The sequence below is a fragment of the Enterobacter quasimori genome (assembly GCF_018597345.1).
Taxonomy (GTDB): domain Bacteria; phylum Pseudomonadota; class Gammaproteobacteria; order Enterobacterales; family Enterobacteriaceae; genus Enterobacter; species Enterobacter mori.
Genome location: NZ_JAHEVU010000006.1, coordinates 1 through 55,883, shown reverse-complemented (window position 1 = coordinate 55,883; position 55,883 = coordinate 1). Strand labels below are relative to the sequence as shown.

Annotated in this window: 58 protein-coding genes and 1 pseudogene (1 of these 59 running past the window's edge); 40 read left to right on the top strand and 19 right to left on the bottom strand. The window is 56.9% G+C overall.

What is annotated here, in order from left to right:
- From pckA to KK102_RS19645, 5 genes are all read right to left on the bottom strand, one after another.
- Positions 1-446, bottom strand: partial view of a phosphoenolpyruvate carboxykinase (ATP) gene (gene pckA, locus KK102_RS19665; RefSeq protein ID WP_216358266.1) — the 5' end (the start) only. The gene continues 1,171 nt to the left of window position 1, outside the view; 446 of the gene's 1,617 nt are visible here — the first part of the coding sequence; it begins with the start codon at positions 444-446; its stop codon lies beyond the left edge, outside the window.
- A gap of 390 nt (positions 447-836) precedes the next feature.
- Entirely contained in the window at positions 837-1,715 is an 879-nt protein-coding gene (hslO, locus tag KK102_RS19660) for an Hsp33 family molecular chaperone HslO (RefSeq protein ID WP_010436401.1), read from the bottom strand.
- Positions 1,716-1,739: 24 nt separating this feature from the next.
- Positions 1,740-2,141, bottom strand: a complete 402-nt coding sequence (hslR, locus tag KK102_RS19655; protein ID WP_042718914.1) for a ribosome-associated heat shock protein Hsp15 — start codon at positions 2,139-2,141, stop codon at positions 1,740-1,742.
- Positions 2,138-2,821, bottom strand: a complete 684-nt coding sequence (yrfG, locus tag KK102_RS19650) for a GMP/IMP nucleotidase (protein ID WP_126545849.1) — start codon at positions 2,819-2,821, stop codon at positions 2,138-2,140. The genes hslR and yrfG overlap by 4 nt, the downstream gene beginning before the upstream one ends.
- A 64-nt stretch (positions 2,822-2,885) precedes the next feature.
- The gene (locus tag KK102_RS19645) at positions 2,886-5,024 is read right to left on the bottom strand and encodes an intracellular growth attenuator family protein (RefSeq protein WP_216358265.1); all 2,139 of its coding nucleotides are present in this window, start codon (positions 5,022-5,024) and stop codon (positions 2,886-2,888) included.
- Positions 5,025-5,345: 321 nt separating this feature from the next.
- Here KK102_RS19645 and nudE point away from each other — a divergent pair, with 321 nt between their 5' ends.
- Complete coding sequence (gene nudE / locus KK102_RS19640; protein WP_126545847.1) at positions 5,346-5,906, top strand: ADP compounds hydrolase NudE; 561 nt, start codon at positions 5,346-5,348, stop codon at positions 5,904-5,906.
- Between the two features lie 79 nt (positions 5,907-5,985).
- Here nudE and mrcA read toward each other — a convergent pair whose 3' ends face one another.
- Positions 5,986-8,538: a peptidoglycan glycosyltransferase/peptidoglycan DD-transpeptidase MrcA gene (gene mrcA / locus KK102_RS19635; protein WP_216358264.1), complete on the bottom strand. Its 2,553-nt coding sequence runs from the start codon at positions 8,536-8,538 to the stop codon at positions 5,986-5,988.
- A gap of 120 nt (positions 8,539-8,658) precedes the next feature.
- Here mrcA and KK102_RS19630 point away from each other — a divergent pair, with 120 nt between their 5' ends.
- From KK102_RS19630 to trpS, 12 genes are all read left to right on the top strand, one after another.
- Positions 8,659-9,435 carry a type IV pilus biogenesis protein PilM gene (locus tag KK102_RS19630; protein ID WP_216358263.1) on the top strand — a complete coding sequence of 259 codons (777 nt, stop codon included), beginning with the start codon at positions 8,659-8,661 and terminating at the stop codon, positions 9,433-9,435.
- Positions 9,432-9,926, top strand: a complete 495-nt coding sequence (locus KK102_RS19625) for a PilN domain-containing protein (protein WP_216358262.1) — start codon at positions 9,432-9,434, stop codon at positions 9,924-9,926. Before KK102_RS19630 ends, KK102_RS19625 begins: the two co-directional genes overlap by 4 nt.
- A gap of 3 nt (positions 9,927-9,929) precedes the next feature.
- Entirely contained in the window at positions 9,930-10,391 is a 462-nt protein-coding gene (locus tag KK102_RS22270) for a HofO family protein (protein WP_244992695.1), read from the top strand.
- Positions 10,381-10,794 carry a HofP DNA utilization family protein gene (locus tag KK102_RS19615; protein WP_216358261.1) on the top strand — a complete coding sequence of 138 codons (414 nt, stop codon included), beginning with the start codon at positions 10,381-10,383 and terminating at the stop codon, positions 10,792-10,794. The genes KK102_RS22270 and KK102_RS19615 overlap by 11 nt, the downstream gene beginning before the upstream one ends.
- Positions 10,709-11,923, top strand: a complete 1,215-nt coding sequence (gene hofQ, locus KK102_RS19610; RefSeq protein WP_420842102.1) for a DNA uptake porin HofQ — start codon at positions 10,709-10,711, stop codon at positions 11,921-11,923. Before KK102_RS19615 ends, hofQ begins: the two co-directional genes overlap by 86 nt.
- A gap of 286 nt (positions 11,924-12,209) precedes the next feature.
- Complete coding sequence (gene aroK / locus KK102_RS19605) at positions 12,210-12,731, top strand: shikimate kinase AroK (RefSeq protein ID WP_010436374.1); 522 nt, start codon at positions 12,210-12,212, stop codon at positions 12,729-12,731.
- A 57-nt stretch (positions 12,732-12,788) separates the two neighbouring features.
- Positions 12,789-13,877: a 3-dehydroquinate synthase gene (gene aroB / locus KK102_RS19600; RefSeq protein ID WP_216358259.1), complete on the top strand. Its 1,089-nt coding sequence runs from the start codon at positions 12,789-12,791 to the stop codon at positions 13,875-13,877.
- Positions 13,878-13,969: 92 nt separating this feature from the next.
- Positions 13,970-15,268 carry a cell division protein DamX gene (damX, locus tag KK102_RS19595; RefSeq protein ID WP_126545839.1) on the top strand — a complete coding sequence of 433 codons (1,299 nt, stop codon included), beginning with the start codon at positions 13,970-13,972 and terminating at the stop codon, positions 15,266-15,268.
- 67 nt (positions 15,269-15,335) lie between these two features.
- Positions 15,336-16,148 carry an adenine-specific DNA-methyltransferase gene (gene dam, locus KK102_RS19590; RefSeq protein WP_080329033.1) on the top strand — a complete coding sequence of 271 codons (813 nt, stop codon included), beginning with the start codon at positions 15,336-15,338 and terminating at the stop codon, positions 16,146-16,148.
- Positions 16,149-16,189: 41 nt separating this feature from the next.
- Positions 16,190-16,867, top strand: a complete 678-nt coding sequence (gene rpe / locus KK102_RS19585; protein WP_010436362.1) for a ribulose-phosphate 3-epimerase — start codon at positions 16,190-16,192, stop codon at positions 16,865-16,867.
- Positions 16,860-17,621 (top strand): phosphoglycolate phosphatase, encoded by a 762-nt coding sequence (gph, locus tag KK102_RS19580; RefSeq protein WP_126545838.1) that lies wholly within the window; start codon positions 16,860-16,862, stop codon positions 17,619-17,621. The genes rpe and gph overlap by 8 nt, the downstream gene beginning before the upstream one ends.
- Entirely contained in the window at positions 17,614-18,618 is a 1,005-nt protein-coding gene (gene trpS / locus KK102_RS19575) for a tryptophan--tRNA ligase (protein ID WP_126545837.1), read from the top strand. The genes gph and trpS overlap by 8 nt, the downstream gene beginning before the upstream one ends.
- 146 nt (positions 18,619-18,764) lie before the next feature.
- Here the strand turns inward: trpS and KK102_RS19570 are convergent, their stop codons facing one another.
- From KK102_RS19570 to nirB, 4 genes are all read right to left on the bottom strand, one after another.
- Positions 18,765-18,935, bottom strand: a complete 171-nt coding sequence (locus KK102_RS19570; RefSeq protein WP_127732476.1) for a YhfL family protein — start codon at positions 18,933-18,935, stop codon at positions 18,765-18,767.
- A 137-nt stretch (positions 18,936-19,072) separates the two neighbouring features.
- The gene (gene cysG / locus KK102_RS19565; protein WP_216358258.1) at positions 19,073-20,446 is read right to left on the bottom strand and encodes a siroheme synthase CysG; all 1,374 of its coding nucleotides are present in this window, start codon (positions 20,444-20,446) and stop codon (positions 19,073-19,075) included.
- Between the two features lie 135 nt (positions 20,447-20,581).
- Positions 20,582-20,908: a nitrite reductase small subunit NirD gene (gene nirD / locus KK102_RS19560; RefSeq protein WP_126545835.1), complete on the bottom strand. Its 327-nt coding sequence runs from the start codon at positions 20,906-20,908 to the stop codon at positions 20,582-20,584.
- Complete coding sequence (gene nirB / locus KK102_RS19555; protein ID WP_126545834.1) at positions 20,905-23,448, bottom strand: nitrite reductase large subunit NirB; 2,544 nt, start codon at positions 23,446-23,448, stop codon at positions 20,905-20,907. The genes nirD and nirB overlap by 4 nt, the downstream gene beginning before the upstream one ends.
- Before the next feature lie 239 nt (positions 23,449-23,687).
- On the opposite strand from nirB, the pseudogene KK102_RS19550 reads away from it, so the two are divergent.
- Positions 23,688-25,011 (top strand): annotated as a pseudogene (locus KK102_RS19550) (cytosine deaminase).
- Here the strand turns inward: KK102_RS19550 and tsgA are convergent.
- Entirely contained in the window at positions 25,008-26,192 is a 1,185-nt protein-coding gene (gene tsgA / locus KK102_RS19545) for an MFS transporter TsgA (RefSeq protein WP_126545832.1), read from the bottom strand. The pseudogene KK102_RS19550 and the gene tsgA sit on opposite strands and share 4 nt — an antisense overlap.
- A gap of 278 nt (positions 26,193-26,470) precedes the next feature.
- Here tsgA and ppiA point away from each other — a divergent pair, with 278 nt between their 5' ends.
- From ppiA to argD, 4 genes are all read left to right on the top strand, one after another.
- On the top strand, positions 26,471-27,043 hold the full coding sequence (gene ppiA, locus KK102_RS19540) for a peptidylprolyl isomerase A (protein WP_010436347.1): 573 nt from the start codon (positions 26,471-26,473) through the stop codon (positions 27,041-27,043).
- A gap of 106 nt (positions 27,044-27,149) precedes the next feature.
- Entirely contained in the window at positions 27,150-27,734 is a 585-nt protein-coding gene (locus tag KK102_RS19535) for a putative adenosine monophosphate-protein transferase Fic (protein WP_216358256.1), read from the top strand.
- Positions 27,735-27,764: 30 nt separating this feature from the next.
- Positions 27,765-28,328: an aminodeoxychorismate synthase component 2 gene (gene pabA, locus KK102_RS19530; protein WP_126545830.1), complete on the top strand. Its 564-nt coding sequence runs from the start codon at positions 27,765-27,767 to the stop codon at positions 28,326-28,328.
- Between the two features lie 87 nt (positions 28,329-28,415).
- Positions 28,416-29,636, top strand: coding sequence for a bifunctional acetylornithine/succinyldiaminopimelate transaminase (gene argD / locus KK102_RS19525; RefSeq protein ID WP_216358255.1), 1,221 nt, complete (start codon positions 28,416-28,418; stop codon positions 29,634-29,636).
- Here argD and KK102_RS19520 read toward each other — a convergent pair.
- Together KK102_RS19520 and crp are read right to left on the bottom strand one after the other, a co-directional pair.
- A complete protein-coding gene (locus tag KK102_RS19520; RefSeq protein WP_216358317.1) occupies positions 29,633-31,720 on the bottom strand; it encodes a YccS/YhfK family putative transporter in 2,088 nt (695 codons plus the stop codon). The two genes, argD and KK102_RS19520, sit on opposite strands and share 4 nt — an antisense overlap.
- A gap of 57 nt (positions 31,721-31,777) precedes the next feature.
- Positions 31,778-32,410: a cAMP-activated global transcriptional regulator CRP gene (crp, locus tag KK102_RS19515; RefSeq protein ID WP_000242758.1), complete on the bottom strand. Its 633-nt coding sequence runs from the start codon at positions 32,408-32,410 to the stop codon at positions 31,778-31,780.
- 311 nt (positions 32,411-32,721) lie between these two features.
- Here crp and KK102_RS19510 point away from each other — a divergent pair, with 311 nt between their 5' ends.
- Complete coding sequence (locus KK102_RS19510) at positions 32,722-33,126, top strand: OsmC family protein (RefSeq protein WP_010436331.1); 405 nt, start codon at positions 32,722-32,724, stop codon at positions 33,124-33,126.
- Positions 33,127-33,213: 87 nt separating this feature from the next.
- Here the strand turns inward: KK102_RS19510 and KK102_RS19505 are convergent, their stop codons facing one another.
- Genes KK102_RS19505 through KK102_RS19495 form a run of 3 tightly spaced genes read right to left on the bottom strand, consistent with a single transcriptional unit; the run spans position 33,214 to position 35,351 of the window.
- Positions 33,214-34,083 (bottom strand): phosphoribulokinase, encoded by an 870-nt coding sequence (locus KK102_RS19505; protein WP_216358254.1) that lies wholly within the window; start codon positions 34,081-34,083, stop codon positions 33,214-33,216.
- A gap of 30 nt (positions 34,084-34,113) precedes the next feature.
- The gene (locus tag KK102_RS19500) at positions 34,114-34,332 is read right to left on the bottom strand and encodes a YheU family protein (RefSeq protein WP_126545829.1); all 219 of its coding nucleotides are present in this window, start codon (positions 34,330-34,332) and stop codon (positions 34,114-34,116) included.
- Positions 34,329-35,351, bottom strand: coding sequence for a hydrolase (locus tag KK102_RS19495; protein WP_089598579.1), 1,023 nt, complete (start codon positions 35,349-35,351; stop codon positions 34,329-34,331). Before KK102_RS19495 ends, KK102_RS19500 begins: the two co-directional genes overlap by 4 nt.
- A 228-nt stretch (positions 35,352-35,579) precedes the next feature.
- Here KK102_RS19495 and mdcA point away from each other — a divergent pair, with 228 nt between their 5' ends.
- The 8 genes from mdcA (at position 35,580) to mdcH (ending at position 42,628) form a co-directional block, all read left to right on the top strand.
- On the top strand, positions 35,580-37,235 hold the full coding sequence (mdcA, locus tag KK102_RS19490; protein ID WP_216358253.1) for a malonate decarboxylase subunit alpha: 1,656 nt from the start codon (positions 35,580-35,582) through the stop codon (positions 37,233-37,235).
- Positions 37,235-38,092 (top strand): triphosphoribosyl-dephospho-CoA synthase, encoded by an 858-nt coding sequence (locus KK102_RS19485; RefSeq protein WP_216358252.1) that lies wholly within the window; start codon positions 37,235-37,237, stop codon positions 38,090-38,092. Before mdcA ends, KK102_RS19485 begins: the two co-directional genes overlap by 1 nt.
- Before the next feature lie 9 nt (positions 38,093-38,101).
- Positions 38,102-38,401 carry a malonate decarboxylase acyl carrier protein gene (gene mdcC / locus KK102_RS19480; protein WP_010436321.1) on the top strand — a complete coding sequence of 100 codons (300 nt, stop codon included), beginning with the start codon at positions 38,102-38,104 and terminating at the stop codon, positions 38,399-38,401.
- Positions 38,394-39,227, top strand: a complete 834-nt coding sequence (locus tag KK102_RS19475) for a biotin-independent malonate decarboxylase subunit beta (RefSeq protein WP_216358251.1) — start codon at positions 38,394-38,396, stop codon at positions 39,225-39,227. Before mdcC ends, KK102_RS19475 begins: the two co-directional genes overlap by 8 nt.
- Positions 39,227-40,027: a biotin-independent malonate decarboxylase subunit gamma gene (gene mdcE, locus KK102_RS19470; RefSeq protein ID WP_216358250.1), complete on the top strand. Its 801-nt coding sequence runs from the start codon at positions 39,227-39,229 to the stop codon at positions 40,025-40,027. The genes KK102_RS19475 and mdcE overlap by 1 nt, the downstream gene beginning before the upstream one ends.
- 125 nt (positions 40,028-40,152) lie before the next feature.
- Positions 40,153-41,112, top strand: coding sequence for an AEC family transporter (locus KK102_RS19465; RefSeq protein WP_126545823.1), 960 nt, complete (start codon positions 40,153-40,155; stop codon positions 41,110-41,112).
- Positions 41,113-41,114: 2 nt separating this feature from the next.
- Positions 41,115-41,732 (top strand): malonate decarboxylase holo-ACP synthase, encoded by a 618-nt coding sequence (locus KK102_RS19460; RefSeq protein ID WP_126545822.1) that lies wholly within the window; start codon positions 41,115-41,117, stop codon positions 41,730-41,732.
- A complete protein-coding gene (gene mdcH, locus KK102_RS19455) occupies positions 41,732-42,628 on the top strand; it encodes a malonate decarboxylase subunit epsilon (protein ID WP_216358249.1) in 897 nt (298 codons plus the stop codon). The genes KK102_RS19460 and mdcH overlap by 1 nt, the downstream gene beginning before the upstream one ends.
- A 93-nt stretch (positions 42,629-42,721) precedes the next feature.
- On the opposite strand, the gene KK102_RS19450 is transcribed toward mdcH, so the two are convergent.
- The gene (locus KK102_RS19450; protein ID WP_126545820.1) at positions 42,722-43,654 is read right to left on the bottom strand and encodes a LysR family transcriptional regulator; all 933 of its coding nucleotides are present in this window, start codon (positions 43,652-43,654) and stop codon (positions 42,722-42,724) included.
- A 15-nt stretch (positions 43,655-43,669) separates the two neighbouring features.
- Complete coding sequence (locus tag KK102_RS19445; protein WP_126545819.1) at positions 43,670-45,574, bottom strand: ABC transporter ATP-binding protein; 1,905 nt, start codon at positions 45,572-45,574, stop codon at positions 43,670-43,672.
- A 138-nt stretch (positions 45,575-45,712) separates the two neighbouring features.
- Between KK102_RS19445 and kefG the strand changes: the two genes are divergently transcribed.
- From kefG to slyD, 4 genes are all read left to right on the top strand, one after another.
- On the top strand, positions 45,713-46,264 hold the full coding sequence (gene kefG, locus KK102_RS19440) for a glutathione-regulated potassium-efflux system ancillary protein KefG (protein ID WP_013099040.1): 552 nt from the start codon (positions 45,713-45,715) through the stop codon (positions 46,262-46,264).
- On the top strand, positions 46,264-48,069 hold the full coding sequence (gene kefB, locus KK102_RS19435; protein ID WP_216358248.1) for a glutathione-regulated potassium-efflux system protein KefB: 1,806 nt from the start codon (positions 46,264-46,266) through the stop codon (positions 48,067-48,069). The genes kefG and kefB overlap by 1 nt, the downstream gene beginning before the upstream one ends.
- A 13-nt stretch (positions 48,070-48,082) precedes the next feature.
- Positions 48,083-48,283, top strand: coding sequence for a YheV family putative zinc ribbon protein (locus tag KK102_RS19430; RefSeq protein WP_010436300.1), 201 nt, complete (start codon positions 48,083-48,085; stop codon positions 48,281-48,283).
- 94 nt (positions 48,284-48,377) lie between these two features.
- Positions 48,378-48,974, top strand: a complete 597-nt coding sequence (slyD, locus tag KK102_RS19425; protein ID WP_216358247.1) for a peptidylprolyl isomerase — start codon at positions 48,378-48,380, stop codon at positions 48,972-48,974.
- A 51-nt stretch (positions 48,975-49,025) separates the two neighbouring features.
- Here slyD and KK102_RS19420 read toward each other — a convergent pair whose 3' ends face one another.
- Positions 49,026-49,244 carry a protein SlyX gene (locus tag KK102_RS19420; protein WP_216358246.1) on the bottom strand — a complete coding sequence of 73 codons (219 nt, stop codon included), beginning with the start codon at positions 49,242-49,244 and terminating at the stop codon, positions 49,026-49,028.
- A 238-nt stretch (positions 49,245-49,482) separates the two neighbouring features.
- Between KK102_RS19420 and fkpA the strand changes: the two genes are divergently transcribed.
- The 9 genes from fkpA to KK102_RS19375 all read left to right on the top strand — a co-directional run.
- Positions 49,483-50,301: an FKBP-type peptidyl-prolyl cis-trans isomerase gene (fkpA, locus tag KK102_RS19415; protein WP_010436293.1), complete on the top strand. Its 819-nt coding sequence runs from the start codon at positions 49,483-49,485 to the stop codon at positions 50,299-50,301.
- 168 nt (positions 50,302-50,469) lie between these two features.
- The gene (locus KK102_RS19410) at positions 50,470-51,192 is read left to right on the top strand and encodes a helix-turn-helix transcriptional regulator (RefSeq protein ID WP_023333674.1); all 723 of its coding nucleotides are present in this window, start codon (positions 50,470-50,472) and stop codon (positions 51,190-51,192) included.
- Complete coding sequence (gene tusD, locus KK102_RS19405) at positions 51,192-51,578, top strand: sulfurtransferase complex subunit TusD (protein WP_126545815.1); 387 nt, start codon at positions 51,192-51,194, stop codon at positions 51,576-51,578. Before KK102_RS19410 ends, tusD begins: the two co-directional genes overlap by 1 nt.
- Complete coding sequence (tusC, locus tag KK102_RS19400; RefSeq protein ID WP_108417738.1) at positions 51,578-51,937, top strand: sulfurtransferase complex subunit TusC; 360 nt, start codon at positions 51,578-51,580, stop codon at positions 51,935-51,937. Before tusD ends, tusC begins: the two co-directional genes overlap by 1 nt.
- Before the next feature lie 7 nt (positions 51,938-51,944).
- Positions 51,945-52,232 (top strand): sulfurtransferase complex subunit TusB, encoded by a 288-nt coding sequence (tusB, locus tag KK102_RS19395; RefSeq protein WP_126545814.1) that lies wholly within the window; start codon positions 51,945-51,947, stop codon positions 52,230-52,232.
- A 124-nt stretch (positions 52,233-52,356) separates the two neighbouring features.
- Complete coding sequence (gene rpsL / locus KK102_RS19390; RefSeq protein ID WP_000246815.1) at positions 52,357-52,731, top strand: 30S ribosomal protein S12; 375 nt, start codon at positions 52,357-52,359, stop codon at positions 52,729-52,731.
- Between the two features lie 96 nt (positions 52,732-52,827).
- The gene (gene rpsG / locus KK102_RS19385; RefSeq protein ID WP_003861706.1) at positions 52,828-53,298 is read left to right on the top strand and encodes a 30S ribosomal protein S7; all 471 of its coding nucleotides are present in this window, start codon (positions 52,828-52,830) and stop codon (positions 53,296-53,298) included.
- A gap of 96 nt (positions 53,299-53,394) precedes the next feature.
- Complete coding sequence (gene fusA / locus KK102_RS19380; protein WP_216358245.1) at positions 53,395-55,509, top strand: elongation factor G; 2,115 nt, start codon at positions 53,395-53,397, stop codon at positions 55,507-55,509.
- 69 nt (positions 55,510-55,578) lie between these two features.
- Positions 55,579-55,883, top strand: a 305-nt coding sequence (locus tag KK102_RS19375) for a GTP-binding protein (protein ID WP_004386159.1), incomplete at its 3' end; no start/stop codon positions are given.

Below are 55,883 nucleotides of genomic sequence, written 5' to 3'. Positions count from 1 at the left end.
TTTTTCACGAAATGCGCCTGCCAGGCCACTTCGGTAATGAAACGCACGGAAAGTCGGGTGTCGGCGTTAGCGCCGCAGAAAGCATCGATAATGAACAGGCGCTTGCCGGAGAGTTGGTGAGTGACGAGCCCTTTCAGATGCTGCCAGGTCTCCGGGGAGAGCGGTTTGTTGTCGTTCTTCCCTTTGCCCTTATCAGCCCACCACAGCGTATCGCGGGTGGTTTCGTCTCGGACGATATACTTATCTTTCGGCGAACGACCGGTAAAAATACCGGTATCGACGGCGATAGCACCAAGGTTTGTCAACACACCTCGCTCGTATCCTTCCAGTGCTGGATTGAGCTCTTCCTGATACAGCGTATCGTAATCGGGGTTGTAGACGATTTCCTGGACGTCGTGAATACCATAAGCCTTGAGATCTTGCGGGGTTAAACCAGTAACACGCATATCACTGCTCCTTAGCCAATATGTACTGCCTGAAATTGTAGGGTTTTTCTGAGGTTGTTAACCGCGACGGGGCTCATAGATTTACGTATCTGGACAAAACCCTTACTAACGGAAAACGCTGCGACTCCAGTCACAGCGCAGGCGGATTATCGCAGGAATCGCTTTTTGGTTGTGGAAAATGTTCCTAAAAGGTTAAGGGCTGGTGAATTTAACCGAAGGAATGTGAATGTAATCGCATACACGTAAGAAAATTACGTAAGAGTTACATAGGGAAAACGATTCAGCTTGGGGGGGATATTTACCCCTCACCCTAACCCTCTCCCCAAAGGGGAGAGGGAACTAAAACACCCTCTCCCCTTTGGGGAGAGGGCAGGGTGAGGGGAAAGAGGTTTAGTGAACCTGCGGATCCGCCGGGGAGGCGTTGTTGCGGATCTCGGCGATATCCATCGAATTGAACACGTAGTGCGTACCGCAGTAGTCACAGTGCATGTCGATTTCACCGTCTTCCGCCATGATGCTGTCGATCTCTTCGTCAGGCAGCGTTTTCAGGGCGCCCGCGCAGCGCTCGCGGGAGCAGGTGCACTTAAACTCCACCGCCTGCGGGTCGTATACCGTCACTTCTTCTTCGTGGTACAGACGCCACAGCACGTCGGTCGCCGACAGGTTGAAGAGCTCTTCTGCTTTGACGGTTTCGGTCAGCGTCGCCAGGTGCTCAAAGTCGTTGGTCTGGGCATCCTGCGCAGGCAGAACCTGCAGCAGCATACCGCCAGCAGCAGGCTGACCGTCCACTTCACCGGTGCGGATGAACAGACGGGTTGGCAGCTGTTCAGAACGCATGAAGTAGTCTTCCAGGCAGGCTGCCAGGGTATCGCCTTCCAGCCCGACCACGCCCTGATAGCGCTCGCCTTCCTCCGGGGAGATGGTGATCACCAGATAGCCGTTGCCGACCAGCGTTTTCAGATCCGCATTTTCAGGGACTTCACCCTGAACGCGCGCGACGCCGCGCATCTGCTGCTGGTTATTGCCGTTGATCACCGCCAGCGTCATCGGGCCGTCACCCTGCAGCTGCACGGTGATATCGCCAGCGAATTTCAGCGTGGCGGTCAGCAGGCTGGTGGCAACCAGCAGTTCGCCCAACAGGGTTTTCACCGGCAGCGGGTAGTTGTGGTTTTCCAGAATCTGTTTCCAGGTTTCGGATACGGTGACCAGCTCGCCGCGCACGGCGAATTGTTCAAACAGATAGCGGTGTAATTGGTCGTGTTGGGCCATTTTCATCTCTCGTGCAGGTGAGGGTTACTCGGTCTCACCGTGTTTAAATTTCATCAGATCGCGGCGCTCTTTTTTATCCGGTCGCCGGTCCGGGTGAGGCATCGTCAGCGCGTTCATTTTGCGCGCCAGCGCGGTTTTCTCACGCTTTTCAATGCTTTCAGCTGTCTCTTCATAAAGCTGTGTGGCTTCGGTTGCGGGACGTCGCTGTTCGGTAATGGCTTTAATCACTACCGTTTTTTCATCATTACCCTGGCGCAGCGTTAAGGTGGCATTCAGCTCAACCATCTTGCTCGGCTTGCTGCGCTGACCGTTGTAATGCACTTTGCCACCATCAACCATTTCGCGGGCAAGGGCGCGCGTTTTATAAAACCGGGCCGCCCATAGCCATTTATCCAGTCTTACCCCATCAGAGGGTTTTTCTTTCATGGCGTCTCCTTCACGGTGAGTGAGGGGATCATCCGGCGATAGTCGTTCAGCCCCGGATGCCGCAGGTAGCTTTTTTCAGCCAGTCCGGAATCAGGATTGGTCACGCCCAGACAATAGCGAATGCCAAACGTCGCGGCGGCATCCAGAATCGGCTCGCTGTCGTCAATAAACAGCGTACGTTCCGGCTGCAAACCCGTCTCTTCCTTCACCGCATGCCACAACCGCTGATCCTCTTTCGGATAACCAAATGTGTGGGTGGAAAGTAATAAATCAAGGTGTGACGCCAGACCCGTATGTTCCAGCTTCACGGCCAGATTATGGGGATGCGCGTTAGTCAGCAAAATGCGGCGCTTGCCGCTGGCTTTCAGGGCATCCAGGAACGGCACCGTATCGTCGCGCAGCACGGCGCGTGGCCCTTGGGCGGTGGTCATGGCACAAATATCCAAACCGAGGCGCTCGCTCCAGTAGTCCAGACAGTACCAGTTTAGCGTATGCTGCACGGCGCTATATTGCGAACGAATGAATTCCTGCGCTTCTGCCGGAGAGATACCCTGCTGTTTACCGTATGTTTCGGGCACCAGTTGTTGCCAGAAAAAGTTATCAAAGGCGAGATCGAGCAGCGTACCGTCCATATCCAGCAGGACGGTATCGACCTCCTGCCAGGCAATATCAAGATGCATTTAGGGGAACTCCAGCCAGAAGAAACGTGCGCGACAGGGTAGCACAACTTGCCGCGCAGTGACGTTATCCGATCAGGCTCTCAGAAGAGGAGATGAGTTTAGGATTGAGGCAGTTTTCGTAATACTGCTGAATCTCAGCAAGCCGGGTGCGCGAACGCTGATAGCGGCGCAAGGCCATAAAGCCGTTCCAGAAAATGCATGCCAGCATTGCTATCATCAGCAGAGATGTACCGATATAACGCCACAATCCTGCGCTATCCGGCATCCGGTGCAGGTCGACATGGCGCGTGCCATTGGCGTCGGTGAAGATACGTGTGACGATCCCTTCCGCGCTGAACGGCGTTTGCATCAGCATCTGAGCAAGGCGCTGGAACTCTCCCCACTGCTCCTGAGCCGGGTAGTCATATAACGCAACTTGTGGATACGGCTGATCAACCAGATCGCTCCCTTCATCGCTGACAATCACAAAGCCGCCCGGTGCCGGGCTGTTTAAGGCCTGGGCTGCTCGGGTGGTTTCGCGCATCACAAACGGCGCGGTGGAGGTGGCGACGAGGTTATCCAGAGATTCGGCGCTAACGGGACGCAGCAGCACGTTGACACCATCCAGGCGTCCTGCTTCCGCGCGTTTCACCAGTGCATCCCAGTCCTTGCTGTTCCCGAGATTCACCAGTGCGTTTTTAAGCCGCACGCACTCGTCCTGAGCAGAACAGAGATCCTCTGTTTTCAGGACGATTTCACCAAAGTCATCCAGCAGTACCATGCCCGATTTCTGAATTGCCGAACGCAGGGCAGGGCTAACGCGGGAATCGTCATCCGGTTTCGGATGCAGCTGGCGGTTGACCGTCTCGGTGAGCGCCGTGGCTTTATTCACGACATCGGATTCAGGCAGCGGCAGCGGAGGCGCATCGTTCCAGATAATTTGCGAACAATCAAACGGCATAAACGGCGAATTCTGACGTGTGTTCCATGCGCCAGGCGCATGGATGTTACACATTCCGGTCCCTTGCAGACGCAGCGTATCACCCACGCGTATGCCGGCGTCTTCCAGCTGCTTCACGCTGGTGGCTTCTACCGTCTGCGCCCCTTTAATCCATGACAGGGTGAACTTAATGGGCATATCCAGCGGCACGAAAAGTAGCAGCATCGTAAAGACCAGCGCTGCGCCGCCAGCAATGACCGTGCTGCGAAGCCAGTGCTGAAGCGGGAAGTTTTTCACTTCATCATGCAGAGACAGGAAGCGCCCCTGACGCACAACGTGGCGGTCAAGGTAGATATCGATGTCGGTTTTATGCCCTAAATCCTGGGCGATCCACGGCTGCCAGTGGCGCGGATAGATAAGGTCGATAATACCGAGCGAGATATTATTGAGGTGTTCCTGATCGTTCTCGCCGAAGAGACCCCAGCGCTTTGGCGTGCCACGCAGGCAGTGGATTTCACGCAGCGATGTTTTCGTCGGAGGGGCAAACAGACCCCACAGTCCGGCGGACAGGAGCAAAACTGCGCCGCCCGCAAGCCAGGGAACGAAAACATCTGGCGTGAGCAGACAGAAGAAAAAGAGCAGAAATGCCGCAACAATCAGCACCGCTTCACGAATACCGTCCGGACGGCTTAGGGCGTACTCTTCATGCGTCTCCTGACGAATGTTCAGCAGTTCAATCTGCTCTGTCTCTTCACCGCGAATGCTGGCCTGCGTTGAACTCGTGCGTTCCAGCGCGAAGCGCGGTGCTTCATGCACGTACTCATTGAGGTGATGGCCGTTTAGCGAGATAACCAGCGGCAGGGAGTCGGTATGAATCAGCTCTACGCTGTTTTCATCATTAATGTACTGTTCCCAGAATGGCGGCAGATGGACCTCGACAGAATCCAGGTAATAACGCCATTTGTTAGGGTCGTCAGTCGTAATGCCGTAACGGGTGATCGAGCGCGTCACGCAGAGCACGGTGTCGCTTTGTGCGTTAAGATTGAGGGAGACCGGCGCCGTACTGGCACCCGTTGGTCCAGGCGACTGCTGGGCGCGGTTCAGGTTATCGAGGTAGTGTTCAATGGCGCTGCGTTCTTCAGGCGCGAGCTTACGTGTCGTCGCACCCGCAAAAGCGTTTAAAAAGGGCAGTCGATATCGACGCTGTACGCGACGCCTGTACGCCCACCCTGCAACCAGCGCGGCGGCCAGCATAGCAGCGAGAACAATCAAAATGGTGCTCATGCTTTCCCCATCTTACTTATCTTACAGGTGTAGTCAGTAGCACCTTTAACATGAATGAGAGTCTGTGGTTGGCTATCGGCAAGTATGGAGTCGAACTTGAGCATTCTGAAGCGCATCCCAGTGACCGATGATAATAGCAAAGCCTGTGATGGCGCGATATCAGCAAATTCCTGGAAACATTTCAACCTCTTGACATTTGTTTTGAATTAAGGATTGATTCCAGCTACGTTGCATAAATGTAAATAAAGTACAATTGACATTGCCCAAACCGTGCGGCATATCGCACAATAACGCCAGTTCACACAGCAAAGACCCGTCAAGATGAGCAAACCACTACAAAAACCCACCATTCTGAGCGTTGAAACCGTCGCTAAATCGCGCCTGTTTAATGTGGAAAGTGTGGACCTGGAGTTCAGCAACGGCGTGCGTCGCGTTTACGAACGTATGCGCCCCTCTTCGCGTGAAGCGGTGATGATTGTCCCCATCGTTGACGATCACCTGATCTTGATCCGTGAATACGCTGTAGGAACTGAATCTTATGAACTTGGATTCTCCAAGGGACTGATCGATCCGGGCGAGACCGTTTTCGAAGCCGCCAACCGTGAACTGAAAGAAGAGGTCGGTTTTGGCGCGAATGAGCTGTCGTTCCTGAAAAAACTGAGCATGGCCCCGTCCTATTTTTCCAGCAAAATGAATATCGTAGTGGCGGAAGATCTCTATCCAGAATCGCTGGAAGGAGACGAGCCGGAGCCGCTGCCGCAGGTTCGCTGGCCGCTGGCGCATCTGATGGATTTACTGGAAGACCCGGACTTTAACGAAGCGCGTAACGTGAGCGCCCTGTTCCTGGTACGCGAGTGGTTGAAAGCGCAGGGGCGACTGTAGGCCATAAAAAAGCCGGGTGGCGGCTTCGCCTTACCCGGCCTGCACTTCTTTGCCCGGTTTTAACCGGGCATTTTTATGCTTAGAACAGCTCGTGCGTTTCGCCGTTATCGATAATTTCTGTTCCCACCTCATGCACCGCCTGCCTGGTCGGCTGCGTGCCTTCGATGAAATACTCTTCACGGCTATTTCCGCCATTGGCGAGCTGCCCGGTGTTGCGGTCAATGTTGACCGTGACAATGCCCGGCGGAGGCGTTAGCGGCTGCTCCGGCACGCCTTCCAGAACGGATTTCATGTAGGCATCCCACGCCGGCTGCGCGCTCTTCGCACCGCCTTCGTAACCGGAGATCTGATCTTTAATCGCGCCGGAGGCCGTGGTGCGACCCAAATCGCGACGGTGATCGTCAAAGCCGATCCAGACGGAGGTGACCACACCCGGTCCGTAACCGGAGAACCACGCATCTTTCGAGCTGTTGGTGGTCCCCGTTTTCCCGCCGATGTCGCGGCGCTGCAAATCACGTCCGGCACGCCAGCCGGTGCCTTGCCAACCCGGCTCACCAAAGATATTGGTATTCAGCGCGCTCTTAATCAGGAACGACAGCGGCGTGTTGATCACGTGTGGGGCATACTCCTGCGCACCGGTCTGGGCAACCAGCGCCTGGTTAGCCTGCTCCAGCTGAGGCTGGGGTACCGCTGAGTTCTGCTGTTCCTGAGAAACGGCCACATCTTCCATGTCTTTGTTTTCAAGTACGTTGGACTTCTGCGTATCGCCGTAGATGACTGGAATATCGCACTCTGCACAGGCAATTTTCGGCTTCGCCTCGAACAGCACGCCGCCCTGGTCGTTCTCAATTTTACTGATGAAGTACGGATCGATCAGGAACCCGCCGTTCGTCATTACCGCATAACCGCGCGCGACCTGAAGCGGCGTAAAGGACGCGGAGCCGAGCGCCAGCGATTCGGTATGGACAATATTCTGCGCCGGGAAGCCGAAGCGCTGCAGATACTCTGCCGCATAGTCAACGCCCATGGCGCGCATGGCGCGAACCATCACCACGTTTTTCGACTGCCCCAGACCCTGACGAAGACGGATTGGGCCCGCATATTGCGGTGGAGAGTTCTTCGGCTGCCAGTCAGAACCCGCACCGGCATCCCAGCGGGAAATCGGTACGTCGTTGAGAATACTGGCGAGCGTCAGCCCTTTATCCATCGCGGCGGTGTAGAGGAACGGCTTGATGTTAGAGCCAACCTGACGCAGCGCCTGAGTGGCACGGTTAAATTTGCTCTGGTTGAAGTCAAACCCGCCGACCAGCGCCATCACCGCACCGTTTTGCGGATTAATGGAGACGAGCGCGGAGTTCACGTCTGGCACCTGTGCCAGCCACCACGCATCGCCCACCTGACGAACCCAGATTTGCTGACCCGTCTGCACCGCGTCAGTCACTTTGCGCGGCGTCGGGCCTTGCAGCGTGTCAGAGCGGTACGGACGGGCCCAGCGGATCCCTTCCATTCGCAGCGAGACGGACGTGCCGTCTGCCAGCAGTGCGACGGCCTCCTGCGGATCGGCCTGTGTGACAACGGCTGGCAGCAGCGGGCCATAGGTTGGCAGTGTCTTCAGCGAGTCGGTGATTTTCTTGCTGTCCCACGCGCTTTCGCCCACTTTCCACAGCACGTTCGACGGGCCGCGGTAGCCGTGGCGCATGTCGTAATCCATCACGTTGTTACGCACTGCCTGCTGTGCCGCCTGCTGAACTTTGCGGGTCACGGTGGTGTAAACGCGATAGCCGTCTTCATAGGCCTTCTCGCCATAACGGCTGACCATCTCCTGACGAACCATCTCGGTGAGATACGGTGAGGAGAAGGCGATTTCCGGCGCATGATAGTTGGCGTCGATAACATCGCTGCGTGCCTGGTCGTACTCGGTCTGGCTGATGTAGCCTTCGCTTAGCATACGCGACAGCACCACGTTACGACGCGCAGTCGCACGGTCCATGGAGTAGAGCGGGTTGAACGTGGATGGCGCTTTCGGCAGACCGGCGATGGTCGCCATTTCGCTCAGCGTCAGTTGTTCTACCGGCTTACCGAAGTACACCTGCGCAGCAGCGCCAACGCCATAGGCGCGGTAACCGAGATAGATCTTGTTGAGGTAAAGCTCAAGGATCTCGTCTTTGCTCAGCAGCTGCTCGATGCGGATCGCGAGGAACACCTCTTTGATCTTGCGCGTTAGCGTCTTTTCAGGGCTAAGGAAGAAGTTACGCGCCAGCTGCTGCGTAATGGTACTGGCCCCCTGAGAGGCATGACCGGAGAATAACGCAATGCTGGCGGCGCGGAAAATCCCCACCGGATCGACGCCGTGGTGCTCGTAAAAACGGCTGTCCTCGGTGGCGATAAACGCTTTCACCATCACGGGAGGAATTTGCTTTAAGGTCAGCGGGATACGGCGTTTTTCGCCATATTGCGCCATGAGCTCGCCATCGGCGCTATAGACCTGCATTGGGATCTGGAGCCGCACATCACGAAGCGTGGCGACATCAGGTAGCTGCGGCTCAATATATTTGTACAAACCATAAATCGAGCCTGCTCCCAGCAGAATGCAACAGACTGCAAGGATCAATAAATACTTTACGAACTTCACCGGAGATTTCCCATCTGGTTTCACTTGGGCAGTTTCTAAACAATCGCGCGGTAGTATAAAGGCAAGCCTGATTCATTGATATAGCCGTCACTCTGACGGGCGATAAGGAGATCGTGAAGTATGGCTTTCAAAACCTGGCAAACGGGCATTCATATTCAACAAGATAGGGTGCGCATCGTCGCGCTGACCAAAGAAAAGTCAGGGTGGCGTTTACGGCGCTGGTGGGCTGTTTCTCTGGCAGACGGCATTATCCACGACGGGAAAATGCTCAAGCCAGAACACCTGGTTGCCGCGTTACGCGACTGGCGACGTGCGTTGCCCCATTACCACCGGGTATTCCTCTCATTTCCCGCTGCGCGCACGCTGCAACGGTCGCTGCCGCGCCCGTCCATGGCCCTTCGCGACAGCGAGCAGGTTTCCTGGGTGGGTTCCACGCTGTCCCGTGAGTTGGAGATGTCCACAGACGGGCTGTGCTTTGACTATGTGGAGGACACGTTCAGCAACACATTTCATGTTACGGCGGCGCAAAACAACGAAGTCGATGCCCTTTTGTTGCTGGCAAAAACGCTGCGCCTGCGGTTAGCGGCAATCACGCCGGATGCAGGCGCGTTAGGAAATCTCCTCCCCGCCGTTGCCCCTGCTCAGTGCGTCGCCTGGCGGGATCGGCACCAGTGGCTGTGGGCGATGCGCCACCAGTGGGGACGGCGCTACGCCACAGAAGCGAAAGATGTCACCGAACTGGCTGCACTGCTTGCGCTCTCTTCTGATGACATCGTTCAGTTCGATGCTACACGCGACCCCTGGAAACTGCTGGTCAGCTGCCAGCCTCCCTTACCCGAGTGCGGTGCTGATTTTACCGTCGCGCTGGCGTTGGCCATGAGTGAGGTGCCTGAATGAGCATGGCGAATTTTTTACCGTGGCGACAGCAGCGCCGGATGCGCTGCCTGCGCTTCTGGGGCGTGCTGTTTATCGCGTCATTGCTGGTGACGCTGACCGTCGGGCTTGGCCTGCGGATGAACCATGACGTGAGGCTGCGTGCGCTACAGAGTGAACTGGCGGGAATCAACGCGGTGCAACAAATACTGAAAACACGTCAGCGCCCCTCTGCACCTCCAGCAGCGACTGGGGTGGAACCCCGGCCCGTCGCATGGCAACCGGCGCTGGAGTCACTCTCTGCCGTAATGCCAGCGCAAGCCTGGCTTTCAGCGTTACGTTATCAGCCGCCTGTGCTTACGGTGAGCGGGTATGCCTCCGCCCTCCCGGCACTGGCAGCCATGACGGATGCGCTGAAACAGGTAGCAGGGTTTAGCTTCGGGTCTGCTGGTGAACTGCAGCAGGATAGCCAGGGCCGCTGGGTGTTCACTTTTCAGCTTAAGCGCCGGGGGTAGACCATGGAACAACGTCTGCAACGCTGGGTCGAAACCCGCTCTTTTGTGCGGGTGATCTGCTGGTGCGTGGTGTCCGGGTTTATTGCCGTGGCCGTATGGGGGGTTCTGGTCCGGCCCGTCGGGTTGAAGTGTGAAGAACTCGAGGCGTTATCCATTCGCGCCAGGCACTTGAATGCCGCGTTGTGGCCCGGGGCCGGACGGCAACCCGTGGCGCCAGCCCAGCGCGAGATGCCGCCCGTTCAGCCCTTCTCGCCGCTGGATTTTCAGGACAAGAGAACCGCGCTGGTGCGCTGGAAACCGCAGCAGGACGGCGGGGAACTGGTGCTGGATGCGCTATGGTCAGATGTCCCTGCGCTGTTTTCCCGTCTGGCGCAGCAGGCGGTGAGCGTCAGGGCGTTTAGCCTTGCACCTGAGGGCACGACGCTACGCCTGAGCCTGCAGCTGGTGAGCGATCATGCGCAGTAAAGTGCGCTACCTGATTCTCTGTTCGCTGCTGTTTCTGACTGGAATGCGCGATCCTTTCCGGCCCCCGGAGGATAGCTGCGCGGTTGGGCTGCTCGGCCAGTGGCGATATCAGGGAATGGTGAGTGGCAACACCGAAACCGGCATTTTGCGCGACGGGCAACAGCGCTGGCACCGCGTGAAAAGGGATGAACGTTTACCGCCCGGCTGGCGGGTGAGCAAGATGGATCAACAACAGCTGACCGTGGATGTCGGTGACCTGTGTGAACCGACGCAATGGACATGGCAACGAGAAGGAACGAATAAAAGTGACGTTAAGGATACTGCTGTTACTGCTGTTACTGCTGGCGCTCAGCCAGCCACTGTGGGCCGCCGCGCCAAAACCCGTCACTCTCGTGGTGGATGATGTCCCTGTCGTACAGGTGCTGCAGGCGCTGGTGGCGCAGGAGAACCGTAATCTGGTGGTATCGCCAGATGTGACGGGCTCGCTTTCATTGAATTTAACGCGCGTGCCGTGGCGACAGGCGTTGCAGACGGTGGTGACCAGTGCCGGGCTTGTCCTGCAGGAAGACGGCGGTATCTTTTATGTCCACACTGCCGCCTGGCAACGCGAGCAGCAGGCACGGCGGTTGCTTGAGGCTCCGCTCGTCTCACACAGCATTCCGTTTACCTGGGCGGATGCCGGGGACGTGCAAAAAAACGCCGAAAAGCTCCTGAGCCCGAAGGGCAGTATATCCGTCGATAAGCGCACAAACCGCCTGTGGGTGCGGGATAATCAGAGCGTCGTGGACGTACTCAAGCGTTGGGCGGAGCAGATGGATCTGCCCGTTGAGCAGGTGGAGCTTTCGGCCCATATCGTCACCATTAACGAAAAAAGCCTGCGTGAACTGGGGGTGAAATGGAATCTCGCAGAGGCCACGGAGGCCGGTAAGGTGGGGCAGGTCACGACGCTCGGAACCGATCTGTCGGTTGCCGGTGCCACCACGCAGGTCGGGTTTAACATTGGGCGCATTAACGGCAGGCTGCTGGATCTGGAACTGTCGGCTCTGGAGCAAAAACAGCAGGTGGATATTATCGCCAGTCCACGGCTGCTGGCGTCCCATATGCAACCGGCCAGCATCAAGCAGGGCAGCGAAATTCCGTATCAGGTCTCCAGCGGCGAGAGCGGCGCGACCTCAGTGGAATTTAAAGAGGCCGTGCTGGGGATGGAGGTTACCCCGGTGGTGCTGCCGGGAGGGCGCGTGCGTCTGAAGCTTCACATTAGCGAAAACATGCCGGGTCAGGTACTTCAGCAGGCCGATGGCGAAACGCTGGCAATTGATAAGCAAGAGATAGAAACGCAGGTGGAGGTAAAAAGCGGAGAAACGCTGGCGCTGGGCGGCATTTTCTCGCAAAAGAATAAAACCGGCAGCGATAGCGTGCCGGGGCTGGGGAAAATCCCCTGGATTGGGCAACTGTTCCGTCACGACGGCAAAGATAACGAGCGGCGCGAGCTGGTGGTGTTTATTACGCCACGCCTGGTCGGTATTCATTAACGGGTAACGATCCCCGCAATGATTTTGCATTCAGTTTGTTGCAGATGTTTGACGTGGGGCATGAATTAGCATACAAGGAGTACCGATTTGAGTTGGACTTACCTCTTATTACCTTATGCGTCTGGTGCGGTGATTTAATCAGTTGCCAAACAAGCCGGAGTATTGAGATAATTTTTAGTCTGACTCTCGCTCTATTGCATATGAGGTTTCAGTTCATGTCCTGCTACGCTGGGTGTCTGCGAAGCGGGGATTACCATTAACGAATAGTCTTAGTAGTACCGAAAAAATGGCAGAGAAACGCAATATCTTTCTGGTTGGGCCTATGGGTGCCGGCAAAAGCACTATTGGGCGTCAGTTAGCTCAACAACTCAATATGGAATTTTACGATTCTGATCAAGAGATTGAGAAACGAACCGGAGCGGATGTGGGCTGGGTCTTCGATGTAGAAGGCGAAGAAGGTTTCCGTGACCGAGAAGAAAAAGTGATCAACGAACTCACGGAAAAACAGGGCATTGTGCTGGCAACTGGCGGCGGCTCTGTTAAATCTCGCGAAACCCGCAACCGTCTCTCCGCCCGTGGTGTAGTGGTCTATCTTGAGACAACTATCGAAAAACAACTGGCACGTACGCAGCGCGATAAAAAGCGCCCGCTGCTGCAGGTTGAAACGCCACCACGTGAAGTTCTGGAAGCCCTGGCAGGCGAACGCAATCCTCTGTACGAAGAGATTGCTGATGTGACCATTCGTACTGACGATCAGAGCGCTAAAGTGGTTGCAAACCAGATTATTCATATGCTGGAAAGCAACTGATTCTGGCTTTATATACACTCGCCTGCGGGTAAAAGCATTTAAGGTGGATGTCGCGTCATGGAGAGGATTACAGTTACTCTCGGGGAACGTAGTTACCCTATCACCATCGCGGCTGGTTTGTTTAACGACCCAGCTTCCTTCTTACCACTGAAAGCGGGTGATCAGGCGATGCTGGTCACCAATGAGACACTGGCTCCGCTTTATCTTGACCGCGTGCGCCACCTGCTTGAGCAGGCGGGCGTGAAGGTCGACAGTGTGATTCTGCCCGATGGCGAGCAGTATAAAAGCCTGACGGTGCTTGATACCGTCTTTACCGCACTTCTGCAAAAACCGCACGGTCGCGATACGACACTGCTCGCCCTCGGCGGCGGTGTTGTAGGCGATCTCACCGGCTTTGCGGCCGCCAGCTATCAACGCGGTGTGCGCTTTATTCAGATCCCAACGACCCTGCTGTCGCAGGTCGACTCATCTGTTGGCGGCAAAACTGCAGTCAACCATCCGCTCGGTAAAAACATGATTGGCGCGTTCTACCAGCCGGCATCGGTGGTGGTGGATCTCGACTGTCTGAAAACCTTACCTGAGCGTGAGCTGGCGTCTGGTCTTGCGGAAGTGATCAAATACGGCATTATTCTTGACGGTGAGTTCTTCGCCTGGCTGGAAGAGAATATGGATGCCCTGCTGCGCCTTGACGGGCCAGCGTTGGCGTACTGTATTCGTCGTTGTTGTGAGCTGAAAGCAGAAGTCGTTGCAGCAGACGAGCGCGAAACGGGCTTACGTGCTTTACTGAATCTGGGGCATACGTTTGGTCACGCGATCGAGGCTGAAATGGGCTACGGCAACTGGCTTCATGGCGAAGCGGTTGCGGCCGGTATGGTCATGGCTGCGCGTGCGTCTGAGCGCCTGGGTCAGTTCAAACCGGAAGAGACGGCGCGCATCATTGCGCTGCTTGAACGTGCCGGGTTGCCAGTGACAGGGCCGCAGGAGATGTCTGCGCAGGCGTATCTACCCCACATGATGCGCGATAAAAAAGTATTGGCAGGTGAGATGCGTCTGGTACTCCCGCTTGCAATAGGGAAGAGTGAAATGCGCGGCGGAGTGCCGCACGATGTCGTTCTTGGCGCTATCGCTGATTGTCAGCAGGCGTAACAACTAGAAAGGTCAGGCCACTGTTACCGGTGGTCGTTTAGCTTCAGGTGAAATGCAAAGTCGTTGGCATAAGCCTTTGAGTGGGGTGTTAAATGGATGAATTCAAACCAGAAGACGAGCTGAAACCCGATCCCAGCGATCGTCGTACTGGTCGTTCTCGTCAATCTTCAGAACGTGATAACGAGCCGCAGATCAACTTTGACGATGTTGATCTGGATGCAGACGATCGTCGCCCTTCACGCAGCCGTAACGCGCGTGATGAGCGAGAAGAAGAGGATTATGAGTCCGAAGAAGATTCAATGGACGAAGAGCCTGTAGAGCGTCGCCCGCGTAAACGTAAAAAAGCGGTAGCGGCGAAACCGGCTTCCCGCCAGTACATTATGATGGGGCTGGGCGTTCTGGTACTGCTGCTGCTGATTGTCGGCATTGGTTCCGCGCTGAAAGCACCCTCAACGAATTCGGCCGATCAGACGGCTTCTACTGAGAAGAGCATCAACCTGTCAGGTAACGATGCGACCGACCAGGCAAACGGCGCGCAGCCAGCACCGGGCACCACGTCTGCAGAGCAGACTGCGGGTAATACAACGACTCCGCAGGATGTGTCTTTGCCGCCAGTCTCTTCGACCCCGACCGAAGGGCAGGCACCTGCTACGCCAGAGGGCCAGCAGCGTGTAGAGGTTCAGGGCGATCTGAATAACGCACTGACGCAGCCTCAGAACCAGGGTCAGATGAACAACGTGGTGGTCAACTCTACGCTGCCAACTGAACCTGCAACCGTCGCGCCGATTCGCGGCAGCAATGCACAACCGCAAGCAACGGCAACCGCGTCGGCAACGGAAACCAAACCGCGCCAGACGCAGACTGCACCGCGTCAGGAACGCAAACAGGCCGTGATTGAGCCGAAGCGTGAAAGCAAGCCGCAGACTGTGGCTAAAGCGCCTGAAGTGAAAGCGCCAGCGCAGACCAAACCTGCAGTGAGCGAGCCGGTGAAAGCGCCAGCGGCAACAGCAGCGCCAAAAGCGACAGCAACCACAACGGCACCTGCAGCGACGGCAGCACCAACTGCCACGGCAACCACTTCCAGCGCAGCAGCGGGTAAAACGGCAGGCAACGTGGGTTCTCTGAAATCTGCGCCATCCAGCAATTACACCCTGCAGTTGAGCAGTTCGTCTAACTATGACAACCTCAACGGTTGGGCAAAGAAATCGAATCTGAAAAACTACGTTGTTTATCAGACGACCCGCAACGGGCAGCCGTGGTATGTGCTGGTGAGCGGTGTGTATGCTTCTAAAGATGAAGCGAAACGCGCTGTTGCAACACTGCCCGCTGATGTCCAGGCGAAGAACCCGTGGGCGAAGCCGATTCATCAGGTGCAGGCCGATCTGAAGTAATGTTTAAAGCGCAGGATGCTGTCGGAGCTTTCTCCACAGCCGGAGAAGGTGTAATCAGTTAGTCAGCATGAAAAAAAATCGCGCTTTTCTGAAATGGGCAGGGGGGAAATACCCCCTGCTCGACGATATTAAAAAGCACCTGCCGAAAGGCGAGTGTCTTATCGAGCCCTTCGTGGGCGCTGGATCGGTATTCCTGAATACCGATTTTTCGCGTTATATCCTGGCGGATATCAACAGCGATCTTATCAGCCTCTATAACATCGTTAAGCTGCGTACCGATGAGTATGTGGAAGAGGCGCGGAAGCTGTTTACGCCTGAGAACAACCAGCCTGACGTTTACTATCAGTTTCGCACTGAGTTTAATCAGAGCCAGGATCCGTTCCGTCGCGCACTGCTGTTCCTCTACCTCAACCGCCATGGCTACAACGGACTGTGCCGGTATAATCTGCGCGGTGAATTTAACGTGCCGTTTGGTCGCTACAAGCGTCCTTACTTCCCGCAGGATGAGTTGTACCACTTTGCTGAAAAAGCGCAGAATGCAGAATTCCACTGTCTCTCCTATGAGGAGTGCATGGAGCTGGCTGGCGTAAACTCGGTGGTTTACTGTGACCCGCCATACGCCCCGCTCTCTGCGACGGCGAACTTCACCGCCTATCACACCAACAGCTTCAGCCCTGCCGAACAGGCTCGTCTGGCGGAGATGGCGGAAAAGCTGGTCAGCAAAAGAATTCCGGTGTTAATTTCGAATCACGATACCCCTGATACGCGCGAATGGTACAAAGCCGCGAAGCATTTTCAGGTCAAGGTGCGGCGTAGCATTAGCAGCAACGGCGGCACACGTAAAAAGGTGGACGAACTTCTGGCTCTTTATCGCCCCTGAGCCGTTTTGCCCGCCGGTAAATACATTTCAAGGAGATGCGGATGAAACAGTTTTTGATTGCTCCCTCAATTCTGTCGGCCGATTTTGCCCGCCTGGGTGAAGACACCGCCAACGCACTGGCGGCTGGCGCGGATGTCGTCCATTTTGACGTTATGGATAACCACTACGTTCCCAATCTGACCATCGGTCCTATGGTGCTCAAGGCGCTGCGTAGCTACGGCATTACCGCACCGATTGACGTGCACCTGATGGTAAAACCGGTTGATCGCATCGTGCCTGACTTCGCCGCGGCGGGAGCCAGCATCATCACTTTCCACCCGGAAGCCTCCGAACACGTTGACCGCACGCTGCAGCTGATCAAAGAAAACGGCTGTAAAGCGGGCCTGGTCTTTAACCCAGCCACGCCGCTGAGCTACCTCGACTACGTGATGGATAAGCTGGACGTGATCCTGCTGATGTCCGTTAACCCAGGCTTTGGCGGCCAGTCATTCATTCCTCAGACGCTCGATAAGCTGCGTGAAGTCCGCCGTCGTATTGACGAGTCAGGTTACGATATTCGTCTGGAAGTGGATGGCGGCGTGAAAGTGAATAACATCGGTGAAATTGCGGCTGCGGGCGCGGATATGTTCGTTGCAGGCTCAGCGATTTTCGACCAACCGGATTACAAAAAAGTCATTGATGAAATGCGCCGTGAACTGGCGAAGGTAAGTCATGGATAAATTGCAGGCAACCCGGGGTATCGCATTTGACCTCGACGGCACGCTGGTCGACAGCGCGCCCGGCTTAACGAGCGCCGTCGATCAGGCGCTATATGCTCTCGAATTACCCGTAGCGGGTGAAGAGCGCGTGGTGACGTGGATTGGCAACGGCGCTGATGTGCTCATGGATCGCGCCCTGACCTGGGCGCGTCAGGAGCGCGCATCGCAGCGTGCTGCGCAGGGTAAACCGAGCGTCGATCACGCCGATATCCCTAAGGACGAGCAGCTGCGTATTCTGCGCAAACTGTTCGATCGTTTCTACGAAGAGACCGTCGAAGAGGGCAGCTTCCTCTTCCCGGACGTTCTGGAGACGCTGAGCGCTCTTCACGCCAAAGGTATCCCGCTGGGGCTGGTGACGAATAAGCCGACGCCGTTCGTTGCACCTCTGCTGGAAGCGCTGGATATCGCGAAGTATTTCTCCGTGGTTGTGGGCGGGGATGACGTGCAGAACAAAAAGCCGCACCCGGAACCGCTGCTGCTGGTGGCCGGAAAATTATCCTTAACGCCTGCGGAGCTGCTCTTTGTCGGTGATTCCCGTAATGATATTCTGGCTGCCAGAGCGGCAGGCTGTCCTTCCGTGGGATTAACCTATGGCTACAACTACGGTGAGGCCATCACGCTGAGTGAGCCGGACGTCGTGTTCGACCACTTCAAAGATTTGTTGCCCGCACTCGGGCTTTCGCACAGTGAACATCAGGAATTGAATAATGACTAAGCCCATCGTTTTTAGTGGCGCACAGCCTTCAGGTGAATTGACCATTGGTAACTACATGGGTGCGTTACGTCAGTGGGTCAGCATGCAGGATGACTACCATTGCATTTACTGCATCGTGGATCTCCATGCGATTACCGCGCGTCAGGATCCTGAGAAGCTGCGCAAAGCCACGCTGGATACCCTGGCTTTATATCTGGCCTGCGGTATCGATCCAGAGAAGAGCACCATCTTCGTCCAGTCTCACGTGCCGGAGCACGCGCAGCTGGGCTGGGCGCTGAACTGCTACACCTATTTCGGCGAGCTGAGCCGCATGACCCAGTTCAAGGATAAATCCGCGCGCTACTCTGAGAACATCAACGCCGGTCTGTTCGATTATCCGGTGCTGATGGCCGCTGACATCCTGCTGTATCAAACCAACCAGGTGCCGGTGGGTGAAGACCAGAAGCAGCATCTTGAGCTGAGCCGCGATATCGCCCAGCGCTTCAACGCGATTTACGGTGATGTGTTTAAAGTCCCAGAGCCATTCATTCCAAAATCCGGCGCGCGCGTGATGTCGCTGCTGGAGCCGACCAAGAAGATGTCCAAGTCTGACGATAACCGCAACAACGTTATCGGCCTGCTGGAAGATCCGAAATCGGTGGTGAAAAAGCTCAAGCGCGCGGTTACCGACTCCGACGAGCCGCCGGTAGTGCGCTACGACGTGCAGAACAAAGCGGGCGTCTCCAACCTGCTGGACATTCTCTCCGGCGTCACCGGCCAGAGCATCCCTGAGCTGGAAAAACACTTCGAAGGCAAAATGTACGGCCATCTGAAAGGCGAAGTGGCAGATGCCGTTTCCGGCATGCTGACCGAGCTGCAGGAGCGCTATAACCGCTACCGTAACGACGAAGCCTTCCTGCAGAAGGTGATGAGAGAGGGCGCGGAAAAAGCCAGCGCGCGCGCGTCCGAAACCCTGAAAGCGGTGTACAACGCGATTGGGTTTGTGGGTAAACCCTGAGTCTGCTTGCCGGGTGGCGCTGACGCTTACCCGGCCTACGGGATCGCGTAGGTCGGGTAAGGCGCAGCCGCCACCCGACTAAAAACGACGCTCCTCCAAAACAAAAAAAACCGGAACATCCCGGTTTTTTTACGCCTGTAAAACGCTTACTGCTGCGCCGCCGGGCCGCAGCCCCCGATGATCTTCGAAATGGAGATCGCCGGGTGCAGCAGGTAATCGTAGCTGCAGTTATTTTTGGTGTTTTGCACGTGACCGGTGCAGGCGGTCAGAGTCGATAACAGGCCAACCAGAACGGCGACTTTTGCCAGTTTGAACATATGCATTCCTTGTCTAAAAAATGGATGTAATACGAGGGAATAAATGGAAAAGTTCCACTATGCGGGCGGTATGTTATCGGTAGGCGTAAGAGGGGAGTAGTCCGCTTAAGGACTACTCGAAGAAGGGCGAATATGCGTTAGTGATTAGAGAACCAGTTGAGTTTTTCGCGCAGTTCAACCACACGACCCACAATAATCAGCGCCGGACTCTCTACCTGCCGCGCCAGTTCACCAAGCTGCGTCAGGACGCCATCCACCACGCGTTGCGTAATGGCGGTACCGTTTTCCACCAGCGCGACGGGCATATCTGCCTCCATGCCGTGCTCCAGCAGCTTCGCCTGAATAGTTGCGGCCTGATTAAGACCCATATAGAACACCAGCGTCTGCTTTTCGGCAGCAAGGTTGTGCCAGTCCAGTTCGCTGCCGGTTTTCAGGTGCCCCGTCACCAGGCGCACGCTCTGGGCGTAATCACGGTGGGTCAGCGGAATGCCAGAGTAGGCTGAACACCCGGACGCCGCCGTAATGCCCGGCACCACGGAGAACGGAATGCCCGCGTTGCACAGGGTTTCCAGCTCTTCGCCGCCGCGGCCAAAGATAAACGGATCGCCGCCCTTCAGGCGCACCACGCGCTTACCTTTTTGCGCTTCGCGCAGCAGGATCTGGTTAATCTCCTCCTGGGGCACGCAGTGGTAGCCCGCGCGCTTGCCGACAAAGACGCGGTCGGCGTCGCGGCGCACCAGATTCATGATGTCATCGGAGACCAGGCGATCGTACACCACGATATCCGCCTGCTGGATCTGCTGCAGCCCTTTCAGCGTCAGCAGACCTGCATCGCCGGGACCTGCGCCCACCAGCACCACTTCACCGCGGTGATCCAGCGGTTCGCTCAGCAGCTGTTCGGTCGTCTCTTCAACGGCTTTCGCGTCCTGATTCGCCAGCGACTGTGCCAGCCTGTCGTTCACAAAGAATTTTTCCCAGAAGCGGCGACGCTCGCCAACTGTGGAAAAAGTTTGCTTCACGCGGGTACGAAGCTGCCCGGCGTAATGGGCTATCTCACCAAGATGCTGGGGCAGCACGGCCTCCAGCTTTTCCCGCAGCAGGCGGGCGAGAACCGGCGAGCGTCCACCGGACGATACCGCAATCATCAGCGGCGAGCGGTCGATAATCGACGGCATGATAAAGCTGGCCTCTTTCGGCGCATCCACCACGTTACAGAAGATGCGGCGCGCCTCGCAGGCGTCGCTCACGCGCTGGTTCACTTCATCGTTATCCGTCGCGGCAATGGTCAGCCAGCAGGTATCCAGCAGGGATTCATTAAACTCACCCTGTTCCAGCGTGAGCATCCCTTCCTGAGCCCAGACCTCAAACTGTGGGGCGAAGTCGAGGGCGTTGACGGTGAGTCGGGCGCCAGCCTCTAACAGCAGGCGCGCTTTGCGTTCAGCCACGTCGCCGCCGCCCACGAGCAGGCAGTCGCGGTTGCGTAATTGACAAAAAATCGGCAGGTGATCCACGACGTTACCTCGCAGCATTCATGGAGGGGGTAATAATTGACGTCAGGATAACAGCAGGAATCGTACAGAACATACGGTTTTTCCTGCCGTTACCCATAAGGGGTCATAAGCTTTTCGTATTGAAAAGGCGGGGGGTTAGTCTTTCAGCTGCACCTTGCCGTCCTTCACGCGGGCGTCGTAGTGCTTCACGGAGACATTTTCATCTTCCATGCAGCGTCCGTCAGTTAAGCTGAAACGCTGCTTTTTCAGCGGGCTGGCAACCCAAAGCTCACCCTGATGCTCGGCAATCAGCCCGCGAGAGAGCACGCTGGCCTCGAAGAACGGGTCGATATTGCTGATGGCAAAAACCTGTTCATCGTGGCGAGGGCGGAAAATCGCGACCTGCTCGCTGCCCAGCAGCGCGCACACGCCGGTGGCGGGGAGAATGTCGTTAATATCGCAAATGTCTATCCACTGGCTCATGCGTTTTCCTCCACCAGCGTCACCGGGATGCGTTCATACGGCGTTGCCGGACGATGCTGTTCGCGCTCCGGCACTACCTGCACGTTCGGGTCGCGCTGGGTGCTGTTGATAAAGTGTTTGAAGCGCGTCTGCGCCGCAGGCGTGTTCACGGTTTCAGTCCACTCGCAGATCACCGCCTCGCGCAGGCGAGCCATTTCGGCTTCCAGCTGTTCGTTCAGGCCCAGCTTGTCGTCGATGATGACGGACTTCAGGTAGTCGATGCCGCCTTCCAGGTTATCCAGCCAGGAGGCGGTACGGGTCAGCTTATCGGCGGTGCGGATGTAGAACATCATGAAGCGGTCGAGATACTGAATCAGCGTGTCGCGATCGAGATCCGCGGCCAGCAGGTCCGCGTGGCGTGGCTTCATCCCGCCGTTGCCGCAGACGTACAGGTTCCAGCCTTTCTCGGTGGCGATGATCCCCACGTCTTTACCCTGCGCTTCCGCACATTCGCGGGTACAGCCGGAGACGCCAAACTTCATTTTGTGCGGGGTGCGGATGCCTTTGTAGCGGTTCTCCAGCTCCACGCCGAAGCCCACGCTGTCGCCCACGCCGTAGCGGCACCAGGTGCTGCCCACGCAGGTTTTCGCCATGCGCAGCGCTTTGGCATACGCGTGGCCGGTTTCAAAGCCCGCTTCAATCAGCTGACGCCAGATTTCCGGCAGGTCGTCCTTCTGCGCGCCAAACAGGCCGATACGCTGGGAGCCGGTGATTTTGGTGTACAGGTTAAATTCCCGGGCGATACGGCCCACGGCCACCAGCCCTTCCGGCGTGATTTCGCCACCGGCGGAACGTGGGATGACGGAGTAGGTCCCGTCTTTCTGAATGTTCGCCAGGAAGTTGTCGTTGGTGTCCTGCAGCGGCGTGTGCTCCGGCTTGAGCACGTATTCGTTCCAGCAGGAGGCCAGCAGGGAGCCGACGGTCGGTTTACACACTTCACAGCCGTAGCCCTGGCCGTGCTTCGCCAGCAGTTCATCGAAGGACTTGATACCTTCCACGCGGATCAGGTGGTACAGCTCCTGGCGAGAATATGCGAAGTGCTCGCACAGGTTGTTGTTCACTTCGATGCCCTGTTTCGCCAGCTCGGCGTTCAGCACCTGAGTGACCAGCGGAATACAGCCACCGCAGCCGGTACCGGCTTTGGTTTCCGCTTTTAGCGCCGCCACGGTGTGGCAGCCCTTGTTGATGGCGGAGATCAGCATGCCTTTGGTGACGTCGAAGCAGGAGCAAATCTGCGCGCTATCCGGCAGTTTATCCACGCCGATAGACGGCTTGCCGCTGGAGGCGTGCGCCGGGAGGATCAGCGCGTCCGGGTTTTCCGGCAGCTCGATGGCGTTAAGCACCAGCTGGAGCAGGTTGCCGAAGTCGCTGGTGTCGCCCACCAGCACCGCGCCGAGCAGGGTTTTGTTGTCCTGGCTGACGATGAGGCGTTTGTAGACCTCTTTGCTTTCGTCGAGATAGACATAGCTGCGGGAGTTCGGGGTGCGGCCGTGCGCATCGCCAATACCGCCTACGTCCACGCCCAGCAGCTTCAGCTTGGCGCTCATGTCTGCGCCGGTGAAGGCGTTTTCGGCGCCGAGAATGTGGTCAACGGCGACCTGCGCCATTTTGTAGCCTGGCGCGACCAGCCCGTAAACGCGGTTGTTCCAGCTGGCGCATTCGCCGATGGCGTAGATATCCGGATCGGAGGTCTGGCAGGTATCGTTAATCATGATCCCGCCGCGCTGCGCCACGGCCAGCCCGCACTGGGTCGCCAGCTTGTCGCGCGGACGAATACCGGTGGAAAAGACGATGAAGTCCACTTCCAGCTCGCTGCCGTCTGCAAAGCGCATGGTTTTACGCGCCTCTGTGCCTTCCTGGACAATCTCTTTGGTGTTCTTGCTGGTGTGAACCTTCACGCCCATGCTCTCGATTTTACGACGCAGCTGGTCACCGCCCATGTGGTCCAGCTGTTCGGCCATCAGCATCGGGGCAAATTCGATGACGTGGGTTTCAACGCCGAGGTTTTTCAGCGCGCCAGCCGCTTCCAGACCCAGCAGCCCCCCGCCGACCACCGCGCCGCGCTTGCTGCGACGGGCGCAGGATTCAATGGCGTTGAGGTCTTCAATGGTACGATAAACGAAGCAATCCTGCGTTTCCGAGCCTTTGATCGGCGGGATCCACGGATAGGAGCCCGTCGCCATGATCAGCTTGTCGTAAAAAACCGTACGCCCGGCGCTGGAGTGGATCACTTTTTCCTGACGGTTGATGGTGATAGCGCGTTCGCCCACCAGCACTTTTACGCCATGCTTCTCGTAGAAACCTTCGCGCACCAGAGAGAGCTCTTCGGCGGTATGATGGGAGAAGTAGGAAGACAAGTGCACGCGGTCGTACGCCTTGCGGGGTTCTTCACAGAACACGGTAATGTCGAAACGGTCGGCGTCGGCTTTATCGAGAAGATCCTCAATAAAGCGGTGGCCGACCATGCCGTTACCGATGATAGCGAGTCTGACTTTGCTCATTTTTGCCTCGATTTCTTTTCTATTACTGCCTACCTTAACGATTCAGCAGGGGCACTTATTGATGCAAATCAAATACGCCTTCACCTACCCACAAGGTGGTATATGACTGATTTGTCAGGATTTTTATAAGTTATGGAATTTGCTGGCTTTTCGTATTCGTCGATTTTGTGTACAAAATAGAGTGCATTTTTTGAAAATGCGTACTCCTAAATATCAGCCGTGTTTTTCGGGAGAAAGGTATGTCTACAACACCGCTTTGGCTTGTCCAGAATGTTCGCTTACCGGGTCGGGAAGGGCTGTGGCAAATCGCCATCGAGAACGGTCGTTTTGGTGATATCACACCAATGGATGATACCCATGCCGAAAGTTACGAAATCCTGAATGCGCGCGGCGGGCTGGCGATCCCGCCGTTTATCGAGCCGCATATCCATCTCGATACCACCCAGACGGCGGGGGAGCCAAACTGGAACCAGTCCGGCACCCTGTTCGAAGGTATTGAGCGCTGGGCCGAGCGCAAGGCGCTGCTCAGCCATGAGGATGTGAAAGCGCGCGCCTGGAAAACGCTGAAGTGGCAAATCGCCAACGGCATCCAGTTTGTCCGCACCCATGTGGATGTCTCTGATCCGACGCTCACCGCCCTGAAGGCGATGCTGGAGGTGAAGCAGGAGGTCGCGCCGTGGGTGACGCTGCAAATCGTCGCATTCCCGCAGGAGGGGATCCTCTCCTATCCGAACGGCGCGGCGCTGCTGGAAGAGGCCTTAACGCTGGGGGCCGACGTGGTGGGGGCAATCCCGCACTTCGAGTTCACCCGCGAGTATGGCGTGCAGTCGCTGCACATCGCTTTTGAGCTGGCGAAGAAGTATGACCGCCCGCTGGATATCCACTGCGACGAAATTGACGACGAACAGTCGCGGTTTGTCGAGACGGTGGCGACGCTGGCATATGAAGCAGGCATCGGTCCGCGCGTGACGGCCAGCCATACTACCGCCATGCACTCCTACAACGGCGCGTACACCTCGCGGCTGTTCCGCCTGCTGAAAATGTCAGGGATTAACTTCGTCGCTAACCCGCTGGTGAACATCCACCTGCAGGGGCGCTTTGATGACTACCCGAAACGCCGCGGCATCACCCGAGTGAAAGAGCTGCAGGACGCGGGCATTAACGTCTGCTTCGGGCATGACGACGTCTTCGACCCGTGGTACCCGCTCGGGACCGGCAACATGCTGCAGGTGCTGCATATGGGGCTGCACGTCTGTCAGATGATGGGCTATCCGCAAATCGACAGCGGCCTGAATCTCATCACCCACAACAGCGCCCGGACCTTTGGCCTGAGCGATTACGGTATTGTCACGGGAAACCCGGCGAACCTGATTATCCTGCCTGCGGAGAGCGGGTTTGAAGCGGTGCGCTGCCAGGTGCCGGTGCGCTGGTCGATTCGTCAGGGGCGGATTATTGCCACCACGCAGCTGGCGCAGACGTGGATACAGATGGATACCGGAGGAGAAGAGGTGAGTTTCGCCAGAAACAGCCCCTCTGCGTAATGCAAAGGGGCGCAGGGCTTAGTGCGATGCCGCTGCCGCGTTATGCTGGCGGTGGCGGGTCACAAAGCCCAGGATGAAGCACATGATGAACACCACGGCGTACAGACCGTTCGCGGTGTGCAGCGCGGCCAGCGGGCCGCTGTGAGCAACGATCGGGCCCGTCACCACGAAGGTCAGCATGGTGCCGATGGTGCCGCAGGTCAGAACGAAGTTAACCAGCTTCGGCGAGGCCACTTTGGTCTGCAGAGAGCCCAGGGTGATGATCGAGGTGTAGATCGCGCTGGAGAAGAAGCCCAGGGTCAGAATGAACCACGGCATATGTTCCGGGGAACCGTTGATGAACAGATACATCAGCACGGTCGCCAGACCCGCCAGCACGGTCAGAATGCGCTGCAGGTCGAAGAAGCGCAGGATGAAGCTAAACGCCCACATGCCGAACATGTAAGACATCCAGAAATCGCTCACCAGCTTACCCGCGTCGTTCAGGCTCATGCCCAGACCTTTGGCGTATTCCGGTACCCAGGAGATAAAGCCCAGCTGGCCCAGGATATAGCACAGGGCGGCAACGGAGAGGAACAGCACGCCGATACCCCACTTCTCTTTCGCAACGGGCTCTGCGGTGGTTTGCGCTTTCTTGCCCAGCACCGGGAACTCGCAGCCGAAGGTCAGGATAAAGATCGCCACGTAGACCAGACCGATGCAGGCATAAACCCAGTACCACTCGATGCTGCGCGCCAGCAGAACGGCAGCCACCATCGGGAAGATCATTCCTGCCATGCTGAAGAAGGAGTCGGTAAACAGCAGGCGCGCGCCGCGCTGGCGGCCTTCATACATATGGGTAATCAGGAACGTACCGATCGACATGGTGATCCCGCTGACCAGACCGAGCACGAACATGGCGGCGGAGAACAGGGCGATGCTGTGGCTCAGCATCAGTCCCGCCACGGCGGCGAGCATCAGCACAAAACCAAAGCGCAGCTGGGTTTTCAGCGGCACGATTTCCATCAGCCAGGCATTCAGGAAGATTGAGATCAGGATCCCCGCGTTGAGGAAGGTGAAGGTGTTACTCATGCTGGAAACGGGCAGCTGGAAGTAGTCTGCGATATTTCCCATCACCATCCCGGTGACGATCACCAACGCGCCGGTCAGGGCGTAGGAGAAGAAGCTGATCCATGTGAGCTTGATGCGATTGCTGTTAGTCATGTCTGGCCTGTTCAGAAAAAGAAAAGCGCCGGGAAGGCGCTGAGAGCGGGCAGATTTTAGACTTGAAAGTGATCTAATTAAATCTTTTCAGAAAATATTGATCACATTTGCATATTTTTGTGTGATGCGGATCACGTAAAATGGCGCCATTACCAATCGTTTGCGCGGTAACAACTGTTTCAATTTCGTAAAATTAGGTAAAAGGCTGGTCTCCGTTCATACTGCTCTTTAGAATCAAGCCATTCGCTTTTTATACTGCGCTTTGTTAAGGAATTCTCATGCTCAAATCAACACTGGCGGCTGTTGCAGCTGTGTTTGCTCTTTCTGCCGTTTCCCCTGCTGCGCTGGCAGCCAAGGGTGACCCTCACGTCCTGCTGACCACCTCTGCCGGGAATATTGAGCTGGAACTGAACAGCCAGAAAGCCCCTGTTTCTGTGAAAAACTTCCTCGACTACGTGAACAGCGGGTTCTACAACAACACCACCTTCCACCGCGTGATACCGGGCTTTATGGTGCAGGGCGGCGGTTTCAACGAGCAAATGCAGCAGAAACAGCCAAACCCGCCGATTAAAAACGAAGCGGACAACGGCCTGCTGAACAAGCGCGGCACCATCTCGATGGCACGTACCGCCGATAAAGACAGCGCGACCAGCCAGTTCTTCCTCAACGTGGCGGATAACGCCTTCCTTGACCACGGCCAGCGTGACTTTGGCTATGCCGTCTTCGGTAAAATCGTGAAAGGAATGGACGTGGCCGACAAGATTTCTCAGGTGCCTACTCACGACGTCGGCCCGTATCAGAATGTCCCGTCAAAACCGATCGTTATCCTCTCCGCGAAAGTTCTGCCGTAACGCTTCTGAACGCGGGTTTCTTCTGCCCGCGTCATGTAGCCCTCCCTGCGAAAGCGCGTTTTGCTGCTTATACTTGTGGCAAACGGACTATTCAGGGAGGCGTTAAGTGAAAAAACTCACCGACAAGCAAAAATCCCGTCTCTGGGAACAGCAGCGTAGCGTCAATTTGCAGGCCAGTTGTCTCCTTGAAAAAGGTCATGGTCCTTCAGCGCCCCACATCGAAACGCTTGAGCTTGGGCCATCCGCGCCCGGGTTGCCCCATCTGTGCCTGATTCACCGCCATCTGTACCGCAGCGAGATGAAGCGGGCAGGCGAATTCCGTACCGACGATATTTTTAAGGGTGACATTCCCTTCTGCCATTTCGAGTACATCGAGAAGATGGGCAACGAGCTGATGGCGGCGCTTGAAAGCGAAAAGTATCTTGTGGGTCTTGAGAAGGCGGCGTTTGTTGACCGGGTTAGCCACTATTACTGCGAAATCAACATGCTGCATCCCTTCATGCGCGGCAACGGTATTGCCCAACGCGTCTTCTTTGAGCAGTTGGCGATCCACGCGGGCTACGCGCTGGACTGGCGCGATATCGATCCTGAGCAGTGGGTGGCGGCTAACCGCAGCGGCGCAACGGGTGATTTATCCGCGCTAAACGCTATCTTTGCCAAAGTAGTGAGCGAAGCGCGGGAATCTGAGTAGAATAGGGCGGCATTTTTTTCGGGAGCCGCCATGATTCTGCTGATTGATAACTACGATTCCTTCACCTGGAACCTTTACCAGTATTTTTGTGAACTGGGTGCAGAGGTGGTTGTCCGCCGTAATGATGACCTCACCCTGGCCGATATCGATACGCTGGCCCCGCAGAAAATCGTCATTTCGCCGGGGCCGTGTACGCCCTCGGAATCGGGCATTTCTCTGGAGGTTATCCGCGACTATGCAGGCAAACTGCCGATCCTGGGCGTCTGCCTGGGCCATCAGGCCATTGCCCAGGCGTTTGGTGCCACCATCGTGCGCGCTGCGAAAGTGATGCACGGGAAAACCTCTCCGGTCACCCACACCGGCACGGGCGTATTCACGGGGCTTAATAATCCGTTAACCGTGACGCGCTACCATTCTCTGGTCATTGACCCACCGACGCTGCCCGCCTGCTTTGAGGTCACCGCCTGGAGCGAGACGCAGGAGATCATGGGGATTCGCCACCGCGAGTGGGATCTCGAAGGCGTGCAATTCCATCCGGAAAGCATCCTCAGCGAGCAGGGACACGCGCTGCTGGCAAATTTCCTCAATCGCTGAATATCTGTTGCCTTGCTTTGATTTTTTATGCATATTTTGTGAGTATATTTTCACAATCACTGTGACATAAAAATGGATGGTCATGACATGGCAACTGAACAACCAGCAATTACCCGTGCAACATTTGATGAAGTGATCCTGCCGATTTATGCACCGGCTGAGTTTATCCCGGTGAAGGGAAAAGGCAGCCGCGTCTGGGATCAGCAGGGCAAAGAGTATGTTGATTTCGCGGGCGGGATTGCGGTGACGGCGCTGGGCCATTGCCATCCCGCGCTGGTGGAGGCGCTGAAAACCCAGGGCGAAACCCTGTGGCACACCAGCAACGTGTTCACCAACGAACCGGCGCTGCGCCTGGGGCGTAAGATCATCGATGCCACGTTTGCCGAGCGCGTGCTGTTTATGAACTCCGGCACCGAAGCCAACGAAACCGCCTTTAAGCTGGCGCGCTACTACGCCACCACGCGCCACAGCCCGTACAAAACCAAAATTATCGCCTTCCACAATGCCTTCCACGGACGCTCCTTCTTTACCGTCTCCGTTGGCGGCCAGCCGAAGTATTCAGACGGCTTTGGCCCGAAACCGGCAGACATTGTCCACGTGCCGTTTAACGATCTGCATGCCGTGAAAGCGGTAATGGACGACCACACCTGCGCGGTGGTGGTCGAGCCTATTCAGGGCGAAGGCGGCGTGACCGCAGCGACGCCGGAATTCCTGAAAGGCCTGCGCGAACTGTGTGACGAGCATCAGGCGCTGCTGGTCTTTGATGAAGTGCAGTGCGGCATGGGGCGCACCGGGGATCTGTTTGCCTATATGCACTACGGCGTGACGCCGGACATCCTGACCAGCGCCAAAGCGCTCGGCGGCGGTTTCCCGGTGAGTGCGGTACTGACGACGCAGGAGATTGCCTCCGCGTTCCACGTCGGCTCTCACGGCTCTACCTACGGCGGCAACCCGCTGGCGAGCGCCGTGGCGGGTGCCGCGTTTGATATTATCAATACGCCTGAGGTGCTGAACGGCGTTAGCGCGAAGCGTGAGCTGTTCGTGAAGCATCTCCAGCAGATTAACGATGAATATGATGTTTTCAGCGAGATCCGCGGCATGGGGCTGCTGATTGGCGCCGAGCTGAAGCCGCAGTTCAAAGGCCGCGCGCGTGATTTCCTGCACGCCGCCGCGCACGAAGGGGTAATGGTGCTCAATGCCGGACCTGACGTGATGCGCTTTGCGCCGTCGCTGGTGGTGGAAGATAAAGATATTGAAGATGGATTAACCCGCTTTGCCGCGGCGGTCGCGAAGATCGTTAAAGTCTAATACTCGGTTCGCTTTAACCGGCGCGTTAACCAAATCCCGTGATGCGGGCGCTGACGCCATGCCACCGATGAAATGGTGTGCATGGTGTTCAAATGCCTCAAAACGCGCTGCAGATGCTGCTCAAGGGTGCTCATCGGCCCGTGGGTCAGCGTTTCAGGCGCTTCCAGAATATTCGAATCTCCCGATTCACCCGGCGAGTCATACTCCAGACGCTGCTGACACCTCTGCAACGCAATTTCACACGACTGCAAATAGCGCTGCGCCAGATCCGGCGTCAGCATCGTGTGCTCGCGCGCCAGCGTGGTCATGGCGTTAATGTGCTCGACGATAAACTGGCTGTGCGTCACCCACAGCTTCATGTCTGCAAGATAGTGCGAGTTAAACCCCGGCTCCTGCATCGCCTGATTGAGCGAGTTAAACAGCGCGTTATGCGCCTGGTTGACCTTCATCCGCTGGTAAGCCAGCGGGGAGGGCTGCGGATCGTCGCTGAGGATCAGGCGAATGGCCTGCTGGTCAGCTTCCAGCGCGTCATGGGCGTTCTGCCTGAGCAATCCGCTTTGCCACTGCGGCCACAGCCAGACCATACCGCCGAAGGCAATCAGGCAGCCAATCAGCGTATCGACCAGACGAGCCACGATAAACTGCTCGCCGTTGAGCGTGAGCAGCTGCAGGGTGTACACCGCCGTGACCGTAAAGCCCACCATCGCCCAGCCGTAATTTTTACGGATGATCAGATAGCTCACCATGGTGATCGCCAGCATCCCGACCAGCGTATAGCCTTCCGGCACGTGGAAGTGAAGCGTCACGCCCGCAATAATCAGCCCGGCTAGCGTTCCGCCAGCCCGGTGGAAGATACGCACTCGCGTGGCCCCGTAGCCGTTCTGCGTGACAAACAGCACGGTCATTAAGATCCAGTAGGGTTTCGGCAGGTGCAGCGCCATGCCCATCAGGCTGGCAATGCTCAGCATCACGCTTATCCGCGCCGCGTTGCGCAGGGCGGCGGATTTCAGTGACAGATAGCTTTTGAGCGCGGGCAGCAGCGGCAGACGTTTCTGCTTATCCGCCATCAGGTCGCGCGGATAAAGCGGGCGCTGCGTGCGCAACACGCGGGCGATGCGGCTGAAGTGCCAGGCGGCAAACTGGCCTACCGGGTTATCCGGATGCTGACGGGCGATTTTCTCCAGCGCGCCGAGCTGTTTATCCATGTTAAAACGCGTGGGGTAGCGGTGATAGAGAATATCGTCAGCCAGTACCCTAAGCCGCGCGGCGACGGTCTGGGCGTTCCAGCGGATCACCGCTTCGGCATGGCTGCGCTCTACCAGCTTTTGTACCTCCTGCGGGTGGTGAAGGCTAACGGAGATATGCTCCTGCAGGTCCAGCCCCACCTGGAAAGTGCGCAGCAGCCGTTTGTATTCGTGGTTCTTGTTGGCGGCAAGCATGTGCAGCTGCTGGTAGCACTGGCTTATCAGGTCGACAACCTTTTGCTGGCGCGTCAGCAGCGGCGGTAGGGATTTCTCCGGGTCGGTATGCTGGGTGAGCAGGGTGTATTTGGCTTCACAGTAATCCGCAAGCTGCACATAGAGCAGGCTCAGGGATTCACGCAGCGGCTGTTCCCGCCAGAGCCAAAACCAGAACCAGTTAAACACCCCGTACCAGAGCGTGCCAAGGGCGTAGATCAGCAGTGGCTCCCACACCGGCATATTCCCGGCGAGGCTCAGGGTGAAGATAGCCGCAATCAGCGAGGCGGGCAGCAGGCGCGCGTGCAGCGAGCTGATTTCCGCCGTCACGCCAAGCGTCATCGCCAGCACGGTCAGGATCAGCGGCAGCGGGATATCCCGAGCCAGTAAAAGCTGTACGGCGAGGCTACAGCCAGCAAACAGGCAGCCGCCGATAATCAGGCGTTTGAAAAAGCGCTTATGCGGCGTGTCCAGACCGGCGATGTTGCAGCAGGCGGGCACGAGGGAAAACAGCAGGCCTTGCTGGAGGTGTCCGAGGATCAGGCCCACGGCCACAGGAAGGCACAACACCAGCGTTTGTCGCAGTGCGTAGTTAACTTCCGGGTGATAGATCAGCCTGCGCCACATGGGGAGTAGAGACAAAAACGGCGTGACACCTTGCGATGGCACGCCGTTTGAGCGGAATTAACGCGTTCCGTAAACCACGATGGTTTTACCGTGGGCGGAGATCAGGTTCTGGTCTTCCAGCATTTTCAGGATACGGCCCACTGTTTCACGGGAGCAACCGACGATCTGACCAATTTCCTGGCGGGTAATTTTAATTTGCATGCCGTCAGGGTGGGTCATGGCGTCTGGCTGTTTCGCCAGGTTCAGCAGGGTCTGCGCGATACGGCCGGTCACGTCCAGGAAGGCGAGGTTACCCACTTTCTCAGACGTCACCTGCAGACGGCGCGCCATCTGGGAAGAAAGACGCATCAGGATGTCAGGGTTAACCTGAATCAGCTGACGGAATTTCTTGTAAGAAATTTCAGCCACTTCACATGCTGTCTTTGCACGAACCCAGGCGCTACGTTCCTGGCCCTCTTCAAACAGGCCCAGTTCACCGATGAAATCGCCCTGGTTCAGATAAGAAAGGATCATCTCTTTCCCTTCTTCATCTTTGATCAGCACTGCCACCGAGCCTTTAACGATGTAATACAACGTTTCCGCTTTTTCACCCTGGTGAATCAGCGTGCTCTTCGATGGGTACTTATGAATGTGGCAATGAGACAAGAACCATTCGAGAGTCGGGTCTGTTTGCGGTTTGCCAAGCACCATGCGCTGTTATCCTCTGTTATAAGCTGTCACCAGAGTCATAAGATGCATCCGGACTCTGGGGTTGCAATCGAATTCTTACCCATACCCTGGGAAGTCGGCTGTCGTAACGTTTCGCAGCCAGTAAAGTTTGATGTCCTCTGCATACATGTGTAACGTCAATGTATTACTGTAGCATCCAGAGTGTTTTAGCATAGCTTTTGCCGCGTGTCTCCTGGTGTCTCGCTTCAGCATGATGCAGGTCGCCTTCCGTTGCGAGAAATGTAATGCACGCGTAATCTGTCACCAAAAATGCAACGTTGGAGTTAATGAATATGCAAGCGCGTGTGAAATGGGTTGAAGGTTTAACGTTCCTGGGCGAATCCGCTTCTGGACATCAGATTTTGATGGACGGTAACTCCGGCGACAAAGCCCCAAGCCCGATGGAGATGGTGCTGATGGCGGCGGGCGGATGCAGCGCAATTGACGTGGTGTCGATTTTGCAAAAAGGTCGTCATGATGTGACCGATTGCGAAGTGAAGCTTACTTCCGAACGCCGCGAAGAGGCGCCACGCCTGTTCACGCACATTAATCTGCACTTTATCGTGACCGGTAAAGAACTGAAAGATGCCGCAGTATCACGCGCCGTAGACCTTTCTGCGGAGAAATACTGCTCTGTGGCGTTAATGCTGGAGAAAGCGGTAAAAATCACGCATTCGTATGAAGTGATCGAGGCTTAAAAACAAAGCCCGGTGGCGCTGCGCTTACCGGGCCTACAACTGCACGAACGTAGGCCGGATAAGCGAAGCGCCATCCGGCAACAGACGTCACGCAATCTGCTTCCCCTCCATCAGTCGCTCCACCAGCGGCGTCATGATGAGCTCCATCGCCAGCCCCATTTTTCCACCCGGCACCACTAACGTATTCATGTGTGAAATAAACGAGCCCTGCAGCATCGCCAGCAGCCAGGGGTAATCAATGCCTTCGAGATTGCGGAAATGGATCACCACAAAGCTCTCATCCAGCGACGGGATGCTTTTGGCGGCAAACGGGTTGGAGGTATCCACCGTCGGCACGCGCTGGAAGTTGATGTGGGTGCGGGAGAACTGCGGCGTCAGGAAGTTGATGTAATCCTCCATGGAGCGCACCACCGAGTCCATCACCGCTTCGCGAGAATGCCCGCGCTCGCTCATGTCACGCGTCAGCTTCTGGATCCATTCAAGGTTAACAATCGGCACCACGCCGACCAGCAGATCCACGTGACGCGCGACGTCGTGTTGAGGCGTGACCACGCCGCCGTGTAGCCCTTCGTAAAACAGCACGTCGGTCGGCTCCGGCAGCGGCTGCCACGGGGTGAACGTCCCCGGCACCTGATTCCAGGGAACCGCTTCGTCGTAGGTGTGCAGGTATTTGCGGGACTGCCCTGTCCCACTCTGCCCGTATTCGCGGAAGGTTTGTTCCAGCAGGCTGAAATCGTTGGCTTCCGGCCCAAAATAGCTGATGTGCTTGCCCAGATCGCGCGCCTTGCGGATGGCCATGTCCATTTCCGGGCGCGTATAGCGGTGAAAGCTATCGCCCTCCACTTCTGCCGCCCGGAGATTCAGCTGTGCGAAAATCTTGCGAAAGGCGAGGCTGGTGGTGGTGGTACCCGCACCACTTGAGCCCGTTACGGCAATAACCGGATGTCTGGCAGACATAGCAACTCCCTGACTGGAAAAGTTTACAGATCAGCCGTGAAACGCGTTGCGGGGCATGATATTGACCGTCTCATGCAGTTCGGACCACACCAGCACCACGTCGCCGCTTTTCAGCTGGCGCTTAACATCGCTGACCTTTTGTTCGAGCGAACGTTCCTGTTCACCATAATCGGTGCCTTCACGTAATACAAAGCTTTCAATCAGATTATCGAGCGTTTCGGGAGCGAGATCCTGCCAGGGGATGATCATTTTTTACCGTCCAGAAAAGAGGTGAGCCAGTCAGGGATGCGGGTTTCCAGCCACATTTTCGGCCTGCGCAGCGTGCCGCCAACAAAGCCAACGTGGCCGCCGTACTCGGTGAGCTGATACTGCACGTTGGCCGGTAAATGCTCCGGTGCCGGAATGGAGTGATGATCCATAAAGGGATCGTCTTTGGCGTGGATGATTAGCGTCGGCGTGGTGATTTGATTCAATAGCGGCATGGCGCTGCACTGACGGTAATAGTCAATCGCATCGGCAAAACCGTGGATCTTCGAGGTAATCAGATCGTCAAACTCGCGCAGACGCTTCACGCGCTTGAGCTGCTGCAGGCTAACCGGCAGGGTATCAGGGTAGGCCTTCAGCTTGCGCGCGGCGTTGGCCTTCAGCAGGTTGAGCAGGTAGCGCTGATAGACGCGGGAAAACCCTTTTTCCATATGGTAGCTGCACTGCTCCAGCATAAAGGGAGCGGAGACAATAACAGCGGCATCCAGCGGGACTGCATCACCTTCTTTCGCCAGCAGGCAGGCCAGCATATTACCGCCCAGCGAATAGCCCACCGCCGCCGTTGGCACCGTGCCAAAATTATCTCGCAGCCAGTGCAGGAACCAGGTGCCGTCTTCGGTTTCGCCGGAGTGGTAAATACGCTTCTGGCGATTCGGCTCGCCGCTGCAGCCGCGAAAATGCATTACCACCGCCAGCCAGCCGCGGGCTTTCGCCGCCTCGATTAAACCGTGGGCGTAGGGACTGTGCAGGCTCCCTTCCAGACCATGAAACACCACCAGGCGAGGTTTGTGTCGGGCCTGCTCCGGCGCTTCGCTCCAGGCGAGATCTAAAAAGTCGCCGTCCGGCAAATCCAGGCGCTGCCAGTGCGGGGTGAACTGCACCTTGCGGCGGATCAGGCGCGGCAGCATGGTTTGCAGGTGGGGGTTAGCCACGCCGCGCATGGGCACGAACTCTGCGCTCTCTTCGGCTGCTATGTCGAAGTCTGATGGAATGATTTGGGTCATAAGGGCGATGCTGATTCTTGTCAGAAATTTACTATACCTTCCGAATTGTACCCCGTTTAGCCTGGATTTCCGAACCATGAACTGATCCCGATCACAAATCTTTACCTTGATTATTACTCTCAGGCTAATGATTCAGCTCTACGCTTAATTGATGCCTTTCTCGCCAGAGCGCAGACTTTACTCAACGTTAAGCAAATCAGAATGATGTGCTGAATCAGGAGGTTAATAATGTTATCTGGGCAAACACCCACCCGGCAATGGAACACGCGACGCAGCGAGAAAGCGCGTCGTCTGGCGTCCGTACCGGTGCAGGGCAAAGTACTGCCAACCGGCGATCTTGTCGCCATGCTGGAAAAACTGATCGCCCCGTGCGACAAAGTCGTGCTGGAAGGCAACAACCAGAAGCAGGCGGATTTCCTTTCCCGCTCGCTGGCCGAAGTGAACCCGCAAATTGTCCACGACCTGCATATGATCATGCCGAGCGTTGGCCGCAGCGAGCATCTGGATATCTTTGAAAAAGGCATCGCCCGCAAGCTGGACTTCTCCTTCTCCGGGACACAAAGCCTGCGCATTTCGCAGCTGCTGGAAGACGGCCAGCTCGAAATCGGCGCAATTCACACCTACATCGAACTTTACTCACGCCTCTACGTCGACCTGTCCCCCAACGTGGCGCTGATCGCCGGTTTTAAAGCGGACCGTAAAGGTAACCTCTACACCGGGGCGAGTACCGAAGATACCCCGGCGCTGGTGGAAGCCGCCGCGTTCCACGACGGCATCGTCATCGCGCAGGTGAACGAGCTGGTGGACGACGAGTGCGATCTGCCGCGCGTCGATATCCCGGGCTCCTGGATCGACTACGTGGTCGTTGCGGACAAGCCGTTCTTTATCGAACCGCTGTTCACCCGCGACCCGCGCCTGATCAAGCAGGAACATATCCTGATGGCGATGATGGCCATCAAAGGCATCTATGCGGAGCATCAGGTGCAGTCCCTGAATCACGGCATCGGCTTTAACACCGCGGCGATTGAGCTGCTGCTGCCCACCTACGGCGAACAGCTCGGCCTGAAGGGCAAAATCTGTAAACACTGGACGCTGAACCCGCATCCGACGCTGATCCCCGCCATCGAAAGCGGCTGGGTGGAAAGCGTGCACTGCTTCGGCGGCGAGCTGGGGATGGAAGAGTACATCCGCGCCCGTCCGGACGTCTTCTTTACCGGTGCCGACGGCTCTATGCGTTCCAACCGCGCCTTCTGCCAGCTGGCAGGCCAGTACGCGGTGGATATGTTCATCGGCTCTACGCTGCAGGTTGACGGCTACGCCAACTCCTCAACCGTGACCCGCGGTCGTCTTTCCGGCTTCGGCGGTGCGCCAAACATGGGCCATGACCCGCACGGTCGTCGTCATGCGACCCCGGCCTGGCTGAACATGATCACCGAGCCGGATCCGATGCAGCGCGGTAAAAAACTGGTCGTGCAGATGGTGGAAACCTTCCAGGCTGGCGTGAAGCCGACCTTCGTGGAAAAACTCGATGCCGTCGACGTGGCGAAAGCCTCCGGCATGCCGCTGGCACCGGTGATGATTTACGGCGATGACGTGACGCACGTGCTGACGGAAGAGGGCATTGCCTACCTCTACCGGGCGAAAGATCTGGAAGAGCGTCGGGCCATGGTTGCCGCCGTCGCGGGGATCACCGATATCGGCCTGGGCGTTGACGCCAAACGCGTGGCGGAACTGCGCCAGAGCGGCAAAGTGGTGTATCCGGAAGATATGGGGATTCGTCGCACCGACGCCACCCGCTCTCTTCTGGCAGCCGGGAGCGTGTCTGACCTCGTTGAGTGGTCCGGCGGTTTGTATAACCCACCTGCGAAATTCCGGAGCTGGTAATGAAACTTCTGCCCCAGATTCAGGTTGAAGGCGGTGCCGAATGGCTGGCGCGAACCGCCACGCAGTGTCTGATTGACGAAGCACGTTTAAGCCCGAAACCCGGTCTGGTGGACAGTCGGGGGAACGGCGCGCACCAGGATTTATCGCTTGCGCTGATGGAGCGCTCCGCGCATAGCCTGACCTCCACGTTTCAGGCGCTGGCGCAGCAGAGCTGGCAGCGTCCGGCGGACATTGCGCTTCGGCAAAGCGTTGGCCGTCTTGGCCGCGAAGGCGAGCAGCAGATGATGGCAGCCACCGACGGGGTTAATACCCACCGTGGTGCGATCTGGGCGCTGGGATTGCTGGTGAGCGCGGTGGCGATGCTGGGCGGGCGGGCGACTGCGCAGGCCGTCGCGAATACCGCCGCTCAGCTGGCGAGACTCCCGGACGATGCGGCACCGAAAGTGTTCAGCAAAGGGCTGCGCGCCACGCACCGCTACCGCGTGCCGGGCGCGCGCGAAGAGGCGCAGCAGGCGTTCCCGCACGTCATGCAGCGCGCGCTGCCGCAGCTTCGCCTCAGCCGTCTCAACGGCAGCAGCGAAACGCATGCGAGGCTCGACGCGCTGATGGCGATCATGACGTCACTCACCGACACCTGCGTGCTGTCGCGCGCCGGAATGGAGGGGCTGGACGCCATGCAGAACGGTGCTCGTGGGGTACTGAACGCCGGAGGATGCGCAACGCTTTCAGGGCAGCAGGCGCTGGCGAGCTTAGACCGCCAGATGCTCTCGCTCAACGCTTCACCGGGCGGCGCTGCCGACCTGCTTGCCGCCACGCTGTTTCTCGACCGCGTCGAAACGCCTTATTCAAAGCATTAAGAGGATGTTATGGAAAAAATTACATTGACCGTGCCCGCCAGCCGCGAAGTAAGCGGCAGGGCGCTGGCAGGCGTCGTCGGCTCCGGGGATATGGAGGTGTTGTTCGCCGCCGAACCGGGCCAGACCTTAACCGTTGATATCACCACTTCTGTCGACAACAGCCGTGGTCGCTGGGAGGCGCTGTTCAACCGTCTGCACACCGTCAGCAGCCTGCCCGCAGGCAAACTGACCATCCACGACTTCGGCGCGACGCCGGGCGTGGCGCGCATTCGCATCGAACAGGTCTTTGAGGGGGTGAGCCATGCGTAACGACAGCAGCTTTATCGAATTAAAAGCGCGCCAGCGCGCGCAGGTCCTGCTTGACGAGGGCAGCTACCGCGAGCTGCTGGATCCGTTTGAAGGCATTATCTCTCCGTGGCTTGGGCCGCAGGGGATTGTTCCGCAGGCCGATGACGGCATGGTCGTCGCAAAAGGCACCATCAACGGTCAGCCTGCGGTCGTGGTCGCAATTGAAGGCGCGTTCCAGGGCGGCAGCATGGGCGAAGTGTCCGGTGCCAAAATGGCGGCGGCGCTGGAGCTGGCGGCGGAAGATAACCGTAACGGCATTCCGACGCAGGCGGTGCTGTGCCTCGAAACCGGCGGCGTGCGTCTGCAGGAAGCGAACCTCGGCCTGGCGGCGATTGCCGATATCCACGCCGCGATTGTTGACCTGCGCCGCTACACCCCGGTGGTGGGGATTGTGGCCGGAACCGTGGGCTGCTTCGGCGGGATGTCCATCGCCGCGGCGCTGTGCAGCTACCTGATCGTGACCCGCGAAGCGCGTCTTGGCCTCAACGGTCCGCAGGTCATCGAGCAGGAGGCGGGCATTGAGGAGTACGACTCCCGCGACCGTCCGTTTATCTGGAGCATGACCGGCGGCGAAGTGCGCTATCAAAGCGGTCTGGTGGATGCGCTCGTCGGCGACGGTATCAACGCGGTGAAACAGGCGATGAACGACGCGATTGCTAAAGGCGTTCCCGCGAAACACCGCACCGACAACTACGACGATTACCTGAACCGTTTAACGAATTTCGACACCCGCAAACAGGCCGATGCCGAACAGATTAACGCGCTTTTTGCCCGGGAGGTGAAATGATGAGTAATTCAAAAAGCCGTGGCGAGCTCTGGCTGGAAACCCTCGCCCCGAATGCCAAACGTATCGCGGGACTGTGCCCGTCCGTGCAGGCGGCAGACGGCGAGCTGAACGGTGAAGCGGTGCGCTTTGTCGCCGTGGTGCCGGATGCCAACAACCACTTCCCGCGCGCGGCGAAAGGGGAAGTGGGGCTACTGGAAGGCTGGACCCTGGCGAAAGTGGTCAGTGAAACCGTCGCGGCGGATGCTGATAAATCCGTGAAGCGTCCGATTGTGGCGGTGATCGACGTCCCAAGCCAGGCCTATGGCCGTCGCGAAGAGGCGTTTGGTATTCATCAGGCGCTGGCGGGAGCCGCTGCCGCGTATGCTAACGCGCGTCTGGCCGGTCATCCGGTGATTGGGCTTATCGTCGGCAAGGCGATGTCCGGCGCGTTCCTGGCGCACGGCTACCAGGCCAACCGCCTGATTGCCTTTAACGACAAAGGCGTGCTGATCCACGCGATGGGCAAAGAGTCTGCGGCGCGCATCACGCTGCGTACCGTCGAGGCGCTGGAAAAACTGGCTGCGACCATTCCGCCCATGGCGTATGACATCAGCAACTACGCCACGCTGGGGCTGCTCTCTAACCTGCTGGATATCAGCAACCCGGATGCCCCGTCCGATAACGATCTGACGCAGGTGAAATCCACCCTGCAACAGGCCATCAGTGATGCTCGTCAGGACACCACCCTGAAAAACCGTCTGGGTGCTGACAACCGCCGCAGCTCGGCGCTCGTACGCGAACGTATGCGCGCCAGCTGGTAAGTAAAAAGAGACCTGCCGGAGATGCATCACCCCGTGGGCGCACCCGCTGCGCCCGCGTGGGAGCCTGCATCCTGAAAATAATAAACATCGCGCCAGTGCTTAAACTTTTTTACTACAGGTGATTTATGACTTACGTAATTGTTCATGCTCTTGCACCGATTTTCGTCATCATGCTGCTGGGATTCTGGGCCGGTAAGGCAAAGATGGTCGATAACAAAAACGTTTCCCTGCTCAATATCTTCGTGATGGATTTTGCACTGCCTGCCGCGCTGTTCAGCGCTACCGTGCAAACCCCGTGGACCGGCATCGTGGCGCAGTCGCCGCTGATCCTGGTGCTCACCCTGGCGATGTGGATCACCTATGCGGCCATCTACTTCCTCGCCACGAAAGTCTTTAAGAAATCTCCGCAGGACGCGGCCGTGCTGACGCTTACCGTTGCCCTGCCAAACTACGCGGCGCTCGGTCTGCCGATTCTGGGCAGCGTGCTGGGTGAAGGATCGTCCACGTCGCTTTCCGTCGCGGTCTCTATTGCCTGCGGCTCAGTGCTGATGACCCCGTTCTGCCTGCTCATTCTGGAGCGTGAAAAAGCGCGCGCCGAGGGGAATAATTCCGGCTCAACGCTCTCCATGCTGCCGGTGCTGATGTGGCGTTCCATTAAAAAACCGATCGTGATGGGCCCGCTGCTGGGCGTGATTCTCTCCGCCATCGGCATCAAAATGCCGGAGCTGATTCTTGCGGCGATTAAACCGCTGGGACTGTCCGCCACCGCTGCCGCGCTGTTCCTGACCGGGGTGATCCTCTCTGCCCGTAAGCTGCAGATCAACACCATGGTGATTACGTCAACCATTGCCAAGCTGCTGATTCAGCCAGCGATTGCCTGGGGTATTGTGCTGCTCTTCGGTCTGCACGGCTCGGTGGCGATCACCGCTATCCTGATGATTGCGCTCTCCGCGGGCTTCTTCGGCGTGGTGTTCGGTAACCGCTTTGGCGTGCAGTCGCCGGATGCTGAAGCCGTGCTGCTGTTAAGCTCGGTACTGTGTATCCTGTCGCTGCCGCTGTTTATCTCGCTGACTTCAGGAATGTAATTATGACCACAACATTACGCCCGCACGACCTCATCTGGCTTACCGCGCGCGACGCGCTGGAAGGCATCGCCGAATCCTGGGTGGAGTCGGCCTGGCATACCGGCCTGCCGGTGGTGGTGCGGCGTGATGTAGATAGTGAAGGCCGGATCCCCGTTGGCGTGCGCGGATTGCGCCGCGACCAGCGGGCGGCCGGATGGGTGAAGCCCGACAACGTGCTGCGCGTGGTATCGCCGGAAGACCTGAGCGTTGCGGCCGATCTGCTGCGCTCGCCGTTTGTTACCCAGCCACCCGTTCAGGTGGCGCTGCAGCTTTCTCAGCAGGCGTGGCCGTGGACGTGGGGCATTACCGGCAGCACCGGCTACGCGCTGGCGACCGGTATTCCGGTGATCCATGCCGACAGCGATCTTGATCTGCTGATCCGCGCCCCGCGCGCCGTTTCCCCTGATGCGTTTGCTGGCTGGCAGTCTCAGCTTAGCCGGGCGCTGTGTCGGGCGGATACGCAGGTGGATACCCCCGAGGGTGGCTTTGCGCTGGCAGAGTGGCTGCGCGACGGCAAAACGCTGCTGAAAACCTGCCGTGGACCGCGCCTGGTGGCGGATCCGTGGCGCAGGGAGGAGTGATGAAAATAGTGTTTACCTTTCCGGGGCAGGGCACGCAGCACGAAGGTATGCTGCAAAATTTGCCGGGAACGGAACTGGCTCAGGCGCGTGCGGTACTGGGCAGCAAAGTCGATACGCTGGATAGTGCTGCCTCACTCGCTCACACCCGCGCGGTTCAGCTGTGTCTGCTGATTTCAGGCGTGGCCTGGGGGCGCGAGCTGGAGCGTCGCGGCGTGACGCCGGATATCGTCAGCGGGCTGTCCATCGGCGCTTATCCTGCGGCGGTTGTCGCGGGCGCGCTGGACTTCGCGGACGCGCTGAGGCTGGTGGCGCTGCGCGGTGATTTGATGGAACAGGCGTACCCGCACGGCTACGGCCTGACGGCAATTATGGGGCTCACCCTGCCGCAGGTGGAAACGCTGATTGAAGGCACCGGAACCTATATTGCCAACCTGAACGCCGAAACGCAGATCGTCATCGCCGGAGCCGATCAAGGAATGGCGCATGTGGCAGAACGCGCGCTGGCAAAAGGAGCGAGTAAGGCCAGGCGGCTGGCGGTTAGCGTGCCGTCGCACTGTGAACTGCTCGCAGCACCCGCGCAAAAGCTGGCAACGGCGTTTGAGTCCGTCACGCTTTCACGCCCACGCTGCGCCTATCTGAGCGGCAGCACCGGCCGCGTGCTGTGGCAGCCGGAAAAGATCGCCGACGATCTGGCGATGAACATGGCGCGAACCGTGCGCTGGCAGGAGGCGATGATTTCAGCAAATGAACGCGAAGCCCGGCTGGCGATCGAGATGCCGCCCGGCGGCGTGCTGACCTGCCTGACGCGTCAGGCGGCGTGGGAAGGAGAGACGATTTCGCTGGAGCGCAGCGGGGTGGATGTGGCGGTGCATCTGGCGAAGCGGCTTCAGCGATGAGAATTTTGCCCGGTGGCGGCTGCGCCTTACCGGGCCTACAACTGCACGAACGTTGGCCGGGTAAGACGCATCGCGTCGTCACCCGGCAAGGCCTCAGGCATTATCCTGCAGGCTGCGGGCATACATCCGCCCTTCGGCGGCTAATGCCCGCAGGCTCGGGTCCTGCTCGCGGTTGCGGGCAAAGACGATCGCAATCAGCTGCTGCATCTGGTACGGCTCCGCCAGCTTCAGGAGCTGCACGGAATTCTCGTAGACCTTCTTCATCCTGCCCGGCATCAGCGTAAATCCAACGCCTGCCTGCACCAGGCTCAGCATCGAGAAAATGTCATTAACGCGCGTGACGATTTCCGGCTCGAAGCCGGCGATATGAAACGCTTCCTGAAACCCTGCATAGGTGGCGAACCCTTCTGCAAGCGCGACAAATTTCTGGTCTTTGTAATCTCGCAGATCCGCGGGGCCGCGGGTATTCAGCGTGGCGGAAGCCGGTGCGGCAAGGAAAATATCGTCGTGGAACAGGGGCAGCACTTCGAGGCTATTGCGGTCGATGTCGCTTTCGGAGATGGAGATAAGAATCGCGTCCAGCGAGCCTTCATCCAGCATATGGAGCAGGGTGTCGTTGGAGCCCATCGTCAGATCCATCTCCAGATCCGGACGGCGCAGCTTCATGCCCATGATCAGACGCGGCACGGTTTCCAGCGTCAGGGAGTAGAGCGTACCCACGCGCAGCCGCCCCTGGCCGATGCCGGCAATTTTGCGGGTCTCTTCCAGCCCGCGCTCCATCACCTGCATCACCTCCTGGCAATACTCCAGCAGCGTCCAGGCGGAGGGGAGCGCAATCAGGTTTCGGCCCTTGTGGGTAAAGAGCGGGCAGCGCACGTTCTCTTCCAGCGTGTGGAGCGCGCGGTGCACGCTGACCCCGCTCAGGCCCAGCGTTTCGGCGGTACGCGCGATATTCCCTTTCTCCATGAACGTCATGAAGATGCTGAGCTTGCGGAATGTAATATCGCTCGTGGTATCGAAACGCATAACCCTCCCGATGGTTTAGTCGGCCTGCAGCATGGCTTCCAGCTGTTCCTGCGCGTCCAGCCACGCCATCTCGCACTCTTCGAGGCTGGATTTGGTTTTCGCCTGGGTTTGCAGACAGTCGGTCAGTTCCGCTTTGCGGCTCTGGTCGTACAGCTCGCTGTCGCCCAGCTTCTCTTCAACGGTAGCCAGCGTGGCGTTGAGCTTTTCCATCTCTTTTTCAAGACGGGCAATCTCTTTACGCAGCGGCTGCGTCTGGGTGCGCAACTCCGCTTCACGGCGCTTCTGGTCTTTACGCGACTGCGCGCTGTTGGCGTTGTCTTTCGCTGACTCTTCCGGCTGGTTCTCCTGCTTCTGCACGTCCGTCAGCCACTGCTGGTAGTCTTCCAGATCGCCGTCGAACGGTTCAACTTTGCCGCCGTGCACCAGGTAGAGATCGTCCGTGGTGGAGCGGATCAGGTGACGGTCGTGCGAAACCACCACCAGCGCGCCTTCGAACTCAATCAGCGCTTCGGTCAGCGCCTGGCGCATGTCGAGATCCAGGTGGTTGGTCGGTTCATCGAGCAGCAGCAGGTTCGGGCGCTGCCAGACGATCAGCGCCAGCACCAGACGGGCCTTTTCGCCGCCGGAGAAGCGCTCGGTGTTTTCCGTCACCTTATCGCCCTGGAAGCCGAAGCCGCCGAGATAGTCGCGCAGCTTCTGCTCCATCTCCTGCGGTGCCAGGCGTGCCAGGTGCTGAATAGGCGATTCATCCGCGCGTAAAAATTCCAGCTGATGCTGGGCGAAGTAGCCAAGCTTAATGCCCTTCGCCAGCCCGATCTCGCCGCTGACCGGGTTAAGCTCGCCCGCCAGCAGCTTGATCAGCGTGGATTTACCGGCACCGTTGCGTCCCAGCAGGCCAATGCGCGAACCCGGCACCAGGTTGAGCTTGATGGAGTCGAGAATAATGCGGTCGGCATAGCCCGCGCTGACCTTCTCCATCTTCAGCAGCGGGTTCGGCAGACTTTCCGGCTCGCGGAAGCTGAAGTGGAACGGGTTATCCACGTGCGCCGGGGCAATCATCTCCATGCGCTCCAGCATCTTGATGCGGCTCTGGGCCTGCTTGGCTTTTGAGGCTTTGGCCTTGAAGCGATCCACAAAGCTCTGCAGGTGCGCTACGCGCTGCTGCTGGCTTTCGTACATGGACTGCTGCTGGGCAAGGCGCGTCGCGCGCTGGCGCTCAAAGGAGCTGTAGTTGCCGGTGTACTCGAACATCGTTTGCTGTTCGATATGAATGATTTTATCCACCACCGGGTCGAGGAAGTCGCGGTCGTGGGAGATCAGAATCAGAGTGCCCTGATAGCTCTTGAGCCACTTCTCCAGCCAAATAACCGCATCGAGATCGAGGTGGTTGGTCGGTTCATCGAGCAGCAGCAGGTCAGAGCGGCAGATCAGCGCCTGCGCCAGGTTGAGGCGCATGCGCCAGCCGCCGGAGAAGTCGCTGACCGGGCGTTCCAGCTGTTCATTGCTGAAGCCCAGGCCGTGCAGCAGGCTGGCGGCGCGGGAGCGAATGGTCCACGCGTCAATGGCGTCCAGCTTGCCGTGAACGGTGGCAATGGCGTGACCGTCGTTGCGCTCGTTCGCGGCGTTGAGTTCCGCCTCGAGCTTACGGTATTCACGGTCGCCGTCGATAACATAGTCGAGTGCCGGTTCGCTCAGCGCCGGCGTCTCTTGGTTTACCCAGGCAAGCTGCCAGTTTCCCGGGAAGGTAAAGTTACCGCCATCCGCGCTAATCTCGTTTTTCAGCAGCGCCAGCAGCGTGGATTTACCGCAGCCGTTTTTGCCGACCAGACCCACTTTTTGGCCCGGGTTGATGGTAGCAGTGGCGTTATCCAGCAGGACGCGCACGCCGCGACGAATTTGTAACGAGGAGAAAACAATCATAGAAGCGCCGTATGTTCCGACTATGTTAATTTGTCATTATGATAATGTAAGGTGTGGGCCATTTTCCGCACCGGGCCGCCATGGTAGCCCAAAACAACAACGATACACAAAAACAGAAACAAGACCGGGAGGGGAATGATGTCTCAGACAGCAAAAGTGCTGCTGCTGTATGCCCATCCGGAATCTCAGGACTCGGTGGCAAACCGGGTGCTGCTTAAGCCGGCCACACAGCTCAGCAACGTGACGGTGCACGATCTCTACGCGCACTATCCTGATTTCTTTATCGATATTCCTTACGAGCAGGAACTGCTGCGTCAGCATGACGTCATTGTGTTCCAGCATCCGCTTTACACCTACAGCTGTCCGGCGCTGCTCAAAGAGTGGCTGGACCGCGTGCTGAGCCGGGGCTTCTCCAGCGGGGTGGGGGGCAACCAGCTGGCGGGAAAGTACTGGCGCAGCGTCATCACGACCGGTGAGCCGGAAAGCGCTTACCGTTACGACGGGCTGAACCGCTATCCGATGAGCGACATCCTGCGGCCCTTCGAGCTGACGGCGGCGATGTGCCGTATGCACTGGATGAGCCCGATTATTGTCTACTGGGCCCGACGCCAGGATCCGAAAGAACTGGCCAGCCACGCCAGAGCCTATGGTGAATGGCTGGCGTCACCGATTCCGGCAGGAGGTCGTTAATGGAAGGATCGAATTTGCTCCTCGCCGGGGTGCTGTTTTTATTTGCGGCCGTCGTCGCGGTGCCGCTTGCGGCGCGTATTGGTATCGGTGCGGTGCTGGGGTATCTGTTAGCGGGGATCGCCATCGGCCCCTGGGGACTCGGGTTCATCAGCGATGTGGATGAGATCCTCCACTTCTCTGAACTGGGCGTCGTGTTCCTGATGTTCATCATCGGCCTTGAACTGAACCCCTCCAAGCTGTGGCAGCTTCGACGCTCCATCTTCGGCGTGGGGGCGGCACAGGTGTTGTTCAGCGCCGCGCTCCTGGGCGGGCTGCTCATGTTGACGCAGTTTTCCTGGCAGGCGGCGGTGATCGGCGGGATTGGCCTCGCGATGTCTTCCACGGCGATGGCGCTGCAGCTGATGCGCGACAAAGGGATGAACCGCAACGAAGCCGGCCAGCTGGGCTTTTCGGTGCTGCTGTTCCAGGATTTGGCCGTCATCCCGGCGCTGGCGCTGGTGCCGCTGCTGGCGGGCTCCGGTGACGATCATTTTGACTGGGTAAAAATCTCGATGAAGGTACTGGCCTTCGCAGGGATGCTGATTGGCGGACGTTTCTTGCTGCGACCGGTGTTCCGCTTTATCGCCGCCTCGGGCGTTCGTGAGGTGTTTACCGCCGCGACGCTGCTGCTGGTGCTTGGGTCTGCGCTGTTTATGGATGCGCTGGGGCTGTCTATGGCGCTCGGGACCTTTATCGCCGGGGTGCTGCTGGCGGAGAGCGAATATCGTCACGAGCTGGAAATTGCCATCGATCCCTTCAAAGGACTGCTGTTAGGGCTGTTCTTTATTTCGGTGGGGATGGCGCTCAACCTTGGCGTGCTTTATACCCACCTGCTGTGGGTGGCCGTGAGCGTGGCGGTGCTGGTGGCGGTGAAAACGCTGGTGCTCTATGCTCTGGCCCGTATTTATGGGCTGCGCAGCTCGGAACGCATGCAGTTTGCCAGCGTGCTAAGCCAGGGAGGGGAGTTCGCGTTTGTGCTGTTCTCTACCGCATCTTCCCAAAAACTCTTCAAAGATGACCAGATGGCGCTGCTGCTGGTGACGGTCACGCTGTCGATGATGACCACGCCGCTGCTGATGAAGCTGGTGGATAAACTGCTGTCGCGCCGCCTGAATCCGACAGACGATGAAGACGAAGCGCCGTGGGTGGAGGATGATAAGCCTCAGGTGATCGTCGTGGGCTTTGGCCGTTTCGGACAGGTAATTGGACGCCTGCTGATGGCGAACAAAATGCGCATCACGGTACTGGAGCGCGATATCAGCGCGGTCAACCTGATGCGCAAATATGGCTATAAGGTTTACTACGGCGACGCGACCCAGCTCGAGCTGCTGCGCTCGGCGGGGGCGGAAGCGGCAGAGTCCATCGTGATTACCTGTAACGATCCGGAAGATACGATGAAGCTGGTGGAGCTGTGCCAGCAGCATTTTCCGCATCTGCATATTCTGGCGCGTGCGCGGGGACGTGTTGAAGCTCACGAATTGTTGCAGGCGGGTGTGAAACACTTCTCCCGTGAGACCTTCTCCAGTGCGCTGGAATTGGGGCGCAAGGCGCTGATCTCGCTCGGCATGCATCCGCATCAGGCGCAGCGCGCCCAGATGCACTTTCGTCGGCTGGATATGCGGATGCTGCGCGAGCTGATGCCGGTCCATACCGATACGGCGCAGATCTCCCGCGTGCGGGAAGCGCGCCGCGAGCTGGAGGAGATCTTCCAGCGCGAGATGCAGCAGGAACGACGCCAGCTCGATGGCTGGGATGAATTTGAATAAAGGGTAACGAAAGATGGCTGTACGTAAACGCTTTATCGCGGGTGCAAAATGCCCGACTTGCCAGGCGCAAGATACTTTGGCCATGTGGCGGGAAAATAATATTGATGTGGTTGAATGTGTTAAGTGCGGTCACCAGATGCGAGAGGCCGACAAAGAGGCCCGCGATCACGTTCGCAAAGAAGAGCAAGTGATCGGCATTTTTCATCCGGACTAGCGATATGCCCTGAGTTTTTTTAAGCTAAAGGGTACACGGGTGCAGATTTCCGCTACAATCTGCGCCAGCAATTTTCCCACGCTCAGGAGATATCATGAAAGTAGCAAAAGACCTGGTGGTCAGCCTGGCCTATCAGGTACGTACAGAAGACGGTGTGTTGGTTGATGAGTCTCCGGTGAGTGCGCCGCTTGACTACCTGCATGGTCACGGTTCTCTGATTTCCGGCCTGGAAAACGCGCTGGAAGGTCATGACGTTGGCGACAAATTCGACGTTGCTGTAGGCGCGAACGACGCTTACGGTCAGTATGACGACAACCTGGTTCAGCGCGTTCCTAAAGACGTGTTCATGGGCGTTGACGAACTGCAGGTTGGCATGCGCTTCCTGGCGGAAACTGACCAGGGCCCGGTTCCTGTTGAAATCACCGAAGTGGAAGATGACCACGTCGTGGTTGACGGCAACCACATGCTGGCTGGCCAGAACCTGAAGTTCAACGTAGAAGTTGTTGCGATCCGTGAAGCGACCGAAGAAGAGCTGGCTCATGGCCACGTTCACGGTGCGCACGGTCACGGTCACGACCATGACCACGATCACGGCCACGATGGCTGCTGCGGTGGTCACGGCCACGATCACGACCATGGTCACGACCACGGTAAAGGTGGTTGCGGCAACGGCGGCTGCGGTTGCCACTAATTCCGTCATGCGGAAAATAAAAAAGCGGGATAATCCCGCTTTTTTTACGCCTCAATAATGAGGAGGTGGCGTCTCTTCAGCCTGAGAGGCGATGAGCGACGACTGCGTTGCCTTCACTTTTTCAGTAAGCAGGCGCATCAGATCGCGCAGTTTTGCCATTTCAAGTTCATGGGCGGTCACGGTCTGGTTAAGCTCTTCGATGGTGATGTCCTGAAAAGCCAGTCGGCTTTCCAGCTCAGCCAGTCTCGCTTCAATCAATGTGTCCTTCATGGTTCACCTCGTCAATTTCACACTCGCCATAATGGGCCTGCGGCGGCGAAGTTTAACTGAGTTTATCCTCAAGTGCAGTATCCATCCCTTTGGCAAGAAACTTATTTAAACAAAAATAGTCTGAAAAGAGACGAGAATCGGGAGAGTCTGTCTGTAGATTTCTTCCGCAACGATTTATAGTACGTCACTCATTTACGTTTAATGCTGGGGTGAGAGTCCCCAGGCCCTGGAGATATGGATGAAATCACTGTTCAAAGTAACGCTGCTGGCGACGACAATGGCTGTCGCTCTGAATGCACCGCTGTCTTTCGCTGCTGACACTGCAGCGAAGCCTGCTGCAACTGCAGACAGCAAAGCGGCGTTCAAAAATGACGACCAGAAATCCGCCTACGCACTTGGCGCATCTCTGGGTCGTTACATGGAAAACTCTCTGAAAGAGCAAGAGAAACTGGGCATCAAACTGGACAAAGCTCAGCTGATCGCGGGTGTTCAGGATGCGTTTGCAGATAAGAGCAAACTGTCTGACCAGGAAATCGAACAGACTCTGCAGGCGTTTGAAGCGCGTGTGAAAGGCGCTGCTCAGACCAAAATGGAAGCAGATGCCAAAGACAACGAAGCGAAAGGCAAAGCCTACCGCGATACCTTTGCTAAAGAAAAAGGTGTGAAAACCTCCTCTACTGGCCTGGTGTACAAAGTTGAGAAAGAAGGTACCGGTGATGCGCCTAAAGACAGCGACACCGTTGTGGTTAACTACAAAGGTACGCTGATCGACGGTAAAGAGTTTGACAACTCTTACACCCGTGGTGAGCCTCTTTCCTTCCGTCTGGACGGCGTTATCCCGGGCTGGACCGAAGGCCTGAAGAACATCAAGAAAGGCGGCAAGATCAAGATGGTCATTCCACCGGATCTGGCTTACGGCAAAACCGGCGTGCCGGGTATCCCTGCGAACTCCACGCTGGTCTTTGACGTAGAACTGCTGGACATCAAACCGGCACCGAAAGCGGATGCTAAGGCAGACGCACCGGCTGACGATAAAGCCGCTGCTGCTAAGAAGTAATGCTGAAAAAAAACCGCCGCCTCAAAGGCGGCGGTTTTTTTTATTGTAGGGCAGATATAATTAACACTGGAAAGCGCTATACACGCTGTATTAATTTAGTTGTCCGTGTAGATAATGAGCCTGCCCTGAAAACCTAACGACAGGCTCCTGAAAAGGAGTGTTTTTTTCATGTCCAGGTCGCTTTTAACCAACGAAACCAGTGAACTTGATTTGCTGGATCAACGTCCTTTTGACCAGACCGACTTCGATATTCTGAAATCCTACGAGGCGGTGGTGGACGGGTTAGCGATGCTCATTGGCTCCCACTGCGAAATCGTATTGCACTCCCTGCAAGATCTGAAGTGTTCCGCCATCCGCATTGCGAATGGTGAACATACTGGCCGTAAAATTGGTTCGCCAATCACCGACCTTGCATTGCGTATGTTGCATGACATGACCGGCGCGGACAGCAGCGTCTCCAAATGTTACTTCACCCGCGCCAAAAGCGGTGTGCTGATGAAATCAGAAACTATCGCTATTCGAAACCGTGACCATCGTGTCATCGGTTTGCTGTGCATCAACATGAACCTTGATGTACCGTTCTCGCAAATCATGAGTACCTTTATTCCACCAGAAACGCCAGATGTGGGCTCTTCTGTGAATTTTGCCTCCTCTGTTGAGGACCTGGTGACCCAGACGCTGGAGTTCACCATTGAAGAGGTGAATGCCGATCGCAACGTATCGAACAACGCCAAGAACCGTCAGATCGTACTTAACCTTTACGAGAAAGGGATTTTTGATATCAAAGACGCCATCAACCAGGTGGCCGATCGTCTGAACATCTCCAAGCACACGGTTTACCTCTACATTCGTCAGTTCAAAAGCGGCGATTTCCTGGGGCAAGACAAGTAATGCGTTTTGCGTTAATGGTGACAGGCCCGGCGTATGGCACTCAGCAGGCCAGCAGCGCGCTGCAGTTTGCGCATGCGCTACTGGCGGCTGGACACGAACTGGCGAGCGTCTTCTTCTATCGGGAAGGGGTCTACAATGCGAACCAGTTTACGTCACCGGCGAGCGATGAATTTGACCTTGTCCGCGCCTGGCAGGCATTAAACGAAAAGCAGGGCGTTGAGCTGCATATCTGCGTGGCTGCGGCATTGCGTCGCGGTGTGACGGATGCGGCCGAAGCGGAGCGTCTCGGTTTGCCAGGGGCTAACCTGCAGCCCGGGTTTTCGTTGAGTGGCCTGGGGGCACTGGCTCAGGCCGCGCTAACCTGCGACAGAATGGTGCAATTCTGATGAAGCGCGTGGCATTTGTTTTTTCGTCTGCTCCCCATGGGAGTGCGTCTGGCAGAGAGGGGCTGGACGCGTTGCTTGCAACCTCCGCATTAACCGAAGATATTGGCGTATTCTTTCTGGGAGACGGCGTCTTCCAGCTGCTGGCGGGACAGCAGCCGCAGGCCATTCTGGCGCGGGACTACATCGCTACCTTCAAAGTGTTACCGCTTTACGACATTGAAACCTTCTACGTGTGTGCTGACTCTTTAGCTGCGCGCGGTCTCAATGACAAGACGCCTTTCGTGCTGGATGTCACGCTCCTCCCCGCGGGTGCGCTGCGCGAACAACTCTCTCAATATGATACTGTTCTGACTTTCTGAGGCTGACATGCTGCACACCCTGAGCCGTTCCCCGTGGCAATGTGATATCGACGCGCTACTGAGCATGTTGCGCGAAGGGGATGATTTGCTGCTGATTCAGGACGGTGTGCTTGCGGCGCTTGATGGCTGTCAGTTCGTTGAAATCCTCAGCAGTGCCCCCATATCCATCTCTGCGCTGAAGGACGATCTTGAGGCGCGAGGTCTTGCTGGTCAAATTTCAGCCAAAATTGACGTGGTTGGCTATACTGATTTCGTCAATCTTACTGTGACACACCCCAGTCAAATGAACTGGTGATTTGAGAACGTTGTATATTTCTTGACACCTTTTCGACGTAGCCCTAAAATTTCGCGTCCTCATATTGTATGAGGTCGATTTATTACGTGTTTACGAAGCAAAAGCTAAAACCAGGAGCTATTTAATGGCAACAGTTAACCAGCTGGTACGCAAACCACGTGCACGCAAAGTTGCAAAAAGCAACGTGCCTGCGCTGGAAGCCTGCCCGCAGAAACGTGGCGTATGTACTCGTGTATATACCACCACTCCTAAAAAACCAAACTCCGCACTGCGTAAAGTATGCCGTGTGCGTTTGACTAACGGTTTCGAAGTGACTTCCTACATCGGTGGTGAAGGTCACAACCTGCAGGAGCACTCCGTGATCCTGATCCGTGGCGGTCGTGTTAAAGACCTTCCGGGTGTTCGTTACCACACCGTTCGTGGTGCGCTCGACTGCTCAGGTGTTAAAGACCGTAAGCAGGCTCGCTCCAAGTACGGCGTGAAGCGTCCTAAGGCTTAATGGTTCTCCGTTAAGTAAGGCCAAACTGATTTATCTTAATGTCACACTAAACTCTTTGAGTTTTGGACAATCCTGAATTAACAACGGAGTATTCCCATGCCACGTCGTCGCGTCATTGGTCAGCGTAAAATTCTTCCAGATCCGAAATTCGGATCAGAACTGCTGGCAAAATTTGTAAATATCCTGATGGTAGATGGTAAAAAATCTACTGCAGAAGCAATCGTATACAGCGCGCTTGAGACCCTGGCTCAGCGTTCTGGTAAAAATGAACTGGAAGCTTTCGAAGTCGCTCTCGACAACGTTCGCCCAACTGTAGAAGTTAAGTCCCGCCGCGTTGGTGGTTCTACTTATCAGGTTCCAGTTGAAGTTCGTCCGGTTCGTCGTAATGCTCTGGCAATGCGTTGGATCGTTGAAGCTGCTCGTAAACGCGGTGATAAATCCATGGCTCTGCGTCTGGCGAACGAACTTTCTGATGCTGCAGAAAACAAAGGTACTGCAGTTAAGAAACGTGAAGACGTTCACCGTATGGCAGAAGCCAACAAGGCGTTCGCACACTACCGTTGGTAATCCCTTCGGAGTATTAGTCACCAGGCGGGCGCTTCAGAGAAGCCGCCCGCTCTGGGTTACTTAACTGAACGCCTAAAGAAACAAACGAGGAATCAAATGGCTCGTACAACACCCATCGCACGCTACCGTAACATCGGTATCAGTGCGCACATCGACGCCGGTAAGACCACTACTACCGAACGTATTCTGTTCTACACCGGTGTAAACCACAAAATCGGTGAAGTTCATGACGGCGCAGCCACCATGGACTGGATGGAACAGGAGCAGGAGCGTGGTATTACTATCACCTCCGCAGCGACTACTGCATTCTGGTCAGGTATGGCTAAGCAGTACGAACCGCATCGCGTAAACATCATCGACACCCCGGGGCACGTTGACTTCACCATCGAAGTAGAACGTTCCATGCGTGTTCTTGACGGCGCGGTAATGGTTTATTGCGCAGTTGGTGGTGTTCAGCCACAGTCTGAAACCGTATGGCGTCAGGCGAACAAATATAAAGTTCCACGCATCGCGTTCGTTAACAAAATGGACCGTATGGGTGCTAACTTCCTGAAAGTTGTTGGTCAGATCAAAACCCGTCTGGGCGCGAACCCTGTTCCGCTGCAGCTGGCAATTGGTGCTGAAGAAGGCTTCACCGGCGTTATCGACCTGGTGAAAATGAAAGCCATCAACTGGAACGAAGAAGACGCAGGCGTTACCTTCACTTACGAAGATATCCCAGCAGACATGCAGGACCTGGCTGACGAATGGCACCAGAACCTGATCGAATCCGCTGCTGAAGCTTCTGAAGAGCTGATGGAGAAATACCTGGGTGGTGAAGAACTGTCTGAGCAAGAGATCAAATCTGCTCTGCGTCAGCGCGTTCTGAACAACGAAATCATCCTGGTAACCTGTGGTTCTGCGTTCAAGAACAAAGGTGTTCAGGCGATGCTGGATGCGGTAGTTGACTACCTGCCATCCCCGGTTGACGTTCCTGCGATCAACGGCATCCTGGACGACGGTAAAGATACCCCGGCTGAGCGTCACGCAAGCGACGAAGAGCCATTCTCTGCACTGGCGTTCAAAATTGCTACCGACCCATTCGTGGGTAACCTGACCTTCTTCCGCGTTTACTCTGGTGTGGTTAACTCCGGTGACACCATCCTGAACTCCGTGAAAGCGGCGCGTGAACGTTTTGGCCGTATCGTACAGATGCACGCTAACAAACGTGAAGAGATCAAAGAAGTTCGCGCGGGCGACATCGCTGCAGCTATCGGTCTGAAAGACGTGACCACTGGTGACACCCTGTGTGACCCGGATCACCCGATCATTCTGGAGCGTATGGAATTCCCAGAGCCGGTAATCTCCATCGCGGTTGAACCAAAAACCAAAGCTGACCAGGAAAAAATGGGTCTGGCTCTGGGCCGTCTGGCGAAAGAAGACCCATCATTCCGCGTATGGACTGATGAAGAATCTAACCAGACCATCATCGCTGGTATGGGTGAACTGCACCTGGACATCATCGTTGACCGTATGAAGCGTGAATTCAACGTTGAAGCGAACGTGGGTAAACCTCAGGTTGCTTACCGCGAAGCGATTCGCGCGAAAGTTACCGATGTTGAAGGTAAACACGCTAAGCAGTCTGGTGGTCGCGGTCAGTACGGTCACGTTGTGATCGACATGTACCCACTGGAGCCGGGCTCTAACCCTAAAGGTTACGAGTTCATCAACGACATCAAAGGTGGTGTAATTCCTGGCGAATACATCCCAGCCGTTGATAAAGGCATCCAGGAGCAGCTGAAAGCGGGCCCTCTGGCTGGCTATCCAGTTGTTGACATGGGTGTTCGTCTGCACTTCGGTTCTTACCATGACGTTGACTCCTCTGAACTGGCGTTTAAACTGGCTGCGTCTATTGCCTTTAAAGAAGGCTTTAAGAAAGCAAAACCAGTTCTGCTTGAGCCAATCATGAAGGTTGAAGTAGAAACTCCTGAAGAGAACACCGGTGACGTTATCGGTGACTTGAGCCGTCGTCGCGGTATGCTGCGTGGTCAGGAATCTGAAGTAACTGGCGTTAAGATCCACGCTGAAGTTCCGCTGTCTGAAATGTTCGGATATGCAACTCAGCTGCGTTCTCTGACCAAAGGTCGTGCATCATACACCATGGAATTCCTGAAGTATGATGATGCGCCTAACAACGTTGCTCAGGCCGTTATTGAAGCCCGTGGTAAGTAATCCACAGGATTAAAACCTAAGTCCCGTGCTCTCTCCACAGGGGAGAGCACTATAGTAAGGAATATAGCCGTGTCTAAAGAAAAATTTGAACGTACAAAACCGCACGTCAACGTTGGTACTATCGGCCACGTTGACCATGGTAAAACTACCCTGACTGCTGCAATCACTACCGTTCTGGCTAAAACCTACGGTGGTTCTGCTCGTGCATTCGACCAGATCGATAACGCACCAGAAGAAAAAGCGCGTGGTATCACCATCAACACTTCCCACGTTGAATATGACACCCCGACTCGCCACTACGCACACGTAGACTGCCCAGGCCACGCCGACTATGTTAAAAACATGATCACCGGTGCTGCGCAGATGGACGGCGC

Excerpts from the sequence above, each read along its gene's own strand:
- hslO (WP_010436401.1), bottom strand. The coding sequence starts at position 1,715 with ATGGCCCAACACGACCAATTACACCGCTATCTGTTTGAACAATTCGCC.
- hslR (WP_042718914.1), bottom strand. The coding sequence starts at position 2,141 with ATGAAAGAAAAACCCTCTGATGGGGTAAGACTGGATAAATGGCTATGG.
- yrfG (WP_126545849.1), bottom strand. The coding sequence starts at position 2,821 with ATGCATCTTGATATTGCCTGGCAGGAGGTCGATACCGTCCTGCTGGAT.
- KK102_RS19645 (WP_216358265.1), bottom strand. The coding sequence starts at position 5,024 with ATGAGCACCATTTTGATTGTTCTCGCTGCTATGCTGGCCGCCGCGCTG.
- nudE (WP_126545847.1), top strand. The coding sequence starts at position 5,346 with ATGAGCAAACCACTACAAAAACCCACCATTCTGAGCGTTGAAACCGTC.
- KK102_RS19630 (WP_216358263.1), top strand. The coding sequence starts at position 8,659 with ATGGCTTTCAAAACCTGGCAAACGGGCATTCATATTCAACAAGATAGG.
- KK102_RS19625 (WP_216358262.1), top strand. The coding sequence starts at position 9,432 with ATGAGCATGGCGAATTTTTTACCGTGGCGACAGCAGCGCCGGATGCGC.
- KK102_RS22270 (WP_244992695.1), top strand. The coding sequence starts at position 9,930 with ATGGAACAACGTCTGCAACGCTGGGTCGAAACCCGCTCTTTTGTGCGG.
- KK102_RS19615 (WP_216358261.1), top strand. The coding sequence starts at position 10,381 with ATGCGCAGTAAAGTGCGCTACCTGATTCTCTGTTCGCTGCTGTTTCTG.
- aroK (WP_010436374.1), top strand. The coding sequence starts at position 12,210 with ATGGCAGAGAAACGCAATATCTTTCTGGTTGGGCCTATGGGTGCCGGC.
- aroB (WP_216358259.1), top strand. The coding sequence starts at position 12,789 with ATGGAGAGGATTACAGTTACTCTCGGGGAACGTAGTTACCCTATCACC.
- damX (WP_126545839.1), top strand. The coding sequence starts at position 13,970 with ATGGATGAATTCAAACCAGAAGACGAGCTGAAACCCGATCCCAGCGAT.
- dam (WP_080329033.1), top strand. The coding sequence starts at position 15,336 with ATGAAAAAAAATCGCGCTTTTCTGAAATGGGCAGGGGGGAAATACCCC.
- rpe (WP_010436362.1), top strand. The coding sequence starts at position 16,190 with ATGAAACAGTTTTTGATTGCTCCCTCAATTCTGTCGGCCGATTTTGCC.
- gph (WP_126545838.1), top strand. The coding sequence starts at position 16,860 with ATGGATAAATTGCAGGCAACCCGGGGTATCGCATTTGACCTCGACGGC.
- trpS (WP_126545837.1), top strand. The coding sequence starts at position 17,614 with ATGACTAAGCCCATCGTTTTTAGTGGCGCACAGCCTTCAGGTGAATTG.
- KK102_RS19570 (WP_127732476.1), bottom strand. The coding sequence starts at position 18,935 with ATGTTCAAACTGGCAAAAGTCGCCGTTCTGGTTGGCCTGTTATCGACT.
- nirD (WP_126545835.1), bottom strand. The coding sequence starts at position 20,908 with ATGAGCCAGTGGATAGACATTTGCGATATTAACGACATTCTCCCCGCC.
- nirB (WP_126545834.1), bottom strand. The coding sequence starts at position 23,448 with ATGAGCAAAGTCAGACTCGCTATCATCGGTAACGGCATGGTCGGCCAC.
- tsgA (WP_126545832.1), bottom strand. The coding sequence starts at position 26,192 with ATGACTAACAGCAATCGCATCAAGCTCACATGGATCAGCTTCTTCTCC.
- ppiA (WP_010436347.1), top strand. The coding sequence starts at position 26,471 with ATGCTCAAATCAACACTGGCGGCTGTTGCAGCTGTGTTTGCTCTTTCT.
- pabA (WP_126545830.1), top strand. The coding sequence starts at position 27,765 with ATGATTCTGCTGATTGATAACTACGATTCCTTCACCTGGAACCTTTAC.
- argD (WP_216358255.1), top strand. The coding sequence starts at position 28,416 with ATGGCAACTGAACAACCAGCAATTACCCGTGCAACATTTGATGAAGTG.
- KK102_RS19520 (WP_216358317.1), bottom strand. The coding sequence starts at position 31,720 with ATGTGGCGCAGGCTGATCTATCACCCGGAAGTTAACTACGCACTGCGA.
- crp (WP_000242758.1), bottom strand. The coding sequence starts at position 32,410 with ATGGTGCTTGGCAAACCGCAAACAGACCCGACTCTCGAATGGTTCTTG.
- KK102_RS19510 (WP_010436331.1), top strand. The coding sequence starts at position 32,722 with ATGCAAGCGCGTGTGAAATGGGTTGAAGGTTTAACGTTCCTGGGCGAA.
- KK102_RS19505 (WP_216358254.1), bottom strand. The coding sequence starts at position 34,083 with ATGTCTGCCAGACATCCGGTTATTGCCGTAACGGGCTCAAGTGGTGCG.
- KK102_RS19500 (WP_126545829.1), bottom strand. The coding sequence starts at position 34,332 with ATGATCATCCCCTGGCAGGATCTCGCTCCCGAAACGCTCGATAATCTG.
- KK102_RS19495 (WP_089598579.1), bottom strand. The coding sequence starts at position 35,351 with ATGACCCAAATCATTCCATCAGACTTCGACATAGCAGCCGAAGAGAGC.
- mdcA (WP_216358253.1), top strand. The coding sequence starts at position 35,580 with ATGTTATCTGGGCAAACACCCACCCGGCAATGGAACACGCGACGCAGC.
- KK102_RS19485 (WP_216358252.1), top strand. The coding sequence starts at position 37,235 with ATGAAACTTCTGCCCCAGATTCAGGTTGAAGGCGGTGCCGAATGGCTG.
- mdcC (WP_010436321.1), top strand. The coding sequence starts at position 38,102 with ATGGAAAAAATTACATTGACCGTGCCCGCCAGCCGCGAAGTAAGCGGC.
- KK102_RS19475 (WP_216358251.1), top strand. The coding sequence starts at position 38,394 with ATGCGTAACGACAGCAGCTTTATCGAATTAAAAGCGCGCCAGCGCGCG.
- mdcE (WP_216358250.1), top strand. The coding sequence starts at position 39,227 with ATGAGTAATTCAAAAAGCCGTGGCGAGCTCTGGCTGGAAACCCTCGCC.
- KK102_RS19465 (WP_126545823.1), top strand. The coding sequence starts at position 40,153 with ATGACTTACGTAATTGTTCATGCTCTTGCACCGATTTTCGTCATCATG.
- KK102_RS19460 (WP_126545822.1), top strand. The coding sequence starts at position 41,115 with ATGACCACAACATTACGCCCGCACGACCTCATCTGGCTTACCGCGCGC.
- mdcH (WP_216358249.1), top strand. The coding sequence starts at position 41,732 with ATGAAAATAGTGTTTACCTTTCCGGGGCAGGGCACGCAGCACGAAGGT.
- KK102_RS19450 (WP_126545820.1), bottom strand. The coding sequence starts at position 43,654 with ATGCGTTTCGATACCACGAGCGATATTACATTCCGCAAGCTCAGCATC.
- KK102_RS19445 (WP_126545819.1), bottom strand. The coding sequence starts at position 45,574 with ATGATTGTTTTCTCCTCGTTACAAATTCGTCGCGGCGTGCGCGTCCTG.
- kefG (WP_013099040.1), top strand. The coding sequence starts at position 45,713 with ATGTCTCAGACAGCAAAAGTGCTGCTGCTGTATGCCCATCCGGAATCT.
- kefB (WP_216358248.1), top strand. The coding sequence starts at position 46,264 with ATGGAAGGATCGAATTTGCTCCTCGCCGGGGTGCTGTTTTTATTTGCG.
- KK102_RS19430 (WP_010436300.1), top strand. The coding sequence starts at position 48,083 with ATGGCTGTACGTAAACGCTTTATCGCGGGTGCAAAATGCCCGACTTGC.
- slyD (WP_216358247.1), top strand. The coding sequence starts at position 48,378 with ATGAAAGTAGCAAAAGACCTGGTGGTCAGCCTGGCCTATCAGGTACGT.
- KK102_RS19420 (WP_216358246.1), bottom strand. The coding sequence starts at position 49,244 with ATGAAGGACACATTGATTGAAGCGAGACTGGCTGAGCTGGAAAGCCGA.
- fkpA (WP_010436293.1), top strand. The coding sequence starts at position 49,483 with ATGAAATCACTGTTCAAAGTAACGCTGCTGGCGACGACAATGGCTGTC.
- KK102_RS19410 (WP_023333674.1), top strand. The coding sequence starts at position 50,470 with ATGTCCAGGTCGCTTTTAACCAACGAAACCAGTGAACTTGATTTGCTG.
- tusD (WP_126545815.1), top strand. The coding sequence starts at position 51,192 with ATGCGTTTTGCGTTAATGGTGACAGGCCCGGCGTATGGCACTCAGCAG.
- tusC (WP_108417738.1), top strand. The coding sequence starts at position 51,578 with ATGAAGCGCGTGGCATTTGTTTTTTCGTCTGCTCCCCATGGGAGTGCG.
- tusB (WP_126545814.1), top strand. The coding sequence starts at position 51,945 with ATGCTGCACACCCTGAGCCGTTCCCCGTGGCAATGTGATATCGACGCG.
- rpsL (WP_000246815.1), top strand. The coding sequence starts at position 52,357 with ATGGCAACAGTTAACCAGCTGGTACGCAAACCACGTGCACGCAAAGTT.
- rpsG (WP_003861706.1), top strand. The coding sequence starts at position 52,828 with ATGCCACGTCGTCGCGTCATTGGTCAGCGTAAAATTCTTCCAGATCCG.
- fusA (WP_216358245.1), top strand. The coding sequence starts at position 53,395 with ATGGCTCGTACAACACCCATCGCACGCTACCGTAACATCGGTATCAGT.